Annotated in this window: 51 protein-coding genes and 2 tRNA genes (1 of these 53 running past the window's edge); 24 read left to right on the forward strand and 29 right to left on the reverse strand. The window is 34.7% G+C overall.

Annotation, left to right across the window (positions count from 1 at the left end):
- Positions 1-133: 133 nt before the first annotated feature.
- Entirely contained in the window at positions 134-592 is a 459-nt protein-coding gene (locus E0I61_RS06560) for a DUF4262 domain-containing protein (protein ID WP_132070244.1), read from the reverse strand.
- 476 nt (positions 593-1,068) lie between these two features.
- On the opposite strand from E0I61_RS06560, the gene E0I61_RS06565 reads away from it, so the two are divergent.
- The 8 genes from E0I61_RS06565 (at position 1,069) to serB (ending at position 8,355) form a co-directional block, all read left to right on the forward strand.
- Entirely contained in the window at positions 1,069-2,394 is a 1,326-nt protein-coding gene (locus tag E0I61_RS06565; RefSeq protein WP_131991660.1) for a trigger factor, read from the forward strand.
- Between the two features lie 398 nt (positions 2,395-2,792).
- Entirely contained in the window at positions 2,793-3,467 is a 675-nt protein-coding gene (gene clpP, locus E0I61_RS06570; RefSeq protein WP_073351820.1) for an ATP-dependent Clp endopeptidase proteolytic subunit ClpP, read from the forward strand.
- Between the two features lie 86 nt (positions 3,468-3,553).
- On the forward strand, positions 3,554-4,786 hold the full coding sequence (gene clpX / locus E0I61_RS06575) for an ATP-dependent Clp protease ATP-binding subunit ClpX (RefSeq protein WP_131991663.1): 1,233 nt from the start codon (positions 3,554-3,556) through the stop codon (positions 4,784-4,786).
- A gap of 364 nt (positions 4,787-5,150) precedes the next feature.
- Positions 5,151-5,561 (forward strand): SRPBCC family protein, encoded by a 411-nt coding sequence (locus E0I61_RS06580; protein ID WP_132070245.1) that lies wholly within the window; start codon positions 5,151-5,153, stop codon positions 5,559-5,561.
- An 11-nt stretch (positions 5,562-5,572) separates the two neighbouring features.
- Positions 5,573-5,986: a VOC family protein gene (locus E0I61_RS06585; RefSeq protein WP_131991669.1), complete on the forward strand. Its 414-nt coding sequence runs from the start codon at positions 5,573-5,575 to the stop codon at positions 5,984-5,986.
- 32 nt (positions 5,987-6,018) lie between these two features.
- Positions 6,019-6,456: an SRPBCC family protein gene (locus E0I61_RS06590; protein ID WP_132070246.1), complete on the forward strand. Its 438-nt coding sequence runs from the start codon at positions 6,019-6,021 to the stop codon at positions 6,454-6,456.
- 26 nt (positions 6,457-6,482) lie between these two features.
- Positions 6,483-6,923, forward strand: a complete 441-nt coding sequence (locus E0I61_RS06595) for a VOC family protein (protein ID WP_132070247.1) — start codon at positions 6,483-6,485, stop codon at positions 6,921-6,923.
- A gap of 193 nt (positions 6,924-7,116) precedes the next feature.
- Positions 7,117-8,355, forward strand: a complete 1,239-nt coding sequence (gene serB / locus E0I61_RS06600) for a phosphoserine phosphatase SerB (protein ID WP_131991678.1) — start codon at positions 7,117-7,119, stop codon at positions 8,353-8,355.
- An 80-nt stretch (positions 8,356-8,435) separates the two neighbouring features.
- Here serB and E0I61_RS16260 read toward each other — a convergent pair whose 3' ends face one another.
- Both E0I61_RS16260 and E0I61_RS06605 read right to left on the reverse strand, forming a co-directional pair.
- Positions 8,436-8,585: a hypothetical protein gene (locus tag E0I61_RS16260; protein ID WP_165930187.1), complete on the reverse strand. Its 150-nt coding sequence runs from the start codon at positions 8,583-8,585 to the stop codon at positions 8,436-8,438.
- Between the two features lie 7 nt (positions 8,586-8,592).
- Complete coding sequence (locus E0I61_RS06605; protein ID WP_132070248.1) at positions 8,593-10,119, reverse strand: GH3 auxin-responsive promoter family protein; 1,527 nt, start codon at positions 10,117-10,119, stop codon at positions 8,593-8,595.
- Positions 10,120-10,307: 188 nt separating this feature from the next.
- On the opposite strand from E0I61_RS06605, the gene E0I61_RS06610 reads away from it, so the two are divergent.
- Entirely contained in the window at positions 10,308-11,102 is a 795-nt protein-coding gene (locus E0I61_RS06610) for a DUF2797 domain-containing protein (protein ID WP_131991684.1), read from the forward strand.
- Positions 11,103-11,181: 79 nt separating this feature from the next.
- Here the strand turns inward: E0I61_RS06610 and E0I61_RS06615 are convergent, their stop codons facing one another.
- Both E0I61_RS06615 and sppA read right to left on the reverse strand, forming a co-directional pair.
- Positions 11,182-13,809, reverse strand: coding sequence for an AsmA-like C-terminal region-containing protein (locus E0I61_RS06615; RefSeq protein ID WP_132070249.1), 2,628 nt, complete (start codon positions 13,807-13,809; stop codon positions 11,182-11,184).
- A 186-nt stretch (positions 13,810-13,995) separates the two neighbouring features.
- Positions 13,996-15,756, reverse strand: a complete 1,761-nt coding sequence (sppA, locus tag E0I61_RS06620; RefSeq protein WP_132070251.1) for a signal peptide peptidase SppA — start codon at positions 15,754-15,756, stop codon at positions 13,996-13,998.
- A gap of 138 nt (positions 15,757-15,894) precedes the next feature.
- On the opposite strand from sppA, the gene folK reads away from it, so the two are divergent.
- The gene (gene folK / locus E0I61_RS06625) at positions 15,895-17,028 is read left to right on the forward strand and encodes a 2-amino-4-hydroxy-6-hydroxymethyldihydropteridine diphosphokinase (RefSeq protein WP_132070253.1); all 1,134 of its coding nucleotides are present in this window, start codon (positions 15,895-15,897) and stop codon (positions 17,026-17,028) included.
- A gap of 40 nt (positions 17,029-17,068) precedes the next feature.
- Here folK and E0I61_RS06630 read toward each other — a convergent pair whose 3' ends face one another.
- From E0I61_RS06630 to E0I61_RS06640, 3 genes are all read right to left on the reverse strand, one after another.
- The gene (locus E0I61_RS06630; RefSeq protein WP_235832078.1) at positions 17,069-19,219 is read right to left on the reverse strand and encodes an Ig-like domain-containing protein; all 2,151 of its coding nucleotides are present in this window, start codon (positions 19,217-19,219) and stop codon (positions 17,069-17,071) included.
- 53 nt (positions 19,220-19,272) lie between these two features.
- The gene (locus E0I61_RS06635) at positions 19,273-19,809 is read right to left on the reverse strand and encodes an RNA methyltransferase (protein ID WP_132070257.1); all 537 of its coding nucleotides are present in this window, start codon (positions 19,807-19,809) and stop codon (positions 19,273-19,275) included.
- A gap of 69 nt (positions 19,810-19,878) precedes the next feature.
- On the reverse strand, positions 19,879-20,328 hold the full coding sequence (locus E0I61_RS06640; RefSeq protein WP_132070259.1) for a DUF1573 domain-containing protein: 450 nt from the start codon (positions 20,326-20,328) through the stop codon (positions 19,879-19,881).
- A gap of 158 nt (positions 20,329-20,486) precedes the next feature.
- Here E0I61_RS06640 and mutS point away from each other — a divergent pair, with 158 nt between their 5' ends.
- From mutS to E0I61_RS06660, 4 genes are all read left to right on the forward strand, one after another.
- Complete coding sequence (mutS, locus tag E0I61_RS06645; protein ID WP_165930188.1) at positions 20,487-23,093, forward strand: DNA mismatch repair protein MutS; 2,607 nt, start codon at positions 20,487-20,489, stop codon at positions 23,091-23,093.
- Between the two features lie 148 nt (positions 23,094-23,241).
- Positions 23,242-23,314, forward strand: a tRNA-Gly gene (locus E0I61_RS06650).
- 14 nt (positions 23,315-23,328) lie between these two features.
- Positions 23,329-23,414: transfer RNA gene (locus tag E0I61_RS06655), tRNA-Leu, on the forward strand.
- Positions 23,415-23,507: 93 nt separating this feature from the next.
- Entirely contained in the window at positions 23,508-23,855 is a 348-nt protein-coding gene (locus E0I61_RS06660) for a DUF1508 domain-containing protein (RefSeq protein ID WP_131991705.1), read from the forward strand.
- Between the two features lie 167 nt (positions 23,856-24,022).
- Here E0I61_RS06660 and E0I61_RS06665 read toward each other — a convergent pair whose 3' ends face one another.
- From E0I61_RS06665 to E0I61_RS06680, 4 genes are all read right to left on the reverse strand, one after another.
- Positions 24,023-24,247, reverse strand: a complete 225-nt coding sequence (locus E0I61_RS06665) for a PG1828 family lipoprotein (protein ID WP_131991708.1) — start codon at positions 24,245-24,247, stop codon at positions 24,023-24,025.
- Positions 24,248-24,435: 188 nt separating this feature from the next.
- Positions 24,436-26,604, reverse strand: coding sequence for a S46 family peptidase (locus tag E0I61_RS06670; protein WP_132070261.1), 2,169 nt, complete (start codon positions 26,602-26,604; stop codon positions 24,436-24,438).
- A gap of 23 nt (positions 26,605-26,627) precedes the next feature.
- Entirely contained in the window at positions 26,628-27,074 is a 447-nt protein-coding gene (locus E0I61_RS06675) for a GNAT family N-acetyltransferase (protein WP_131991714.1), read from the reverse strand.
- Positions 27,061-28,302: a 3-deoxy-D-manno-octulosonic acid transferase gene (locus tag E0I61_RS06680; RefSeq protein WP_132070598.1), complete on the reverse strand. Its 1,242-nt coding sequence runs from the start codon at positions 28,300-28,302 to the stop codon at positions 27,061-27,063. Before E0I61_RS06680 ends, E0I61_RS06675 begins: the two co-directional genes overlap by 14 nt.
- Before the next feature lie 255 nt (positions 28,303-28,557).
- Between E0I61_RS06680 and E0I61_RS06685 the strand changes: the two genes are divergently transcribed.
- The 4 genes from E0I61_RS06685 to E0I61_RS06700 all read left to right on the forward strand — a co-directional run bounded on the left by E0I61_RS06685 (position 28,558) and on the right by E0I61_RS06700 (position 31,336).
- On the forward strand, positions 28,558-29,688 hold the full coding sequence (locus E0I61_RS06685) for a DegT/DnrJ/EryC1/StrS family aminotransferase (protein WP_131991720.1): 1,131 nt from the start codon (positions 28,558-28,560) through the stop codon (positions 29,686-29,688).
- A gap of 86 nt (positions 29,689-29,774) precedes the next feature.
- On the forward strand, positions 29,775-30,788 hold the full coding sequence (gene galE, locus E0I61_RS06690) for a UDP-glucose 4-epimerase GalE (RefSeq protein WP_132070263.1): 1,014 nt from the start codon (positions 29,775-29,777) through the stop codon (positions 30,786-30,788).
- A gap of 138 nt (positions 30,789-30,926) precedes the next feature.
- Complete coding sequence (locus E0I61_RS06695) at positions 30,927-31,121, forward strand: hypothetical protein (RefSeq protein ID WP_132070265.1); 195 nt, start codon at positions 30,927-30,929, stop codon at positions 31,119-31,121.
- Positions 31,106-31,336 (forward strand): hypothetical protein, encoded by a 231-nt coding sequence (locus E0I61_RS06700; RefSeq protein ID WP_132070267.1) that lies wholly within the window; start codon positions 31,106-31,108, stop codon positions 31,334-31,336. The genes E0I61_RS06695 and E0I61_RS06700 overlap by 16 nt, the downstream gene beginning before the upstream one ends.
- A 182-nt stretch (positions 31,337-31,518) precedes the next feature.
- Here the strand turns inward: E0I61_RS06700 and fabD are convergent, their stop codons facing one another.
- The 5 genes from fabD to E0I61_RS06725 form a co-directional block, all read right to left on the reverse strand.
- Positions 31,519-32,394, reverse strand: a complete 876-nt coding sequence (gene fabD / locus E0I61_RS06705) for an ACP S-malonyltransferase (RefSeq protein ID WP_132070269.1) — start codon at positions 32,392-32,394, stop codon at positions 31,519-31,521.
- 204 nt (positions 32,395-32,598) lie between these two features.
- On the reverse strand, positions 32,599-33,549 hold the full coding sequence (locus tag E0I61_RS06710; RefSeq protein ID WP_132070271.1) for a bestrophin family protein: 951 nt from the start codon (positions 33,547-33,549) through the stop codon (positions 32,599-32,601).
- A gap of 39 nt (positions 33,550-33,588) precedes the next feature.
- Positions 33,589-34,296: a hypothetical protein gene (locus E0I61_RS06715; protein ID WP_132070273.1), complete on the reverse strand. Its 708-nt coding sequence runs from the start codon at positions 34,294-34,296 to the stop codon at positions 33,589-33,591.
- A 75-nt stretch (positions 34,297-34,371) separates the two neighbouring features.
- On the reverse strand, positions 34,372-35,760 hold the full coding sequence (locus tag E0I61_RS06720) for a HAMP domain-containing sensor histidine kinase (RefSeq protein WP_132070275.1): 1,389 nt from the start codon (positions 35,758-35,760) through the stop codon (positions 34,372-34,374).
- Between the two features lie 3 nt (positions 35,761-35,763).
- Positions 35,764-36,438 carry a response regulator transcription factor gene (locus E0I61_RS06725; protein WP_131991738.1) on the reverse strand — a complete coding sequence of 225 codons (675 nt, stop codon included), beginning with the start codon at positions 36,436-36,438 and terminating at the stop codon, positions 35,764-35,766.
- Positions 36,439-36,665: 227 nt separating this feature from the next.
- On the opposite strand from E0I61_RS06725, the gene E0I61_RS06730 reads away from it, so the two are divergent.
- Positions 36,666-38,309, forward strand: a complete 1,644-nt coding sequence (locus E0I61_RS06730) for a hypothetical protein (RefSeq protein ID WP_132070277.1) — start codon at positions 36,666-36,668, stop codon at positions 38,307-38,309.
- A 38-nt stretch (positions 38,310-38,347) separates the two neighbouring features.
- Here the strand turns inward: E0I61_RS06730 and E0I61_RS06735 are convergent, their stop codons facing one another.
- Together E0I61_RS06735 and E0I61_RS06740 are read right to left on the reverse strand one after the other, a co-directional pair.
- Entirely contained in the window at positions 38,348-38,665 is a 318-nt protein-coding gene (locus E0I61_RS06735; protein ID WP_132070279.1) for a DUF6370 family protein, read from the reverse strand.
- A 40-nt stretch (positions 38,666-38,705) separates the two neighbouring features.
- Complete coding sequence (locus E0I61_RS06740) at positions 38,706-39,068, reverse strand: DUF983 domain-containing protein (protein WP_131991744.1); 363 nt, start codon at positions 39,066-39,068, stop codon at positions 38,706-38,708.
- Between the two features lie 92 nt (positions 39,069-39,160).
- Here E0I61_RS06740 and E0I61_RS06745 point away from each other — a divergent pair, with 92 nt between their 5' ends.
- Positions 39,161-40,024 carry an AraC family transcriptional regulator gene (locus tag E0I61_RS06745; RefSeq protein ID WP_132070281.1) on the forward strand — a complete coding sequence of 288 codons (864 nt, stop codon included), beginning with the start codon at positions 39,161-39,163 and terminating at the stop codon, positions 40,022-40,024.
- A gap of 96 nt (positions 40,025-40,120) precedes the next feature.
- On the opposite strand, the gene purT is transcribed toward E0I61_RS06745, so the two are convergent.
- Positions 40,121-41,296 carry a formate-dependent phosphoribosylglycinamide formyltransferase gene (gene purT / locus E0I61_RS06750; RefSeq protein WP_132070283.1) on the reverse strand — a complete coding sequence of 392 codons (1,176 nt, stop codon included), beginning with the start codon at positions 41,294-41,296 and terminating at the stop codon, positions 40,121-40,123.
- Between the two features lie 363 nt (positions 41,297-41,659).
- On the opposite strand from purT, the gene E0I61_RS06755 reads away from it, so the two are divergent.
- Complete coding sequence (locus tag E0I61_RS06755) at positions 41,660-42,763, forward strand: pyridoxal phosphate-dependent aminotransferase (protein WP_132070285.1); 1,104 nt, start codon at positions 41,660-41,662, stop codon at positions 42,761-42,763.
- 204 nt (positions 42,764-42,967) lie between these two features.
- Here the strand turns inward: E0I61_RS06755 and E0I61_RS06760 are convergent, their stop codons facing one another.
- On the reverse strand, positions 42,968-44,170 hold the full coding sequence (locus tag E0I61_RS06760; protein WP_132070287.1) for a pyridoxal phosphate-dependent aminotransferase: 1,203 nt from the start codon (positions 44,168-44,170) through the stop codon (positions 42,968-42,970).
- A gap of 95 nt (positions 44,171-44,265) precedes the next feature.
- Positions 44,266-45,360 carry a fatty acid desaturase family protein gene (locus E0I61_RS06765; RefSeq protein WP_132070289.1) on the reverse strand — a complete coding sequence of 365 codons (1,095 nt, stop codon included), beginning with the start codon at positions 45,358-45,360 and terminating at the stop codon, positions 44,266-44,268.
- 105 nt (positions 45,361-45,465) lie between these two features.
- On the opposite strand from E0I61_RS06765, the gene rsmG reads away from it, so the two are divergent.
- Positions 45,466-46,095: a 16S rRNA (guanine(527)-N(7))-methyltransferase RsmG gene (gene rsmG / locus E0I61_RS06770; protein ID WP_132070291.1), complete on the forward strand. Its 630-nt coding sequence runs from the start codon at positions 45,466-45,468 to the stop codon at positions 46,093-46,095.
- 43 nt (positions 46,096-46,138) lie between these two features.
- A complete protein-coding gene (locus tag E0I61_RS06775; RefSeq protein ID WP_132070293.1) occupies positions 46,139-46,813 on the forward strand; it encodes a DUF2490 domain-containing protein in 675 nt (224 codons plus the stop codon).
- A gap of 175 nt (positions 46,814-46,988) precedes the next feature.
- Here the strand turns inward: E0I61_RS06775 and pruA are convergent, their stop codons facing one another.
- The 3 genes from pruA to E0I61_RS06790 form a co-directional block, all read right to left on the reverse strand.
- The gene (gene pruA, locus E0I61_RS06780; RefSeq protein WP_132070295.1) at positions 46,989-48,614 is read right to left on the reverse strand and encodes an L-glutamate gamma-semialdehyde dehydrogenase; all 1,626 of its coding nucleotides are present in this window, start codon (positions 48,612-48,614) and stop codon (positions 46,989-46,991) included.
- Positions 48,615-48,721: 107 nt separating this feature from the next.
- A complete protein-coding gene (apaG, locus tag E0I61_RS06785; protein ID WP_132070297.1) occupies positions 48,722-49,108 on the reverse strand; it encodes a Co2+/Mg2+ efflux protein ApaG in 387 nt (128 codons plus the stop codon).
- Between the two features lie 82 nt (positions 49,109-49,190).
- The gene (locus E0I61_RS06790) at positions 49,191-50,456 is read right to left on the reverse strand and encodes a type IX secretion system plug protein (protein WP_132070299.1); all 1,266 of its coding nucleotides are present in this window, start codon (positions 50,454-50,456) and stop codon (positions 49,191-49,193) included.
- 169 nt (positions 50,457-50,625) lie between these two features.
- On the opposite strand from E0I61_RS06790, the gene E0I61_RS06795 reads away from it, so the two are divergent.
- A complete protein-coding gene (locus E0I61_RS06795) occupies positions 50,626-53,436 on the forward strand; it encodes a M16 family metallopeptidase (RefSeq protein WP_132070301.1) in 2,811 nt (936 codons plus the stop codon).
- A gap of 66 nt (positions 53,437-53,502) precedes the next feature.
- Here E0I61_RS06795 and E0I61_RS06800 read toward each other — a convergent pair whose 3' ends face one another.
- The 4 genes in view from E0I61_RS06800 to E0I61_RS06815 are tightly spaced (at most 44 nt apart) and all read right to left on the reverse strand, a layout consistent with a single transcriptional unit that may run on beyond the window.
- A complete protein-coding gene (locus tag E0I61_RS06800; protein WP_132070303.1) occupies positions 53,503-54,273 on the reverse strand; it encodes a class I SAM-dependent methyltransferase in 771 nt (256 codons plus the stop codon).
- Positions 54,273-55,091, reverse strand: coding sequence for a type I methionyl aminopeptidase (gene map / locus E0I61_RS06805; protein ID WP_132070305.1), 819 nt, complete (start codon positions 55,089-55,091; stop codon positions 54,273-54,275). The genes E0I61_RS06800 and map overlap by 1 nt, the downstream gene beginning before the upstream one ends.
- A 44-nt stretch (positions 55,092-55,135) precedes the next feature.
- Positions 55,136-56,524, reverse strand: a complete 1,389-nt coding sequence (locus tag E0I61_RS06810; RefSeq protein ID WP_132070307.1) for a TolC family protein — start codon at positions 56,522-56,524, stop codon at positions 55,136-55,138.
- Positions 56,524-57,671, reverse strand: partial view of an HlyD family secretion protein gene (locus tag E0I61_RS06815; RefSeq protein ID WP_132070309.1) — the 3' portion only. Its footprint extends 199 nt past the window's final position; 1,148 of the gene's 1,347 nt are visible here — the last part of the coding sequence; its start codon lies beyond the right edge, outside the window — the gene reads right to left on this strand; the stop codon is at positions 56,524-56,526. Before E0I61_RS06815 ends, E0I61_RS06810 begins: the two co-directional genes overlap by 1 nt.

A 57,671-nucleotide genomic window follows, 5' to 3' on the forward strand; every position in this document is an offset into this window, starting at 1 on the left:
GGCACTACAGCGGGTTTGGGACTAAATTAAGCCCATTCTTCGGATTTGCTAAATCATCCCAAATACAAAACCAACTTTCCATTAAGCCAATTGCCCAAATCCGTTGTAGTGGCTGTTAGCGGTTGTTTCTTTATTAAGTTTCGAATTCTCCAATTATTTTTTGGTCGTAATCATAGTTAGTTTCATTTGGAAAATTTCCATTTAAGTCTGGAAAAACGAGTTGCAAATATTCGTAATCACGGTTTTCATAAAATTTAATTGAAGTTAGAGTATATTCGGTCAAGTCTTGATTGCTAACTTTTATTAAGTACACAGGAAATTTTTCGCTTAAATCATCAAGTCTTTCATTTAGAGGTACTTTTCCGAATTTAAATTTTTCTGCATAGTTTTTAATTAGTTCCCCTGATAGATTTGGTCCAAGTCCTGAAATGAATAATTCAGGTATTTTAAAGTTTTCAAATATTCCCGTTGAGTACGCAAAAGGAGTGAAGTTTTCTTCTTCCATTATTGCGGTTGTATGATAACCAATATTTTTGATATTGTCATAAACACGGTTAAAATATATTTCCTTTTTATCTTCGTTTTCCTCCATTGTCTTGATTCCACTGTGAAATAACCGCTAACTCGTTTATATGTGTGACAAAATCACACAAAGCGACCCAAATTTGGGTAGATAGGTGTGATAATTATCACACAATATTTAATTTCAAATATATAAATAAATTATTACAAATGATCAAAGAGGTTTTTATTGTTGAATACTTTAAGCCGCGTGAAGGATGGAAGTGAAAATCCTTTTATGAAGCGAAGCGCAATAAAAGATTACTTCACAATATTTTTAATTTTTAGCGGAGTTCAGTGAACTTCGTTTGTAACGTACAGCCTGACCCGTAGTTGCGAGGAGGAACGACGAAGCAATCTGGTGGGACACGCTCAAATAATTTTCCTTTTCTGGCCTATGATTTTGTCAAATGACTGCCTAAAATTCAAAATGGTAAAATACTTGTTTGGGTTGCAAAAATTTTATAATTTTGCAACCCAATTTTATTATGTAAATTAAAGAAGAAGATGGATATCAAAAGAGTAGCAATAGACGCTGTGAATGAAACAATTGTAATGACTGTTGTTCACATGGATTACAAAGGACAAGTTGCAAAAAGAATAAACGAAAAAATGCCTTTGGCAACTGTTAAGGGATTTAGAAAAGGAGCGGTGCCTAAAGATCTTGTTGAAAAACAATACGGTAAAGGGATTAAGCAAGAAGAAGTTCAGAAAGTTGTTGATTTGGCTTTGGAGCGTTTCGTACAATCAGAAAGATTAAACCTTCTTGGAACACCACTTGCTAAAGTAAACGAAGATTTTTCTTGGGATGCTGAAGAATTGGTTTTTGAATATGAAATTGGATTGGTTCCAAACTTCACTTTAGACTTAGATGCTAAAAACGACATTGTAAAATATGTGGTTACTGCTGATGCTAAATTAATCGAAGGTCAAGTGGAAAGAATCCAAAAACAATTTGGAAAAGCAATTCCTCAAGAGGTTGTTGCTGCAGATTCAGATGTAACAGGAACATTCACTAACGAAGAAAAAGGAATTAATAACGCTACCACTATTGCTGCTGATCTTTTCAAAGACAAAGCGACTTTTGATTTATTCATTGGTAAAAAAGCAGGTGATGTAGTGACTGTAAATACGAAAGGTTTATTTGAAGACGATCATCAATTGATGGACGTGATGAAAGTAAGTCATGATGACGTTCACGGTTTAGATGTTGATGTAAACTTCACAATCGAAGCGATCAATACTGCTGAATTGGCTGAATTGAATCAAGAATTGTTTGATAAATTGTTTGGAGCTGGAACTGTTTCTTCACTAGAAGAATTGAAAGCAAAAATCAAAGAAGATGCTGAAACTCAATTTGCACAACAAGCAGACCAAAAATTATTAGGTGATGTTACGGAGTTTTTGATCGAAAGTACAAAATTCGATTTACCTTCTGAATTCTTGAAAAAATGGTTGCAGACTGTTGGTGAGAAGAAATTGTCTCCTGAAGAAGCTGAAGTTGAGTATGCACGTTCTGAAAAAGGATTGCGTTTTCAATTGATCGAAGGTAGAGCAATGGCTCAATCTGATATCAAAATCACTTTCGAAGATTTGAAAACATTCACTACAAAAAATATCCGTCAACAAATGGCGCAGTTCGGGCAAACAAATCCTACTGACGAAGAAGTTCAAGGAATTGTTGCAAGAGTTTTGTCTAACCAAGACGAAGTAAAAAGACTTTCTGACCAAGTTGTTGCGGAAAAATTATTGGAATTGTTCAAAGAGAAAGCAAATCCTACAACTAAAGAAGTAACGTACGACGAATTTATTGCCGCTTCATACGGAGAATAAATAGGAGTCTGTACTCTCGTAAAGTCAAAAGTCAAAAGCCCTAAGAGCGCAAGTGATTATTAAAATTTTATGATTTTATTACAGATACTAAACAATAAAAAATAGTTATATTTGAGCGTCAGAAAAAATATTTTTTGACGCTCTTTTGTTTCAATTAGTTGCGGGAGCCAATCCAGCTGTACGTTACAAGTTTTTTCATCCGTTTCAGTTTTTTAAATTCCTGCAAGAGCTTCTTCCAGTCGCTTTGCAAGAATAAAAAAACTAAAAAACGAAATTCAAAAAGCTTTTTACTCCCATCTGGGCTAAAAATAAGACATATTGACATTATTTGGAAATAGGTATGACCTTTGCATTAAATCGAATCACAAGATATTACGTAAAACTTAGAACAAAAAAATATGAACTACGGTAAAGAATTTAAAAAATTTGCTACAAAGGACCACGGCGTAAACTCGATGTATTACGATAAAATCGTAGGCGCAATGACTCCTAAAAACATGACTCCATATATCATCGAAGAACGTCAGTTGAATATTTCACAATTAGACGTTTTCTCCAGGCTGATGATGGACAGAATTATATTCCTTGGAACAGGAATTGATGACCAAATCGCAAACATCGTTCAAGCACAGTTGTTGTTCCTTGAAAGCGCCGATGCTTCAAAGGATATTCAGATTTATTTGAATTCTCCAGGAGGAAGCGTTTACGCAGGATTGGGGATTTATGACACGATGCAATACATCAAACCGGATGTAGCAACTATCTGTACCGGAATGGCAGCTTCTATGGGAGCGGTGCTGTTGTGTGCAGGTGCTGCAGGAAAACGTTCGGCTTTGCCACATTCAAGAGTAATGATTCACCAACCATCAGGTGGAGCGCAAGGAGTTGCTACGGATATGGAAATCAACTTACGCGAAATGTTGAAACTGAAAGATGAGTTGTACAAAATTATCTCGCATCACTCCGGACAAACTTTCGATAAGGTTCATACGGACAGTGAGCGTGATTATTGGATGATTGCCGAAGAAGCAAAAGCATACGGAATGATTGATGAGGTTTTAATAAGAGGATAAATTATTAGTCGAAAGTCAAAAGTCATAAAGTCAAAAGCATTGCTTAGACTTTACGACTTTTGACTTTATGACATTAGACTAAAAGAATGGCAAAAGTAGTATTAGAGTGTTCGTTTTGTGGAAGAAAGAAGCCAGAAACCAATTTATTGATTGCTGGTATCAATGCACATATTTGTGATAAATGTATCGAACAGGCACACGGAATTGTTTTAGAAGAATTAAAATCCGGCGGAAGTTCAAAACTGGTTGGAGATTTGATTTTGAAAAAACCAAAAGAAATCAGAGCGTTCTTGGATCAATATGTTATTGGACAGGACCAAACTAAAAAAGTAATGTCGGTTGCGGTTTACAATCACTACAAACGTTTGATGCAACAGCAATTAGACGATGAGGTTGAGATCGAAAAAAGTAACATCATCATGGTGGGACAAACAGGAACAGGAAAAACGTTGGTGGCTAAAACCATTGCAAAAATGTTGGATGTGCCTTTGGCTATTGTTGATGCGACAGTTCTTACGGAAGCAGGTTATGTGGGGGAAGATGTCGAAAGTATTTTGACACGTCTTTTACAAGCTGCAGATTATGATGTTGCGAAAGCAGAACGCGGCATTGTATTCATTGACGAAATAGATAAAATTGCACGTAAAAGTGACAATCCGTCTATTACGCGTGACGTTTCTGGTGAAGGTGTGCAACAAGCATTATTGAAATTATTGGAAGGAACCGTTGTGAATGTGCCACCAAAAGGAGGACGCAAACACCCGGACCAAAAATTTGTTGAGGTCAATACACAAAATATTTTGTTTATCGCCGGTGGTGCTTTTGATGGAATCGAAAGAATTATTTCAAAACGATTGAACCGTCAAGCCGTGGGTTATTCTACTTCTAAAAATGTGGATAACATCGACAAAGACAATTTGTTGCAATACATTATTCCAAAAGACATCAAAGATTTTGGATTGATTCCAGAGATTATTGGTCGTTTGCCAGTATTAACACATATGGATCCTTTAGACAGAGAAACCTTGCGTGCGATATTGACGCAACCTAAAAATGCGTTAATCAAGCAATATGAGAAATTGTTTCTAATGGATGACGTAGAATTCACCATTACAAATGAAGCTTTGGATTTTATTGTTGATAAAGCATTAGAATATAAATTAGGAGCTCGTGGATTGCGTTCGTTATGCGAGGCCATCTTAACTGATGCGATGTATGAATTGCCAAGTTCTGATACTAAAACATTAGAAATTGACGTGGATTATGCAAAAGAAACCTTGAATAAAAATTTATTGAAACGTTTGGAAATAGCATCGTAATTTGAGTTCTGATAAAGATTAATTTTTAATCTTTTCTAAAATAGTAAACCTGTTCATTCAATTGAGCAGGTTTTTTTATGGATTATTTTCAGCTTTTTTTTAAACCCAGATTCTGCATTAGACTTCGTGACGAAGCTAAATCATTCAATAAAAACAAGTGCTCACGGACAATTTTTAAAGAAGGAATACTTTTGTCTTTCGATTTTAAAAATTGGAGTAAGTGCTTGGTTATGAAGAAGAATTTAGATGCAGTAGATTTCTAATGCGGAATTTGGGTTTAAACTATTTTTTTTTAGTATTTATATGTAGCTGATTTTAAATAATTTGTAAATTTATAGTCGAAAATTTTAAAAGGGAACTTGAAATGATAACGGTACAAAATACGATAAACGCTTCTGTTGAAAAAGTCTGGGAATTGTGGACAGCTCCCAAACACATTACAAAATGGAATAATGCTTCCGAAGATTGGCATACCCCTTTTGCGGAAAATGATTTAAAAGTAGGTGGAAAATTTAAATCTACCATGGCGGCAAAAGATGGGAGCATGAGTTTTGATTTTGAAGGAGAATATACTGAGGTGGAAAAAAACTCCAGTATAAAATACAAAATGGCTGATGGAAGACATGTAGAGATTATATTTGAAAACCGGGGAGACAATGTAAAAGTAACAGAATCTTTTGACCCAGAAACAGAAAATTCCGAAGCCTTGCAACAACAAGGTTGGCAGGCAATTTTAGATAACTTTAAAAAATACGTAGAAAATTCAACCCTTTAAAAACAAACAAAATGACAAAGCAAATATGGCTTAATTTACCGGTAAAAGAGGTGGCGAAATCAAAAGCGTTTTTCGCTAAAATAGGTTTTTCTTTTAATGAACAATACGCTACTCCGCATTCAACATGCCTGTCAGTTGGAGCTACTAATTTTGCGGTCATGCTTTTTGAGGAATCGATGTTTGAAAGTTTTGTGCAAAATAAAATTACAGATACGCAATCAAGTTCTGAAGTATTAATTTCAATTGATGCTGAAAGTAGAGAAGAAGTGGATGAATTCGCAAAGAAAGTAGAAGAAGCAGGAGGTATAGTTTTCGCCAAACCAGCCGAAATTCAAGGTTGGATGTACGGTTGTGGTTTTGCAGACTTAGACGGACATCGCTGGAATATGTTATATATGGATTTTAGTAAAGTGCCAAAGCAGTAGGGTTTAAGTTAATCTAAAAAAAAACAAACAAAATGACAACACTGGAATTTAAAATTGAGATCAATGCTCCAAAAGAAAAAGTTTGGGACATTTTATGGAATGAAGAGACATACAAACAATGGACATCCGTTTTTTGTGAAGGGACTTATGCGGTAAGTGATTGGAAAGAAGGCAGTAAAATTCATTTTTTATCTCCAAATGGGGACGGAATGAATAGCATTATTTACAAGAAAATACCAAATGAATACATCGCTTTCAAACACATAAGCGAATTGAAGAATTTTGTAGAAATGCCTATTGATCCTAAAACGCAAGAATGGACAGGTGCTATGGAAACCTATCGATTAACCGAAAATAATGGTCTGACTGTTTTAGAGGTTAAAATGGATTCAGTCGAAAAGTATGTCGATTATTTCAAAACCACATTTCCAAAAGGGTTAGATATGCTAAAGAAACTCTCAGAAAAATAATCAAATTATTAATTTAAATTACAATTATGGCATCAATTAATCCGTACTTAGTTTTTAATGGAAATTGCGAAGAAGCATTTCTGTTTTACCAATCTGTATTTGGTGGAGAATTCTCTTATATTGGCAGATTCAAAGACATTCCGCCAAATACGGAGGGGTGCGAACCTGGTTCTGAAGAAGATAGTGAAAAAATCATGCATGTTAGTTTACCAATCGGCAAAGGAACAATCTTGATGGGAAGCGACAACAATTCGTCAAGTAAAGAAGTGATATTTGGGCAAAATATTTCTGTTTCAATCAACACCGAGAGCAAAGAAGAAGCCGATAAATTGTTTAACGGACTTTCGGCAGGAGGAACGGTAACGATGCCAATGAGCCAGACTTTTTGGGGAGCTTATTTTGGAATGTTTACCGATAAATTTGGGATCAATTGGATGGTAAATTTTGATGAAAACGAGAAAAAATAATAATCATTAAAACAAATCCTGATTTGTTCGTGTATTGCGTTTTTCTCAAAAATATAAACCTGTTCATTGATTTGAGCAGGTTTTTTTATGGTTAATTTAAACTATTTGTTATTGTTTAAAAAAAGAAACATTATTTTTTTTTATCAACGTCAGATTGTCGATTTTTGTCCATTCTAAATCAAATAATTATAGCATGCAAGTAGAAGATAAAGAGGTCATTTTATTAAAAGTTTCCGGTCAGGACAAACCGGGTGTAACGGCTGGTTTAACATCCATCTTGGCGACTTATGATGCCATTATTTTAGATATTGGACAAGCAGACATTCATGACACGCTCTCTTTAGGTATTTTATTTGAAATAAAAGCGGGTTCTTCTTCTGGGCCTGTTTTAAAAGATTTATTGTTTAAAGCGTATGAATTGGGGGTTAAAGTTAAGTTTATTCCGATTTCTATAGACGATTACGAAATTTGGGTAAAAGCACAACGCAAACAACGTTATATCATAAATGTTTTGGGAGAAACATTAACGGCTGTACAATTGGCGGCTGTAACTAGAATATTATCGAACCAAAATTTAAATATTGACGCTATCAAAAGATTAACGGGAAGGGTTTCTATTATTGAAAAAGAAGAATTTCCTCGTTCTTGCGTACAATTATCTGTAACTGGCAATATTGTCGATAAAACGTTGATGACGGCTAGTTTTATGGAAATTTCCAGAACCTTAGATGTGGATATTTCTTTTCAAGAAGACAATATGTATAGACGAAACAGACGTTTGGTGTGCTTTGATATGGATTCTACCTTAATTCAAACGGAAGTAATTGATGAATTGGCTGAATTAGCGGGTGTGGGTGAGCAGGTAAGAGCCATAACTGAATCGGCTATGAATGGCGAAATTGATTTTAGCGAAAGCTTCAAACAACGCATGGCTTTGTTAGAAGGCTTGAGTGAAGATGTGCTGCAAACAGTTGCTGAAAATCTGCCCATAACAAAAGGAGCACATCGCTTGATGAAGGCCTTAAAATATTACGGATATAAAACCGCTATTTTATCAGGAGGATTCACTTATTTTGGTCATTATTTACAAAAGGAATTAGGGATTGATTACGTTCACGCTAATGAATTAGAGATTATAGACGGCAAATTGACAGGTAACTATATAGGCGAAATTGTTGATGGTCAAAAGAAAGCAGAATATCTAAAAGCTATTGCAGAAAAAGAAGGGATTCACATCAATCAAACCATTGCGGTGGGTGATGGTGCCAATGATTTGCCTATGTTGAATTTGGCAGGTTTAGGAATTGCTTTTCATGCCAAACCTACGGTAAAAGAAAAAGCAGAAAGTTCTATTTCCAGCTTAGGCCTCGACGGTGTTTTATACCTGTTAGGCTACCACGACAGGCATATTGATATGATGGAGGAGGAGTAAATAGTGCAATAATGATAATAATAATAATAATAATAATAATAAAATAGGCTGTCCCTAAATTACTTTTCGGATAGCTTTTTTTATACTTTAACGGTAAACACTTTTTCAGGTTTTTTCAGTGTTTGTTTTTCGGGAGATTTACAAATTCCTCTTGCGCCGCAACTCATTCTATGCGGTCCGCAGGAACTCAGTACAACTAGTGTAATCAAGATGTAGAAGGTGTTTTTCATCTTTAGTCTATTGTATTATTTCAAACTGCATGCTTTTCAGTTGTTCCAAATAATCTCTTTGGTTAGAAAGTCTAGGAATTTTGTGTTGTCCACCTAATTTGTCCTTGCCTTTTAGCCAATCATAAAACAAATTTTTCCGGGCTACATTTATTACTAACGGATTTAACGTCATGTTGTTGTAGCGCTTTGCTTCGTAATCTGAATTTAAAGATTGTATGGATTCATCCAATGCTTTCTGGAATTGCGATAGATCAGCCGGATTGTCTTTGAATTCAATCATCCATTCATGGGCGCCTTTTTCTTTACCATCCATAAATATAGGCGCAACGGTGTAATCAACTACTTCCATTTGGGTCATTTTACAGGCTTTGGCAATAGCCTGATCGGTATTTTCGACCATCAATTCTTCACCAAAAACATTAATGTGATGCTTGGTTCTTCCCGTAACTCGAATTCGGTACGGATTTAATGACGTAAAACGAACGGTATCACCAATCAAATAGCGCCACAAACCGGAATTGGTGGTAATCACCAAAGCATAATTTTTGAAAAGTTCCACATCTGCCAGTCGAATTACTTTTTGATCCAGTGTTCCAAAAGTATCCATTGGAATAAATTCATAGAAAATTCCGTAATCCAGCATCAATAATAAATCACTGGAATTATTTAAATCCTGAATGGCAAAAAAGCCTTCGGACGCATTGTATATTTCGTAATATTTAAACTCTTTTTTAGGCAATATTTTTTTATACTGTTCTCGGTAGGGTTCGAAATTTACACCTCCGTGAAAGTAGACTTCCAAATTAGGCCAAAGTTCAAATAAATTTCCTTTTCCGGTTTCTTCCAGCATTTTATTCATTAAAACTAACATCCACGAAGGAACTCCGGCAAAACTGGTTACGTTTTCGTTTTTTGTTTCGTTTATAATCGCAGCAATTTTAGTTTCCCATTCACTCATAAGGGAAATTTTGTTGCTTGGCGTACTGCTGAACTCCGCCCAAATAGGCATATTTTCGATTAATATGGCAGACAAATCTCCAAAGAACGTATTGTTGTCTTCATAGATTTGGGAACTTCCGCCAAGACGCAAACTTTTTCCAAGAAACAGTTCTGAATCTTCGTTGTTGTTTAAATACAAACACAATAAATCCTTACTCCCTTTATAATGACAATCTTCCAGGGCTTCGTTACTTACCGGAATAAATTTACTTTTGGCGTTTGTAGTTCCGCTAGATTTTGCAAACCATTTTATAGGGGTTTCCCAAAAAACATTTTGTTCACCTATACGGGTTCTTTCAATCAACGGTTGTAATTCTTCGTAGGTCGAAATAGGAATTCTTTCGGCAAAAGTAGCATAGGAATGTATCGAAGCATAATCATATTGCTTGCCTAAAACTGTGTTTTTTGATGACTGAATTAAATGCATAAGCAATTCTTCCTGAACCTCATTGGGATATTTTAGGAAAAGTTCGATCTGATGGATTCTTTGTTTTAGAACCCAGGAGGCAAACGAATTGATTATGGTTAAAGGCATGGAGATTTGGGATTTTAGATTTATGATTGCAGATTTTAGATTTGAAAATAGGTTTACAAATACTAACTTTGCAATAATACCAAAAATAGTGTTTTTTTATAAAAAACAATTCTATTTGTATCAAATATTCTAACTCAAAAGAGTAGTCTTGCTAGCTGCAATCTACAATCTTAAATCTGCAATCTAAAATGACATACGAAGGTGTACTTACAAAAATGCAAACCGAATTTGGAAACCCAATTCAATATTATTTAGTTTTTGAGAATAGCTTTTTAAACGTGAATCAGTTACTGAATAAAAGTATTGAGATTAATTTTGTGGGGTATCAATGTTTGAATTGCGGGAAGAAGAAAAAAATATTCCGTCAGGGATGCTGTTATGATTGTTTCTATTCTAGTGCCTCGGTTGGGGATTGGATTATGAAACCGGAGTTAAGTACTGCCCATCTTGGGATTCAGGATAGAGATCTAGCTTATGAAGAAAAAGTACAATTGCAACCGCATATTGTGTATTTGGCTTTGTCCAGCGAAGTCAAAGTAGGAGTGACCAGAAAAACACAAGTACCTACACGATGGATAGATCAAGGCGCAACCCAAGCCATTTCGATTGTTGAAGTTCCGAATCGATACTTGGCCGGAATTACGGAGGTGGCGCTGAAAAATCATTATGCTGATAAAACCAATTGGAGAAAAATGTTGACCAATAATGTGGAACAAATTGACTTAGTTGCAGAACGGATGAAAGTGGAAAATTTTATTCCAACGGAGGTTCAGGAATATTTCTATTCGCAAAAAAATGATTTGTATGAGATGCATTATCCTGTTTTACAATACCCAAATAAAGTAAACAGTTTGAGTTTAGATAAAACACCTCAAATTCAAGGAAAACTAACCGGAATAAAAGGACAGTATTTATTGTTTGAGGATGGAACAGTTTTTAATATCCGTGGTTCCGAAGGATATGTGGTAAAAATCAAAGTATAAAATTCCACAAAAAAGCAGGAATTTCTATTTTAGAAATTCCTGCTTTTTTTATGATAAAAAACTATTGCTTTATATCAAATTATTCTTGTTGTACTTTAGGCTCTTCTGTTTTTTTCTTTTTATTAAACAATCCATTTAATAAATCTTTAGCCTTAGTTTTTACCTCTTCCTTAGTTGCGGGAGTTGTAGGAGTCGCCGTTTTTGTAGTATCTCCTGGCTTCTTGTTTTTATTAATGAAATCAGTCAAAGCCGAAGTTCCTTGTTTTACCAGTCTGTCTTTTTGTTGGTTTACTAGTTGAGTAGTCAATTTAGTTACCGCACTGTTGATGTCAGTTGTGATTTTTGGATTCGTGAAATTCCCAACTAATATCGCATTTATCGGAATGCTTTGCACTTTTGCAGCATCAGCAGGAGATAATTTTGCAATTAGCGCATTCGCTTCTGAACCCAAATATTTTGCGGGAACATCAAATTTTAGATTGTAATTCATGCTTTGGTCAAAACCATGCGTTCCTCCAATCGTTGCTTTGATGTCTTTATACTTGATGTCAAATGGTTTTACATTTACTTTTCCATCTTTGAAAGTAACCGCAGCTTTCAAATCATTCAAATTGATTTTACTCACATCAATGAATTTCAAGTTAGAACCTAATGCGGTCAGCAAAGTCGAATTACTCGAATTTACAGTGGTCGAAAGCAGTTGTCCTAACAAATCACCGGTAAGCGTTTTCAAGTCAGGAGTTAGTTCTGTTGCATCAAGATTTCCGTTCAATTTGATAGTTGAATTCAACTTTCCATTGATAATCCCAGCTATTGGTGCAATTTTTTTCAACATATCCAGTTGGGTGAAAGACTGTGCGATATCAACTTGATTTAATTTTAAATCCATATTGAAAACGGGCGTTTTTCCTTTTGTGGAAACAGCTCCGTCTACGCCAATTGTTCCTCCAAAAATGGATGTTTTTACATTTTGCAAAGTCACTTTTTCGTCTTTCACGATTAGTTTTCCCGAAACATCTTTCAGAGTCAAATTATCATATAAAACCGTAGTCGCTTTTGCGGTAAGCGTACAATTTAAGAAAGCAGGAATCTTCATGGCTTCCGCTTTTTTAGTTTCCGTTTTAGTCGCAGTTTTATTGGTTTCGCCGGTTGTCATAAAATCATCAACGGCTAATTGTTTAGAATTCATGTTGAAGTTTCCTTTCAATTCTTGGTTTCTAAATATAAACCCGTAAAAATTCTCTAAAACTCCCGTTACACTAATGTCACTTTTTCCTGTAGTCGCATTCAGCTGTTTCAAATTGACTTGGCTGGGATTAAACTGAACTAAAGCAGTGCTAATGTTCATTGTCTTACCGTTCTCATCCACATAATTGAAGCCTGAAAGACTCATTGTTCCTGCATTATTGATGTTTTGATACTGACTTTTTTCTACAGATTGCATATCAAATTTTGTAGTCACATCGGCCTTTAAAATTCCTGACAGTGGCTTGTCCAGTTTTATAGGATACGCTTTGGAAAGATTGGCTAAATTGATAGTTCCTTTTAAAGCGGCATCAACAACCGCATTTTGAGTTATGTTTCTTATGTTGGCTTTGGCATTAAAAACATCTTGATCTATTTTGAAAGAGAGCTTGTCCAAGTTGACATACGTGTCATTTAGAATCCCTGTTTCGTTTATAATTTTAGTGTCAATAACGATGTCTTGAACTGATTTTGGTAAATTAGGATATTGAAATGAAGCGTTATTTGAGGCTATTGCAATGTTGAATTTTGGAACTGTTGAATCTGAATACAAGCCTTTGGCAAAACCTGCAACAGTAAAATCGCCGGTTGTTTTCACATTGTCCAAACTCGATGCATAGGCTGCAGGGATAATTCCCAAGAAATTTTTGAAAGATGAAGTAGGAGTTTTAAATATCAAATCATATTGTTGACCCGTTTCGACCATTTGAATGAATCCATCAAATTCCAGTGGCAATTGATTAATTAACGCTTTGTTTTCTTTGAAGGTGTATTTACTTTTTTCTAAATCGATTCCCAAAACTGCGTCCAGAGTCAAGGCTACATTTTTCATGTAATTGACTTTGTCCATATCGAGTGATACTTTCGCCGTTGACTTGGTGACCAAATCTAATTTTTGGGCTGCAAAATCCCCGGTTCCTTCGTGGTTTAAACTGTCGATTATCATTTTTATTTTTGAGCTTTCGTCAAAATAACGGAACTTGAAATTCTCAATTTTATAATCTTGTATTTTTAATGATAACGGACTGCTTTTTCCATCGTCTTTGGTTTTTTCATCTTTCAAAGCAATATCGTAATTCCCGATTCCATCTTTGTTGAAAATGATATTGATTAATCCATTTTTCGAGGAGATTCCGTCAATAGACATCGCTTCGTTTTTACCTTTAAAAAGTTCTTTGATAGACATTTTTAAATTCAATTCGCCTAATGAAATCAAAGTGTCGCCTTCAAAAGGAGCTTTGTTTATAATGACTAATTTTTCCAGCGTTACATTCGCATTTGGGAAATTTTTGAATAAGCTTAAATCCGCTTCTGCAAAAGAGACCCTGGCATCTACTTTGGCATTGATAGCTTCAGAAATTTTAGCTTTTATTTGATTTTTAAATAGATAAGGCGCAGCAAATAAAGTCACGACGAGCAGGATAATCAGAATTCCAATGATTTTTAAAACTTTCTTTATCATAATTTAATTTCTTTAGATTCTATAAGTGGAGCAAAAATAGTGCCTTCGATTCTTTTACAAAAATAGTATTTTTAGGACAGAGTAGTTTTTTTGGTGTTTTTTATAAACAATAATTTAACTTTATAGTATAAAAAAATCCGTTTAAACAATTGATTAAACGGATTTCATAGTGAGTTACAAAAGCTCTTAATGAATGTTAATTTCAAAAGGCATTAGGGCTTGAACTCCTTTTTGTGCTTGCAATTTTTTTATTTCTTGCATAATTCTATAGTTTTCCTCTCCTATTTCTTCTTTTATAAAGTCTTCTTTAGATTTTGCAAAAGGAAGATTAGCTAAAAGATCCTCGAAATTTTTCTCGTATTCCGGATAATTTTGGGTGCTGTAGCTTTTTATTTTTGCCATAGAAGCTGCTTTTGCAATAGCGTCATCTAAACCTCCAATTTTATCCACAAGTCCAATTTTCACTGCTTCTGAACCTGTCCAAACTCTTCCTTGTGCAATAGCGTCAACTTGTGCAAATGTCATTTTTCGACCTTGTGCTACATGCGTAACAAAAGTTTTGTAAATGTGTTCAACACTTTCTTGGGTAACCGCTTTGAATTTTTTATCCAATGGTACAAAAGGACTATAATTTGCCGAATTTTCATGGGTCTTGACTTGCTCCGTATAGATTCCTATTTTAGTAGCCAATGGTGTGAAGTTGGGTAATATTCCAAAAACACCAATAGAACCTGTAATTGTATTTTCTTCGGCAAAAATGGTGTTGGCGTTACACGCAATATAATACCCTCCTGAAGCCGCATAATTCCCCATAGAAACTACTACTGGTTTTACTTTTTTAGTCAATTCAATCTCTCTCCAAATCAAATCTGAGGTCAAAGCGCTTCCGCCAGGACTGTCAATACGAAGTACAATAGCCTTTACATTTTTATTTTTTCGAGCCTCTTGTAACGAGCGACGCATAGAACCTTCTCCGATGACATTCACATCACCTTCGCCACCCCTGATTTCTCCTTGGGCATAAATAATGGCTATTTCATCTTTACTGTCGAACGTTTGTGAAGTAGTGGCTACTTTTTGAGCATAATCACAAATAGACACTTTATTGTATTCTTCGTCGTTGGCTACTTTAAGTGCTTTTCGGATGGCGTTGTGATACACATCTTCATAGGCAATAACGTCAATCAATTTCTGTGATTTTGCCATTTCCGGAGTTCGAGCAAGAAGTCCATTGGCAATTTCATTCAATTTAGCCACAGATATATTTCGGCTTTTAGAGATGTCAGTAGTGATCGAATTCCAAACGGAATTCAGTAATGCGGTAGTTTGTTCTCTGTTGGCATCACTCATTTTGTTTTCTAAAAACGGTTCAACGGCACTTTTATATTTTCCATGGCGGATCACTTCCATTTTTAATCCTGATTTTTCCTGAAAATCTTTAAAGAACATAAGTTCAGCAGAAAGGCCTTTGAAATCCATATCTCCGACAGGATTTAAGTAAATTGGGCTGGCAACAGAATTTAGATAATATTCTTTTTGTGAATACGAATTGGCATAAGCCATGACGAATTTACCTGATTTTTTAAAGCTTTCCAGAGCATCTCTTAATGCCTTACTTTGCGCCATACCTAATGACGAAGCATTATTTAGGATCGAAATACCTTTAATGTCGGCATCTTTTTTTGCTTCTTCAATGGCATTAATAATGTCTGATAAGCCTACTTTTTTGTTTTCTGAAAAAATAGTTACCCAAGGGTCTTTGTATTTTCCGGCATAGTCGTTTCTGATGTCTTCCAAATTCAATTCTATAACAGAATTATTTTTTACCGTAACACCTTCAGATTCACCACCAAAAATGGCTCCAATGAGAATAATTCCAAAAAAGAACAACATGAAAAAAACAAAAATACCTATAATGGTAGCTAATACATTTCCTAAAAATCTCATAATTATATTTTTTTAATATGTCGTAAAAAAGATTGAAATGTTACAAATAATTGTTTGTAATTTCTAAGTTTAATTATCAACACAGGATACAAATATATTGCTAATTCTAAAATTCTTTTAGTTAATTTGCACCTAATTATGAAATCACAACATCAGGTCATTTTATCTATAGGCAGCAATCAAGGCAATCGTTTGGAAAATATCGAACGTTGTTTGGAATTGATACATCAAGAAATTGGGACTGTAATCAAAGTCTCCAGATTATATGAGACTCCAGCTTGGGGTTTTGAAAGTGATGCTTTTTATAATTGTGCTTTGGTTTTACACACTTTTACATCCGCACATAAAATTCTGTCTCAGGTTTTAAAAATTGAAAAGCGTTTGGGTCGTTTGCGAAATAAATCTCAAGAGTATCAATCGCGCACGATTGATATTGATTTGATTGCTTTCGATTCAGAAATTATTGCTTCCGAAAAACTCCAAATTCCGCATCCTTTGATGCAAAACAGGAATTTTGTTTTGTTGCCCATTCAGGATTTAAATTTAGATTGGAAACATCCTATTCTTCAAAAAAATATTTCGGAATTATTGGCATTGTCACCAGATGAAAGTGTTTGTATAGTGGTTCAGAATTTAGTAAATCCTTTGCAGAATATTTCATTAGAGCAATTTAATTACGTCGCTTTCGAAGGGAATATCGGAGCGGGAAAAACCACCTTGGCTACGAAGATTTCCGAGGATTTTAATGCGAAAACGGTACTGGAACGTTTTGCGGATAATCCTTTCTTGCCCAAATTTTATAAAGATCAGAACCGATATGCGTTTCCGCTTGAAATGTCATTTCTTGCGGATAGATACCAGCAATTGTCTGATGATTTAGCGCAATTTGATTTGTTTAAAGACTTTCTAGTTGCCGATTATCATATTTTTAAGTCTTTGATTTTTGCCAAAATAACACTGGCCGAAGATGAGTACCGTTTGTATCGCAATCTCTTTGATATTATTTACAGAGAAATGCCAAAGCCTGATTTGTACATTTATTTGTATCAAAATTCAGAGCGATTATTGCAAAATATTAAGAAACGCGGCAGAAGCTACGAACAAAAAATCCCGGCTGAATATTTGGATAAAATCAATAGCGGTTATCTGGATTATATTAAATCACAAACCGATTTGAATGTTCTGATTATTGATGTTTCTGATAGGGATTTTGTGAAAAATCAAGAAGATTATCTCTATATTTTAGATGTAATCAAGAAGAAGATTAATTAATAATATTGACAGCTGTTTGAACCATTAAGTTGGTGTTCAATTATCTTTTTAGAGAAAAATGCCCTTTTATTAAAGGTCTTGTGTTGTCAATTTTCAAGATATACCAATAATCTGAAGCGGGCAATAGATTTTTATTAAAAGTTCCATCCCAAGATTGGTTGATTGCGTTTAGTTTTGTAATCAATTTTCCATAACGATCAAAAATGGTCACTTCGGCTCCTGGGTAATTAATTAATCCTTTTACTTCCCATAAATCATTCTGTGAATCGTTGTTTGGAGTAAAGAATTTTGGAGCAATTAAAACTACAAATGTTTTACTGTCAGTTCCGCAAAAATTGGCTTCTCTTACATGCGCCGTTTGCAAGCCACTCGATACATTGAAAAACACGTTCGAACTTTGATAATTGATTCCGTCAACAGAATATTCAAAATAGTCCTCTGATTTTTTTAAATAAACCACGACTGTAGTTCCGTTTACATCAATGCGATCTATTTCAGGAATAAGATGTTCAACAACAGTAAATTTTTTTCTGCTGGTACAGTTTTCAGGAGTAGGACTGGTTACATCTACGGTGTAAATACCAGAAGCAGAAACAGTAATTGTTGCTGTAGTTTCACCGGTTGACCATAAATAAGTCATATTAGGAATTTGTGCATCAAGGATTAAGCTGCCGGATTTGCAAAGTATTATTTCTTGATCCGTAACTACGGGAGGAACGTAAATTATAATTTCAACAGCAATCCGATTGCCATTCGTACATCCATTATTTATGGCTTCGGCGTAATATGTTGTGTTTTGTGTAACATTTGGGACAGTCAGACTTGTCCCAGTTCCTATGTTAGTGCTACCGGTTAGACTTGAATACCAGTTTATATTTCCAGTAGAAGCTGTTGCTTCAAGCGTTACAGCTCCTGCTCCACATCTGGAAACGGGAGAATTGGTAGCAGTGATGGTAGGGATTGTGTTTATTGTGGCTGCAACTGCTATTCTTGACGTTGTGCATCCAGCATCAACATAATAAGTTGTTGTGGCTGTTAAAAAAGGTGTTGTGTAAGTGTTTCCAGTTGCTAATAAAGTTCCGCCACTTGTAGTATCATACCAGTTTACTGTTCCGCCGGAGGCTGTTGCTTGAAGTGTAACAATTCCGGAGTCACATCTTGAAACTGAAGTTGTTCCTGTAATTTGTAATATCGTTATGGATGTGCTAGTTGCAATTTCAAGTATTGGATCTCCGGGCATTCCACCATATTCTATAATATATCCCTTTGATTGATAATCTCCAGTTGAATCTCCGTTTAATTGCAGATCGTTCCATGATCCTGGAATTCCAGAGACTCCAGGCGCTTTAACGTGTGCATAATGTTCAATACCATTACTGTTGTTTGGTTCACCAGTATTCCAATTGGTATAAGACATTACCGTTCCTGCCTCCGGCCCAGTAATCCATTTCCAGACCCCTTCTGTTTCGATGTCACTACCTCCAATCCAGCCGTTTCCAGCCGCCTGAGCTCCTGCCAATTGAGCTTCATCAGCCGCTGTCAGAGTGGCTAAATAACCTTTTAGCCCATAATAAATCTTTGTTTCTGCAGCTAATTTTGCTGCTGTCCAACTGATTCCTGGACTGTAAACATATTCGTAAAAATGACCGTTTCTGGGTAAATAATTTGCTTGTCCTATTGTGATTGAGAAATTTCGAATTCCTGAAGGAGAAGTTGATGAATTGCTAAATTCAACGTCTTTTATCGCGTTTACAAAGTCGCTATATAAAACATCAGCTCCAGTTGGGCTGGATAATTTTAATTTTCCTGAAGGAGCATCCCAGCTAGAAATAATTGTTGGGTGTAATGTGGGATTGGGTAATTGGATTAAATCCTGCCCGTTTACATAACCCGAAGAAATCTGAATGTAAATAGCCTCTGTACCTGTGTCTGTAATATCAGAATTTGTTATGCTGACATCGGTTACTATTCTTAATGAAGTTCCAGGACAGTAACTTTGATTTCCTGTAGCTATAATTTGTGGTGCATTATCTATAATTGATAATGAATGTGGGTTTGTAATAAAATTAAGGCGTGATGACTTTATCGAGCCTTTTGAGATTATAGCAGTGTTTTTTTTTATTGCATAAAAGGATATAGCGGAACATTCTGCCATCGGAACGAGCAATAAAAAAGCTAAAGATAATTTCAAAAAGTTAAAAATTCTCATGCGATAAAAGTATTACTTATTCTATTTTAAAAAAATCATTTCGGCCAGTTCAGTTTTTGAAATAAATCCCAAACTACAATCCCTGCGCTTACTGAAATATTTAAAGAATGTTTGGTGCCTAATTGTGGAATTTCGATGCAACCATCACACAAGGCGACCGCTTCTTGAGAAACTCCATGTACTTCGTTCCCAAATACCAAAGCATATTTCCTGTCCTTTTCAATTTTAAAATCTTGAAGAAAAACAGCACTTTCTACTTGTTCTATGGCAAGCGTGGTGGTGTTTTCTTTTTTTAATTTTCCAATAACTTCAAGAACATTTTCATGATGTTCCCAAGTGACCGTTTCGGTAGCGCCCAAAGCTGTTTTGTGAATTTCTTTGTTTGGAGGAGTGGCAGTAATACCACATAAATATATTTTTTCAATTAGAAAGGCGTCTGCTGTTCTAAATACGGAGCCAATATTATGCAAACTGCGGATGTCATCTAATACTAAAATCAGCGGTGTTTTTTCAGATTGTTTGAATGCTTCAATAGATTTTCGATCCAGTTCGCTGTTTTCTAGCTTTCTCATATTTTGTAAATTATTCAAAAAAAAAGCTTCCGAAATTAATGGAAGCTTTTTTGTGTATTTAGTTAAAATTTAGCTTTTTGAAGGTTCAGCGGCTAAAACATTTCCTTTTATTGTAAGTGTTTTGCTAGGGACAACAGCATTAGTTGTCAATGTTACTGTTTTAGTAAAAGCTTGACCACCTCTTGAAGTGTCATATTTTACTCCAATAACTCCTTTTGCTCCCGGAGCGATTGGCTCTTTAGGATAAGTAGGAACGGTGCAACCACATGATCCTTGAGCATTAGTAATGATTAAAGGTTTGTTTCCGTTATTTGTGAAAACAAACTCGCGTTTACCATCAGAGTTATAGGCAACAGTGCCGTAGTCAATGGTTTCAGTTACGAAAACCATTCCTGCGCCATTCACTTTTGCGGTAGCAACTTTAGTATTTGTTGCTTTTAATTTTTTTGAAGTTTCTTGTGCAGTAGAAGATACAACTCCTAAAACAACTAGCATAGCTAGGGTAATTATTTTTTTCATATCTATTTCAATTTAAAAGTATTTACAAATCTAAAGAAAAAATAGAAATTATGGATTAAATCTTTCTTAAAAATAGTTTAATTTTTGAACTCCTTAATTATTTGTTTTAAAATCTATAAATTCGCTGATATTTTTTTCATTTTTAAACACAAATACAATTGGCATCTAAAGATAAAATAGTTAAGGAAACTCCGTTAATGAAACAGTACAATGAGATAAAAAGGAAGTATCCGGATGCTTGTCTTTTGTTTCGCGTAGGGGATTTTTATGAAACATTTGGTGAAGACGCAGTTCGTGCTTCAAAAATTCTCGGAATAACATTGACCAAAAGAGGGGCAGGTTCAGAAACGGAGACTGCACTAGCAGGTTTTCCGCATCATTCTATAAATACGTATTTGCCAAAGCTTGTCAAAGCGGGACTTCGTGTGGCTATTTGTGACCAGCTTGAAGATCCAAAAATGACCAAAACCATTGTGAAACGAGGTGTTACAGAGCTTGTGACTCCAGGTGTCTCTATGAATGATGAGGTTTTACAGTCGAAGACCAATAATTTTTTAGCATCTATTTTCTTTGCCAATAAATCAATTGGAATTTCATTTTTGGATGTTTCTACAGGTGAGTTTTTAACGGCGCAAGGCAATGCAGAATATATTGACAAACTGTTACAGAATTTTAATCCAAGTGAAGTTCTGATTCCCAAAAATAATAAAAATGATTTCCGGGAAATTTTCGGAGAGGATTATCATAGCTTTTATCTGGAAGATTGGATTTACAAGGAAGACTACGCATTCGAAACCTTAACCAAGCATTTTCAAACGGTTTCTTTGAAAGGATTTGGAATCGAAGAATTGAAAGAAGGAATTATTGCTTCGGGAGCGATTTTATATTATTTATCCGAAACCCAGCACAACAGAGTGCAACATATCACGACCATTCAGCGTATTGCAGAAGATGCTTATGTCTGGATGGACCGATTTACAATTCGCAATCTGGAGTTGTATCATAGTTATAATCCAAACGCGGTGACGCTTCTCGATGTAATTGATAAAACGCTTTCGCCAATGGGAGGTCGTTTGTTGAAACGTTGGTTGGCATTGCCGTTGAAAGACAGTACTAAAATAAAAAGCCGTCATCAGGTGGTTTCATATTTAAAAGAAAATCAGGACGTTTTAAAAAATATCCAAAATCAAATCAAGCAAATTTCTGATTTGGAACGTTTGATTTCGAAAATTGCAGCCGGAAAAGTATCGCCTCGAGAAGTAGTTTATCTGAAAGAATCTTTGGATGCTATTATTCCAATAAAAACCTTGGCTTTAGAAAGTCCGCAAGAAGCAGTAAAAGTAATCGGTGACAGTTTGCACAGTTGCGAATTGTTGCGTGAAAAAATAAAAACGGTTTTAAATCAAGATGCTCCTGTGGCTATTGCCAAAGGAAATGCGATTGCCAAAGGAATCAATGCAGAATTAGATGATTTACGGGCAATATCAACTTCCGGAAAGGAATTCTTGGACGGAATCGAAAAACGAGAATCACAATTGACGGGGATCTCCTCGTTGAAAATTTCCTTTAATAATGTTTTTGGATATTATATCGAAGTTAGAAACTTGCACAAGGATAAAGTTCCTGTGGAATGGATTCGAAAGCAAACTTTGGTCAATGCGGAACGTTATATTACGGAGGAATTAAAAGAATACGAAACCAAAATCCTAGGTGCCGAAGAAAAAATTCATAAAATAGAAGTAGAGTTATTCGAACAATTGGTGAGTTGGATTGCAACATATATCAAGCCGGTTCAAATGAATGCTAATTTGGTGGCACAACTCGATTGTTTGTGTTCTTTTACACAGTTGGCTATCGAAAATAAATACATCTGCCCTGAGCTAGACGAAACTTTCGAACTGGAAATCAAAAACGGAAGGCATCCAGTTATCGAAAAACAATTGCCGGTTGGCATGCCTTATATTGCCAATGATGTTTTCTTGGATAGAGAAACACAACAGCTGATCATGATCACTGGTCCGAATATGTCTGGAAAGTCTGCTATTTTGCGTCAAACTGCTTTGATTGTGCTATTGTGTCAAATGGGAAGTTTTGTGCCTGCAGACAGTGTGAGAATGGGAATTGTAGATAAAATATTTACCAGAGTAGGAGCGAGTGATAACATTTCGATGGGAGAATCTACTTTTATGGTCGAAATGAATGAAACGGCTTCCATTTTGAATAATATTTCCGATAGGAGTTTAGTGCTTTTAGATGAAATTGGGAGAGGAACGAGTACCTATGACGGAATTTCCATCGCATGGGCAATTGCAGAATTTTTACACGAGCATCCTTCAAAACCTAAAACATTATTTGCAACCCATTACCATGAGTTGAATGAAATGAGCGAATCACTGCCTAGAATTCAGAATTACAATGTGGCTGTCAAAGAATTGAAAGATACGGTGCTTTTTATTCGAAAATTGGTAAAGGGAGGAAGCGCACATAGTTTTGGAATACATGTGGCGAAAATGGCAGGAATGCCTCAAATTGTGATTTTGAAAGCGCAAAAGCTTTTAAAGAAATTAGAAAAAAATCATTCCAGCGATGCGCTGAACGGAATTAAAGCTGCAAAAGATGAAATGCAAATGAGCTTCTTCAATTTAGATGATCCTTTATTGGAAGAAATCAAAGAAGAGATCATAAGTCTGGATATAAATACCATTACGCCTATGGAAGCGCTGATGAAACTCAATGAAATTAAAAGAATGTTGACCAGAAAATAATTTATTTAACTTTAAAGTTTACGTTATCAGAATGTTAACTTTTATATGTGATTTTTTTATAAAAAAGGCTTGTGTAATTCAATAAATGTCCTAAATTTGCATCCGCAATACAGAACAAGTATCGCGGTTCTTTTTAAGGATTGAAAATGCGAAAATAGCTCAGTTGGTAGAGCGCGACCTTGCCAAGGTCGAGGTCGCGGGTTCGAGCCCCGTTTTTCGCTCGACACCACATAATGCTCGGATGGTGAAATTGGTAGACACGCTGGACTTAAAATCCAGTGAACAGCAATGTTCGTGCGGGTTCAAGTCCCGCTCTGAGTACTAAAGCCTCTTCAATTGAAGAGGCTTTTTTTTGTTTGCAAGAATTTGAAACGGTATTGAATCTGAAATCTGCAATCTAAAATCTAAAATTTCATGGGCGCTTTTGTAATTAGTAAAAGATATAACGACGAATATAAATTTGTTTTCACTTCTAGGAAAGGAAAAATTATTTTTACAAGTTTAAGTTATGAACTCAAGTTTGAGTGTGAAGAAGACATTGAGAAATTTAAAACCGCTATTGATGCCGCTGACTTTTTAAAATTTAAGTCTACCAGTGGGAAGTTCTATTTTAAATTGATGCTAGAAGGGAATCATTTTGCAACAAGTAGAAAATATACCACTTCGTTGCGTCTGCAAAAAGGAATCGATGAAATTGTGCGGTATGGATCAAATTCAGAGGTGTTGGATTTCTCTGGAAATAATTTTATTTTTTCGGATTAAAGATTTTCGGATTAATTTGTAAATAAAAAAGAGAGTCGTGAAATTTAAATTTCCACGACTCTCTTTTTATTCGTACACCTCTTCTTAAATTATTGGAAATGTCACAAATTAAAAAAGCCATCTCGCATAAGCGGATGGCTTTAAAATTTTTAGAATTTGAGTTCTAATTATTTTTTTGCAGCTTCAGTAGCAGTTGCAGCAGCTTCAGTAGCAGCAGCAGCAGCAGAGTCAACAACAACAGCAGCAGAATCAACTACAGCAGCAGCAGAATCAACTACAGCAGCAGCAGAATCAATTACAGTAGCAGCGTCCTCAGCAGGAGCGTCAGCTTTTTTACATGATACAACAGTCAAAACAGCAACAGCAGCTAAACTTAAAAATACTTTTTTCATCTTAATTTAATATAAAAGGTTAATTATTAATTCGTGGCAAAGATATAAATTTTTTAATATGTAAAATATTTTTTTATTTTTTTTTTAAAAAATAATATTTTTTGTCAACGCCGAAACAAATTACAATTATTATGCCAATTAAGTCAAATAATTAATAAATGCTTTATATCGTTGTTGAGCCCTTGGTTTTACTTTAAGTTTTTCTTTTTCAGAGGTTTGCTTTTCTTTGGGTGAACTAGTTTTAGCTCACTGATCAAGTTTTTTGCACCTGCATATTTATCCATAATAAAAAGGACGTAGCGTATGTCAACCATGATGTTTCTACAAATACTTGGGTCATAATAGATATCACTCATGGTTCCTTCCCAAACCCTGTCAAAATTAAGTCCTATTAAGTTTCCGTTAGCGTCTATCGCTGGGCTTCCTGAATTACCTCCAGTAGTGTGATTTGTGCCAATAAAGTTAACAGGCATTTTTCCGTTTTCTCCATAGGGTCCGTAATCTTTGGTTTTATATAGATCTATCAATTTAGATGGAACATCAAATTCATAATCTCCAGGGATGTATTTCTCCATTATCCCATCTAAATAGGTTATTGGTGTGTAAAGTGTAGCATCTTTAGGCTCGTATCCTTTTACTTTTCCATAAGTAATTCTTAATGTGCTATTGGCATCCGGAAAAATTCTACTGTCTTTATTCAATTCTAATTGCGCCTTCATATACGTGCGTTGTAGCGCTGTAATCTTTAAATTGATTTCGTCGTATTTTGGAGTTACTTCTTTCGAATATTTATCAGCCAATTCTTTTACCAGCAGAAAACCTGGGTCATTGTTTAAATTCGTTAAAACGGTTTGCGTATCACCGGTTAGCAATTCTTTCAGACCTGTATGATTTTTAAGTTTAGATTTGCTGTAAATTTCCGAAGCCAAATTTTTAGCGTTTACATTCATCAAACTTTGAGGTAAAAATTGTTTTGGAGATTTGGCAGCATACAATTCAATCAATTGCTCAAAAACTTTTTCATCAACAGTTGCATTAAAATCTTTGTAGAAAGCTTCTTGGCCAGTTAGTAAATTGTTTTTTCGGTCAGTGAAAGATTGCTCTCCTTTGGTTTTGTAAACTTGTTCCAGCTGATACAATTTGTAACCAACACTTAGTAATTCCGTATTAAGTAGCACTGTTTCCGTAAAATAATCTCTGGCAGAGGCATACGGCGCTATTTCTGCGTAGTTTTTTTCAAAATCAGCTAAAAGTGTTCCGTACTCTTTTTCTTTCCCCGCTTTTGTTATTTTCTGCTGAAAAGCTTTTTCAGATTCTCTTTTAATAGCAACGGCATTTGATTTTTTTAATCCTTGGGTTTCGCCAATCCATTTTTTCCAATAATTAGCAATCTTGGCATATTTAGAGGCATACTGAATTTTAATAGCATTGTCTTTTCTCATGAAACCATCAGCCACTTTCAAGGCTTTGTCTCTAATTTCGATTTTTGCCGGATTTAGCTCGTTTACAATTTGCTCAATCGCAACAGAAGGTAAATATTCATTTGTTTTTCCAGGATAACCAAAAACTAATGTGAAATCATCTTCGGCTACGCCATCAAGTGAAATGGGTAGGAAGTGTTTAGGAGTGTAAGGAACATTGTCTTTCGAATACGCAGCTGGACGATTGTTTTTGTCAGCATAAATTCTAAATAATGAAAAATCTCCCGTATGACGCGGCCAAACCCAGTTATCAGTATCAGAACCAAACTTTCCTATTGAGGAAGGCGGAGCTCCCACCAAACGTACATCTGTAAAAGTTTCTGTTACAAAAAGCATGTATTGATTGCCTTCATAAAACGTGCGGATTTTATTTTCCTGCCAATTTTCCTTTGGTAAAGAATTAGTAAGTGCCGTAATGTTTTCTTGAATTTTCTTTTGTTTTTCGGATTCACTGGTAAGAGAAGCAGTTCCTTCTAAAACCGATGTGGTTACATCTTCGATTTTTACAATAAAAGCGACGGTTAAGTTTTTATTAGGCAATTCGTCTTCCATTTTGTAAGCCCAAAATCCATCAGTAAGATAATCATGGTCTACTGTAGAGTGCGATTGAATTTGTGAAAATCCGCAATGATGATTCGTTAAAATCAATCCTTTCGGAGAAATTACTTCAGAGGTACAACCACCATTAAAGTGTGGAACCGCATCTTTTAAACTCGATTGATTCACATCGTAAATCTCTTTTACAGACATTTTCATGCCTAAATTTTTCATTTCTGTTTCATTCATTCCTTTCAAAAGCGAAGGAATCCACATGCCGCCCTGCTGTGCTTGCGTCTGAATGACAAATAGTAATAAGAATAATTTTAAAAATTTCATGGTATTAAATTTAGGGTGTAATTTTATTTGATTTTGTATTTCATCAATTTTCTGTTGTGCGATTCAAAACCGTGCGCAAGGTACAATTTTTGAGCTTTTTCGTTGTGCTGTTCCACTTCCAGATAAATCAGTTTTAACGATAGTTTATGGCTTTCACTTTGAATAAATGCAATGGCTTTACTGCCAATTCCTTTGCCTCTTGCTTTTTCAGTCAAATACAATTCGTCTAAAAAAGCAATTTTCCCTTGGTATTCAAAACTAAAAACAAAGGTTAGAAGAATGTAGCCTACAATTTCATTATCGGATAAAATAAGCCATGATTTTCCAAAATTTTCATTGGAAATAAATGCTTGAAATAAAGCTTTAGAAACATCAATATTAATGGGGTAATTATCAATCGCATAAAATTGTTGCATCAGTATCACAATCGTTTCAATATCAGAAAGCGCTAACGGTTTAAATTGGGTCATTCAAAATATGTTTTAAAATAATTGCAGTAGCTCCTTTATTCATTTGTACAAAGGTGCTGCACATGTGTCCTTTTTCGTGTCGGATGTCATCATTCAGGATGAGGTTTCTAAATGCTTCGTTTAGCTCTTTAGTATTGTTGATAGAAATACAGGCTTCCATATTTACCAGTGCTGTTGCTTCTGCAAAATGAGAATAGTTCGGGCCAATCAGTATTGGAACACCAAAAGTTGCCGGTTCCAGTAAATTATGAACTCCGGGATTTCCGAAACCACCGCCTATATACGCAATATCCGCATAACTGTAGATTTTGGTCAGAATACCAATCGTATCAATGATAAAAACATCAAAATCAGCCAGATTCTGTCCTTCTTTTTCAGAGAATAAAACGATTTTTTTAGTGATGCTGTTTTTTAATTGCTGAATTTGGTCGTCCTTAATATTATGAGGCGCAATTATAAACTTGACATTGAATGTATTCGAATTAATAAAATCTACCAATAAATTTTCGTCTTTTGGCCAAGAACTTCCCACGACAATAGTCAATGTATTGTCTTTAAATTGAGAAATAAAATCCAAGGAATTGTCTTTTTCTAAAATTGTGGCAACTCGATCAAATCGGGTGTCTCCAGAAACGGAAACATTCGCTTTACCTACTTGTTGCAGTAATTTTTTTGAAGTTTCATTTTGTACAAAAAAGTAAGTGAATGTATTTAATGCTTCTCTGTAAAAGCCGCCATACCATTTGAAAAACAGTTGATTTTTTCTAAGAATTCCAGAAATTAAATAGGTTTTGGCATTTCGTTTTTTGAGCTCGGCTAAATAATTTGGCCAGTATTCGTATTTAATAAAAAACACTAAATCCGGATGGACGAGTTTCAAAAACTGTTTGGCATTTTTCTTGGTGTCCAAAGGCAAATAAACCGTAACATCAGCAACGGTATTGTTTTTTCGGACTTCATAGCCTGAAGGTGAAAAAAAAGTAAGTACAATTTTGTGTGATGAGAATTGTTCTTTTATTTTTTCAATGACAGGTAAGCCTTGTTCGTATTCGCCTAAGGAGGCAGCATGAAACCAGATTGTTCTATCAGTAGGTTTTATTTTTTGTTCCAAAGCTGGAAAAACCACTTTTCGTCCAGCTACAAAAAGTTTCATTTTTGGACTGAAAAGAGCTATGATTTTTAATAAAAAACCAGCAATTTGAGCAATTAGATTATAGAGAAAAAACATCATTAAAATTTTGGGGCTAAAATACGTTTTCTTTATGTTTATTTCTTCCGCAGCAATATTTAAATTTTGGTTGTCAGGAACCCATTTTTTTATTTCATCGGAATAATATCTTTTTTTAATGTGAGTTTCATTGGTTTAAACTCATAAATAACTATTTTTGTTCTTCGTTTTAAGAAAGTGTTTGCTGTTTCTGTAAACCTTAAAATAACGTCACCCTGAACGCAGACGAAGGGCGAACTTTAAACAAAAATTTCAATGAAAAAAATCCAAATGGTTGACTTAAAAAGTCAATATGATAAAATAAAAGACGTCGTAAATACATCTATTCAGGAAGTTTTAGACACAAATTCTTATATTAATGGACCTCAAGTTCATCAATTTCAAAAATCTTTGGAAGAGTACCTGGACGTAAAACACGTAATTCCTTGCGCTAATGGAACCGATGCCTTGCAAATTGCTATGATGGGATTGGATTTAAAGCCTGGAGATGAAGTAATCACTGCCGATTTTACTTTTGCAGCGACAGTGGAAGTAATTGCTTTACTGCAATTGACACCGGTTTTAGTCGATGTGGATATGCATAATATGAATATTTCTATCGAAGGAATTAAAGGCGCCATTACGCCAAAAACCAAAGCAATTGTTCCGGTACATTTATTTGGTCGTGCTGCCAATATGGAAGCGATTATGGCTTTGGCCAAGGAGCATAATCTATATGTTATAGAAGACAATGCACAAGCGATTGGAGCTAATTGCAAGTTTTCTGATGGAACAAAAAAGAAAGCAGGGATAATTGGTCATGTGGGATCTACTTCATTTTTTCCTTCTAAAAATTTAGGATGTTATGGAGATGGCGGAGCGATTTTTACCAATGATGATGCTTTGGCACATAAACTTCGCGGGATTGTAAATCACGGAATGTACGAGCGGTATCACCATGATGTAGTAGGGGTAAATTCACGATTGGATAGTATTCAAGCAGCAGTTTTGAATGCTAAATTACCTTTATTAAATACTTATAATGACGCACGTCGTTCAGCAGCTGCGAAATATAATACCACTTTTTCGGGCCATTCTAATATTACAATTCCAGAGTTTGATTTAAATGGAGACGATCACGTTTTTCATCAATATACTTTGCGAATCATTAATGCCAATAGAGACGGATTGATGCAGCATTTACTTGATAAAGGTATTCCGTGTGCCATTTATTACCCAATTCCATTACATTCGCAGAAAGCATACGTGGATTCTAGATATAAAGAAGAAGATTTTCCAGTGACAAATCAATTGGTTAAAGAAGTAATTTCGTTGCCAATGCATACAGAACTGGACGATGAACAAATTAAATTCATAACGGACAGTGTTTTAGAGTTTTTTAAATAATATAGAGACGCGATTTATCGCGTCTTTTTTATGTGGTATAAATAGTAAGGGATGCGATAAATTGCGTCTGCACAAAAAAAGTAATCATGAAAATATTAGTTACAGGAGGTTTAGGTTTTATTGGTTCGCATACTGTTGTTGAATTGCAAAATGAGGGTTTTGAAGTACTGGTTGTGGATAATTTATCGAATACATCATTGAATGTGTTAGATGGAATTCAGAGTATTACCGGAAAAATTCCTGCTTTCGAAAAGTTAGATTTGCGCGAGAAAGAAAAAGTACAGGATTTTTTCAAAAGGCATCATGATATTTCAGGAGTCATACATTTTGCAGCTTCAAAAGCGGTGGGTGAAAGTGTTGAAAATCCGTTGTTGTATTATGAAAATAATATCAATGCATTGGTATATGTTTTACAGGAGTTACAGAAAAAACCGGAAGCTAATTTTATTTTCAGCTCGTCTTGTACCGTTTACGGTCAAGCCGAAAAAATGCCAATTACCGAAAACGCACCAGTGCAACAGCCAATTTCTCCTTACGGTAATACCAAAAAAATTGGAGAAGAAATCATCATCGATGTGACTAAGGTAACCAATATCAATGCGATTTTATTGCGTTATTTTAACCCAATTGGAGCACACCCTTCTACTGAAATTGGAGAATTGCCTATCGGGGTTCCTCAAAATTTAGTGCCATTTATTACACAAACCGGTTTTGGATTGCGTAAAGAACTCGCCGTTTATGGAGACGACTACCCAACTCCAGACGGAACAGCGGTACGAGATTATATTCACGTAGTTGATTTGGCGAAAGCCCATGTGATCGCTTTGCAACGTTTATTAAACAAAAAAAATACCGCTAAAGTAGAAACCTTCAATTTAGGTACAGGAACAGGAAGCTCGGTTTTAGAAGTCATCAATACTTTCGAAAAAGTAAGCGGTAAAAAATTACCATACAAAATTGTTGGTCGCAGAGAAGGCGATATTACTTCGGCTTACGCCAATACGGATAAAGCCAATACTGTTCTGGGATGGAAAGCAAAATCAACGCTTGAAGAAGCGATGGCTAGCGCCTGGAAATGGGAACAGAAAATTCGTTCGTAGAGTAATGCAGGTAGAGATGCACTGCAGTGCATCTCTACAGAAGATTCATTCAAAGAAATCCCAAATTATCGTGATGATAGTTTGGGGTTTTTTGTTTTAAGTAATTAGTTGTAAATTTGTTAGGTAAATAAGTTTATCATGAATGCTAAAAAAGAAAATCCGAAAGTAAATAAAGTAGAAGAACCTTCTGCAGATTATGAAGTTTTGAAAACTAAATTTAAAGGAATTGACAGAGCCACTTTTGATTTTGATGAAGAGATGAAAAATGGATATACTACAGAAGAAGCAAAAGCTAAATCCATTAGAAGAATTAGAGAATGGTGGGGAAAATAAAAGTTGTTTTTACCCAACATGTAATTGAATATCTTGATGACTTAGTTCGTGTTTTGTACAAAAAAGAATACTTTGGTTTTATAGAAACTGCCGAAGAATATGTCTCGAAAATTTTCGATGCTATTCCTGAAAATATCAAATTTAGTAGACAACAACAAATCCCAAAAGCACTTTACTATTTAGGCTCAAACTATATTTTTTTACAAAGTGAATAACCGAACCACTTGGTATGTTTTCTTTGAAAAAAAGAATCAGAATTATTTGATTACTGGAATTATCAATAATCATTGTGAAGAGGCTAAGAATCTATAGTTTTAAATTATATCAAAAAATCCTCACAAACATAGTTCATGAGGATTCTATAATATGATCGATTTTCTATTCTGCAATCTAAAATTTAAGCATTCGCAGTAACCGCTTCTTTATCAATTTTACCAATCAATCCGGCCAATACTTTTCCTGGACCCACTTCCGTAAAAGATGTCGCGCCATCGGCAATCATTTGTTGTACAGATTGTGTCCAACGAACCGGTGCAGTCAATTGTATAATTAAGTTTTTCTTGATTTCCGAAGGATCAGAAACTGCGCTTGCCGTTACGTTTTGATATACTGGACAAATAGGAGTAGAAAAAGTCGTCGCTTCAATAGCTGCAGCTAGTTCTTCTCTTGCTGGTTCCATCATTGGTGAGTGAAAAGCACCACCAACTGGCAACAATAAAGCGCGTTTTGCACCCGCTGCTTTCATTGCTTCGCAGGCTTTTTCTACTGCTGATGTTTCTCCCGAAATCACTAATTGTCCCGGGCAGTTATAATTTGCAGCCACTACAATTCCGTCAATAGAAGCGCAAACTTCTTCTACAATATTGTCAGCCAATCCTAAAACGGCTGCCATAGTAGAAGGTTTTATTTCGCAGGCTTTTTGCATTGCCAAAGCGCGTTGTGAAACTAATTTTAATCCGTCTTCAAAAGATAAAGCACCATTTGCTACTAAAGCAGAGAATTCACCTAAGGAATGTCCAGCTACCATTTCTGGTTTGAAATCCTCACCTAATGTTTTTGCTAAAATCACCGAATGCAAGAAAACGGCAGGTTGTGTGACTTTGGTTTCTTTCAATTCCTCAGCTGTTCCTTCAAACATGATGTCTGTGATGCGGAAACCTAAAATTTCATTGGCTTTCTCGAATAATTCTTTTGCAAGAGCAGAATTTTCATATAAGTCTTTACCCATTCCTGTGAATTGTGCGCCTTGACCTGGAAATATATATGCTTTCATGTGTCTAATTTAAAGATTGAAATATTTAAAGATTGAAAAATTGGTTCCAATCGGAATGCAAAAATACTATTTTTTGCGGTATTTGAAACTATCTGTTAGGTTCCTTTTACTATTGAAAGTATAATTCATTTTTTACAGAATAGACATTCAACCTAAAAAAAATCCACTCAAATTAATGAGCGGATTTTCACCAAAATCTAAAAACTAAAGAACGAAATAAGCGTTGTTTAAAAGTTGTATATGATGTGCTTTTGCTTCATAAACAGGTACTTCTTCATCAAATTCATCTCGGTATTCGTTGACCATTTGCATAAGGTTTTTTTCAATTGTGTTAGAAATCGCACTTACAGGAGTATCTGTAGGTCTGTTTTCAAATGGATCTTGTAAATGAATAGCCATTTTTTCGATTAAGAAAAAAGCAGCTGCAATGGTTGTCACCAATGGAATTTGAAGCCAGCCAATAATATTAATTAATCCAAAAGGCAATAGGATTATGAACAAACACAGCGCAAATCTGATGTACATGCTATATGTTGTTGGGAAAATGGTATTTTTTATACGTTCACACTTACCCATAGAATCACACAATCGCGTTAATGTATTATCGATTTCTACTTGTTGGTAAACATTAATTTTATCAGAATTAAGTGCTTTTTTTAAATCTTTTGCATGTAACATTAAAATGGCATTTGGTACGTGTTTGTGTTTTTTTACAAATCGTAAGTCATCTTCATTTAGTAAATCTCTTATTGGTTTAATAGGGTCTTTCTCTCGAAGTGTTTGTCCAAGACTGTAACACCATGCGGCTTGTCTTTTTGCAAATTTTTCTTTGAAATCGTTCGCTTCTACTGAAAAATCAGGATCATTATAAAAAATAATAATTTGGCGCAATAGTGTTCTGGAATCGTTTACAATAGAACCCCAAATTATTCTGGCTTCCCACCAACGGTCATATGCTTGATTGGATTTGAATGCCAGCAGCAATGAAATGATAGTGCCAATTATTGTGGGAATTGCAATAGGAATATTAACTGATGTAGTTTTGAAAAAATAATGAAAAATTTCAAATGAAATACAAAACAAAATGACTAAGGTCAATTCTGTTTTTATTTTACCCAGCACATATTTCATGGGAATTTTCTTTTTTAGTAACATATACTTTGGATTAAAATTTTAAAAAATTATTTGATTTTTCTAGGAAATATCTTCATATAGAGAAAGTACAGGTAAGCCTAACATTTCGTTCAGTGCTGCTTTTTCTTTCCTTAGTAGTTTTAATTTCTTAGGTTTTCGAGTTTCAATCAAAATGTTTATGTTGTTTTTTGATATCGTATCGGTTAAAAAAGGTTCGGTTTCGCTTGTTTTGGTTTCGCTTACAATTTTCAAAGAGAATATCGTATTTACATAAGCTTGTAAATCTTCTGCATGAAGGCTTGAATCTGAATTTTTGATATACAAAGCCTGGCTGAATATTTCTTCTTCAAAGTTTGCGTTTGTGTGTAGAATTGGGCATTTGCTGTTAGAAATAATTTGGATACAAAAGGAATTGATTTTCTTTTTTGAAGATTTAAAAGAAGGAGTGATAATTGTTAATCCAATTGCAAAATGCTCCATTATATTTTTAAAAACAGGAGAAGAAATGCCGTATTGATGGTGAATTTTTAAGCTGCAATTTTTAGATTCCAAAATAATTTGTCGGCACATTAGCAAAACATTTTCTTGCGTAGTGCTTAAACCTTCATTGATATTTCTTAATAAACTGGCAGAAGAAAAGGTGTCAGGAATATCTGCAAGTAACATCAATATGAGCTGACATTGGTCACCATTAGATGATTTTATAGCAGTTTTCACCGCATTGATTGTGTCGTTTTGTAGTGTTGATGGGATAAGAATATTTTTCATATGTATTAAATTTATTTATACATACAAAATAACAGTACCCAGTTTATAGCAACCTTAAAATAAAATTAGAATATTCTAAGAATTCACATTAGAATTTCTAATGTTAGCGGTATTAAAAGTAATATTTACAATAGTCCCTTTGTCGGGTTCAGATTGTATTTGAAGTTCTCCATTGTGCATTCTGATTATTTTCATGGCAAGTGGCAGTCCTAACCCATAGCCATTGTATTTTGATGCTTTTTTGCCTCGAAAGAAAGGCTCGTAAAGATGCGGAATATCTTCTGCGGGAATACCAATTCCAATATCAGTAATTGAAATTTTGATGATTGAATTGTTTACGGATAAAGTAACAAAGACAGTCTCGTTGTCAGAATATTTGACACCATTGGCGATAATATTATTCAATGAAAGTTCTAATAAGGATTTGTTACATGGAATTTCTAGTAAACTTGGGTCGCTAGGAATTTTATTGATCTTTATCGTTACTCTGTTATTGGGATAAATTTTATCAATGTCTGATTTTACATCCATAAGGAGTTCATCAATTCTAACGATATCTAATAATTGTTTTTTTCCATCATAACCAGTTTGTGTCAGTTTCAAAAGACTTTCTGTAAGATCTCCCAGTCGGGATGCTTGACTGTGTATGTTTTCTAATGACGTTATATAATCCGTAACATTTCTTTCTTTTAAAAGCATAATTTCTGCTTCGGCAATTATGGTTGTTACGGGTGTTTTTAGTTCATGAGAAGCATTATTGATAAAGTTTGCTTGGATTTCAAATGAGGTTTCCAGCCGGTCCAACATGTTGTTAAATGTCTTTGTCAAATCGGCAATTTCATCTGTGCTGTTGGTCTCCGGAAGTCTGTTGTGCAGGTTTGATGCGCTTATTATTTTTACTTCCGCCGTAATTCGGGCTACTGGATTTATAACTTTTCTTGCTAGAAATCTACCAAGAAAATAAGCCAATAGTATAAAAGCCAATCCTCCAAAAAAGAGAATTTGAATAATATAAATACTGCTGACGTTTCCTCTGCGGTCTATAGCAGTAATGATTACAATATATTTTTGATTGGATTCGGTAAAAGTTTGGGCATAAAAATAGCGGTTGCTATTTTCAATCCAATTAGAACCATTAGCCATTACTTTTGTATAAAAATCAGCGGGTAAATTAAGATTGGTATTGTACTCAAATGTATTTTTTCCACTGATTTTAAGGACAAAGTCTTGTTCATCAATCAATTCTTCAAGTCCATTTGCTTTAAACTCTTTGAAATAACGGGTTTTTACAGGATCATTTTGATAATGAATCGATGCAACTATTTTAGCCCGATCTTGTAATCTTTTCAAAAAATGATACTGGTTGTTTTGTTTGAACAGGAAGAAAACCACCAAACTCAATAAAAGTGTGCTGAGGGTTGAAAGCGCAATATAGGTAAAAGTAATTTTTTTCTTAATTTGCATTTTTTATTGTTTCAGTACATAACCCAAACCTTTCATGGTGTGAATTAATTTAGTATTGTATGGTTTGTCAATTTTTTTTCTCAAATAATTAATGTAGACATCAATTACATTTGTATTCATGTCAAAATTAATGTCCCAAACATTGTCTAAAAGTTGTTCACGGGATAAAATAGTCTCAGAGTTGATGGCCAGATAATATAAAAGTTTAAATTCTTTAGCTGTTAATACAATGGAGTCCCCGTTTCGGGTTACCGATTTTGTTTTCGAATTAATTTGAAGGTCAGCAATAGTGATGATTTCATTCGGTTTTTGTATTTGACCGGCTCTTCTGGAAAGTGCATTGACTCTTGCGTCGAGTTCTAGGAATTTGAACGGTTTTAATAAATAATCATCGGCTCCGGAATTCAATCCGTTTATTACATTTTCAGTACTTCCTAAAGCGGTTAATAACAAAATGGGAACAAAGTTTTTTGCGGCTCTCAAACGTCTGCAAATTTCAATGCCATTAATGTCAGGTAACATCACATCCAATATTACCACATCAAAATTATGATTAGAGAGTAAATCTAATGCTGTTGTGCCATCAAGGGCAACACTTACTTCGTGATTTTTTTCTGAAAAGCCTTTCCGGATAATTGACGAAAGATTTGGTTCATCTTCAACTATTAATAACTTCATTAACATTACTATTTCTACAAATTTAATGATTAAACTTTTGTTTTTTCCCAAAATACCTTTGCTAAACTAATATTAACAAAACCTTATAACTAGTTGAAAGTTTTGTTTTGTGTTTTTATATCCAAATCAGGGGACTGCTTTTAGATTCATTATTAAATTATTACTATTTTATTTTGTAACATTTTTTGTTTTTGGATTACTAATAAAGTATGAAAAATAGCAATTATATGAAAAAGATTTTCTTCATTGTTTTCTTACTCCTTTTTGGTTTTTTACTTTTTTACTTCAACCTGCCGGTAATTGATTATGGATTTACGGGTTTTGCTATTATTTTGTTGTTATTAGTGATTTTTGGGATAATATTTTCTCTTGGGCTGACAGTTTCGCAGCAAACCAAGCAGGTCAAGATTGTTTCCAGACCCAACAAGGTTTTGTATGTTTTGGCAGGAGTACTTTTAGTGTATTGTATTGCGCTTCCTTTTGTGACCAGCCTAAAAATGTTTAGAAGTGATTCGTACCAAAAACTAATAGGAGAGGTTAAAAACGGCCAAAAAATAACAAATCATATTGCTCCAATATCTATTGATAAAATCCGTGTGGTGGATGAGGAGTTAGCGCATCTTCTAGGTGAGAAAATTTTAGGTTCGCAACCAGCTTTGGGAAGTCAAGTAGAATTAGGTGATTTTTGTATCCAAAAAGTGAGTAACAACTTGTACTGGGTTGCACCATTATTACATTCGGGTTTTTTAAAATGGTTTAACAACCAAGAAGGAACTTCGGGATATGTTATGGTTTCTGCAACCAACGAACGTGATGTAAAACTAGTTCAGAATGTGGAAGGGAAGGACATTAAGATTAAGTACCAACAAGGCGCTTATTTTCAAAGCGACATTCATAGACATGTTTATTTTAATGGAAACGCTGCTGTTGGTCTGGCTGATTTTAGTTTTGAGATTGATGATGCTGGAAATCCGTTTTGGATAGTAACTAAATATGTGAAAAAAATTGGTTTCTCAGGAAAAGAAGCAACGGGCGTTATTGTGGTTGATGCACAATCTGGTGCTATAAAAGAATATTCAATTGCTAAAACACCAAAATGGGTAGATCGAATTCAGCCTTTGGATTTTATAGAAGATCAATTGAACGATTGGGGTGAATATGTTCACGGGTATTGGAATTTTTCTAATGCGGATAAACTCCAAATTACGGAAGGATTAACATTGGTTTACGGAAAAGACAGTAAATCCTATTGGTATACCGGATTGACTTCGGTTGGAAAAGAAGAATCTGCTGTAGGTTTTGTATTGGTGGATACAAGAACCAAGGAAACTACCTTTTATAAACAAGGTGGAGCGACAGAATTTGCTGCTCAAAGTTCTGCGCAAGGAAAAGTTCAGGAAAAAGGATATAAGGCGTCTTTACCTATTCCGTATAATATTAATAACATTCCCACGTATGTGATGACGCTTAAAGATGATGGCGGATTGGTTAAAATGTTTGCGATGGTTGCCATTGCAGATTATACGATTGTTGGCGTGGGCAATACGATGCGAGAAACCTTAACCTCGTTTAAAAACGTCTATAATATGGCGGATAATAAAATAAATCCGAATAGTGTCTCCAATAAAAAATCGCTGAAATCAATTGTAACCCGAATCCAGAATGATGTGAAAAACGGGAATAGCTTTTATTATTTTAAGGTGAAAGATTATCCTAATATTTTTGTGGGTTCCTCTCAAATATCCAATCAATTGCCGGTGACGATTGTAGGAGATAGTGTAAAAATTTCTTTTGATGTAGACTTGGAAGAAGTAATTGATATTTCGAGTTTTGAGAATAGTAATCTTAAAGCGAGCATGAAATCGAAGTAATTAAAAAAGGCCTAAAGAAAATTCTTTAGGCCTTTTTTTTATTTTTTTGGCAGTAATTTAAATGAGGTGACTTTGAATTTATTGTTAACCACTTTACCAACCACTTCCGCTTTTCTTATAGCAGCACAAAAACCATCACTGGCATGCGCATCTCCATGTGAGTCAATAGAACTGCCGTCAACGAAATAGGATTTTCCGTCAATGCGAACGGCTAATTCACAACCGTGACCTTCCATTCCAAACTGACATTGTCCGCATGAAGCTTCAACAATTTGAGGTTTTGGTTCTTCTTTTTTATCCTGAGCACTTGCAAGTGTTGCAGAGAACAAAATAGCTAAGTATAGTATCTTTTTCATAAATGATTAAATTTTTACTTCAGCTAAGATACTGGTTTTTTTATATCGAATAATTTTTAAACATATAAATCCACAATAATCTGGAAAGGCGAATATTAAGAGAAGCCATGGCGATAATCACAACAGCAATAATTGGAATGATTCTTAAATCAAAATTTTCTTTAAAGAAGAATTGTGCAATAACATAGGTAGCAATTCCTTGGGCTACTGTTAAACCATAATTTACATACATAGCACCAAAGAAATAGCCTGGTTCTTTTTCGAATTTAAATTGGCAGTGCGAGCAATACTCGTTCATTTTAGGGAAACCAATATTTAAGAAAATATTTTTTTCTTTAAAAACTTTGCCTTTAAGGCAATGAGGACAATCATTATTCAGGATGTGTACAATAGAATTTGACATCGTTATTATTTTTATCAAAGGTATTTCTTATTCATGTCATGGATGTTTTCTATATTCGCTAATTATAGCACAATAAGGACATTATGTAAGCCATGAAAAAATATCCTATTTATAATATTCAGCGTTTTAACTGTCATTCAGTGAATAGTGATTTGTATATTAATACCTTTAAAAATCACTTAATCGACCATAGTTTTGTTGAGGAGCCACACCGACATAATTCATATGTTTTGGTCTTTTTTACGAAAGGCTCGGGAACACATGAAATCGATTTTGATGTGTTTACGATTCAGCCGGGAAGTATGTTTTTCTTGCAACCCGGACAAATCCATCACTGGAATTTATCCGATGATGTGGAAGGCTTTGTGATTTTCTATTCGCAGGAAATGTATAATCTTTATTTTGGACAAAAAACTATTGGCGACTATCCATTCTATTCTTCGGTGGATAATAAGCCAGAAATGGTTTTTGATGTACCTGAATCGAAAGCGATTCTCCCTTATTTTGAGAGTTTAATTTTAGAAACTCAGACAAATCAGCTGTTGAAGCAAGATAAAATCATGAATCTATTGGATGTCATACACATTGAAATTGCCAGAAAATATAGTGAAACACATTTCCACGAAGTGCATTCGTATAATGTGAAAATTAAAAATTTGGAAGTGCTTTTAGAGCAAAATTTTAAGGCAGAAAAAGCACCTTCTTTTTATGCTTCAAAGCTTACTATTACTTTAAAACATCTGAACAGGATTTGCAATGAAATCCTGCAAAAAACCACGACTGAACTAATTACAGACAGAATTATCCTCGAAGCCAAACGCATGCTGATGGATAAAAAGTTTACCGTCAATGAAATTGCAACGGAATTAGGCTATGATGATTATTCTTATTTCACACGATTGTTTAAAAAGCATAGTGGAATGACCCCGACGAACTTTCGAATGGTTAGACGATAACTAACAAGATGAAAAAATGGAATGCTGATGACACGGATTTAGCGGTTTTTTTTCATCTTGTTGCAGTTAGTAATAAAGGAGGTTTATTAAATGTAATTACGAATGCACGGTAATCAACCTTGCTGCATTCTTCGCTTTTTCTACCACTTCTTCAATAGGAGTTTCTAGAATGTCATTGACCAATGCTACACCCATTCTTCGGTACGGTCTTGAACTTGGTTTGCCAAAGATTCTGAAATCAGTTTTAGGTAAAGCCGCAATTTTTTCGATGCCGGAATAGGTTGGATTTGTTGTCCCGATAGCTATCGGGACTGCTGAAGCTAGAATTACGGCACTCGCTCCCGCTTTTTCTAATGTGATTTCGAAAATGGGTAAGCTTAAAATAGCGCGTAAATGCAATTCGAATTCGTTGAAATTTTGTGTTCCGGCTAGAGTTACCATTCCGGTATCATGCGGACGAGGCGATAATTCCGAGAAATAAACGCCATCATCAGCCAAGAAAAATTCTACTCCAAAAAGTCCTGCGCCACCCAAAGCTTCGGTTACTTTTTCGGCCATATCTTGTGCCTCGTATAAATCCTTGTCGGAAATTCTGGCGGGTTGCCAGCTTTCCTGATAATCGCCACGTTCTTGTCTATGACCAATTGGGGCACAAAATAGTGTGGGATTGTTATTTTGAACTACTGTCAATAAAGTAATCTCCGAATTGAATTTTACAAAAGCCTCTACAATTACTTCCACTACATCACCACGGGAACCTTCCACAGCATAATTCCATGCTTTCTCGATATCAGCTGCTGTTTTTATGGTTGATTGCCCTTTTCCGGAGGATGACATTAATGGTTTTACTACGCAGGGCATTCCAACGGCTTCAACGCCTTTTTGCAATTCCTCGGCAGTTGTTGCGTAGCGATACTTTGCGGTTTTTAAACCTAATTCTTTGGAAGCCAAATCGCGAATCGCTTTTCGGTTCATGGTGAAGTTCGCCGCTTTGGCAGAAGGAACTACGGTAATACCTTGCTTTTCGTAATCGTAAAATCGTTCGGTGCGAATGGCTTCTATTTCTGGAACGATGAAATCAGGTTTGTGTTTGGCAACGATTCGATCCAAGGCTTCGCCGTCCAACATATTAATGACTTCAAAACCATGGGCCACTTGCATGGCTGGTGCATTTTCGTAACTGTCAACGGCAATTACGATTTGTCCGATGCGTTGGGCGGAGATTGTAAATTCTTTTCCTAATTCGCCTGAGCCAAGAAGTAGTATTTTCATTTTTTTGAAGTTGAAGGATTTAAAGTTTAAGGTTTAAAGTTGCTCACTTTTGTGGACAAGGTTAAAACCAAAAACAAAAATAGTATTTTTTTTGAAGTAACCCCTTTAGAGTTTTAAACTCTAAAGGGATTTGTTGTGGATGGAACTACAGTGCGGTTTTATCGCCTGTTTAAAAATGTAACCAATCTAGATTTAGATTAACGGAATACTCTAATCTCATTAGAATGTAATCGCAGATTTATATGTTGTATGCTGTTTTTGAGCAACGGAAACTGAAAAAGAAAACACTGTAACATATTTGAAATTCTTCGACATATTGAGAGAAAATAAAGTGCTATATTTTAACATTTTAAATAGAATATTATGAATAGTCGAAGAAGTTGGTTAAAACAAACAAGTTTAGCATTTGTAAGTTTAGGAATTGTTCCATTGGAAAGATTTGCTATTCCAAAAACAGAAAATTCTATTAACGAAGAAACTAATTTAAACCCAATTTATTTACGGTCAAATGAAAATCCATATGGTCCTTCGGCATTGGCAAGGGATGCAATGACGAAAAACATAATTAGCAGCAATCGTTATAATTGGGATTTAACATCGGAATTAATTTCAAAAATTGCTGAAAAGAATAATCTCGTTGCCGAAAATATAGTATTGGGTGCTGGCTCAACAGAAATTTTAGATTTAGTTGTCCGATATTGTGCCATAAATAAAGGAAGTTTTATTTTAGCTGACCCAACTTTTAATTATTGGACAGAAACAGCAGAAAAATTAGGGCTTAAAAAAATCACAGTTCCATTAACAGAGGATAAACATCATGATTTATCAGCAATGTTGAAAGCAATTGAACCCGACACAAGAATGATTTATATTTGTAATCCAAACAATCCAACAGGGACAATTTGTGAAAGAGAAGCACTTGTGAATTTTATAAATGAAGCAACTAGAAAAGTAATCGTTTTAGTTGATGAAGCGTATATTGATTTTACGAACCAAAAATCACTTGTAAATTTAGTAAAAGAAAATAAAAACTTAATTATTGCTAAAACTTTTTCAAAAATGTATGGATTGGCAGGAGCAAGAATTGGATACGGAATTGCAAATTCAGGGACTATTGAAAAAATTAGTCAGCTACAATCCTGGAGTAACGGAAGTGTAAGTGTAGCATCCGTTTCGGGTGCATTAGCATCAATTAAAGACGAGAAATTCGTGTCGGAAACCTATTTACTAAACGATAACACAAGAAAATATACAATCGAACAACTTGAACGGTTAAAAATACGATGCATTCCTTCTCATTCAAATTTCGTCTATTTTTCATTGGCTAATTATAATAAAGATTTTTTTGAGCGATTAGAAAAGAACAATATAATAGGTACAAAAATCTACGAAGAAAATGGAAAATGGTCAAGAATTACAATTGGAACTATGAAAGAAATGCAACAATTCATTAAAGCATTAGAGTAAATAAAAAAAACGGGTTTTGCGTGAGTGATAGTAGTGGAAAGCCCACAGCAAGACGTAATGAAATGGAGTTTTGCGAGGACTTGTAGCGAATAGCACAACCCGGAGTTTTTACGTAGGGACACGTCCATAAAAAAAAATAGTTTAAAATTTAAAGCGGTAAAACTTTAAATCTTAAACTATTTTGAAGTTGAAATAAATTTTATATTATGCAGGAACCTCGGTTAATGTTACCGCTTCTTTTATTCTGCGTAATGCTTCTCTCAATAATTCTTCGCTTGTGGCGTAAGAAAAACGGATACAATCCGGGTTTCCAAAGGCGTCACCGGTTACGGTTGCTACATTGGCTTCGCCCAAAAGATACATAGAGAAATCATTGGCATCTTTGATGAACGTTCCTTTTAATGTTTTTCCGAAGAAAGAAGAGACGTCTGGGAATACGTAAAATGCGCCTTCTGGAACGTTAATTTTTACTCCTGGAATGTCTTTCAATAATCCAACCACTAAATCTCTGCGGCTATGGAAAGCGTCAACCATGTGTTTTAAAACGCTTGGATCAGCATCAACAGCAGTAATGGTAGCACGTTGTGCGATACTGTTAGCGCCGCTTGTTACTTGACCTTGAATTTTAGTACACGCTTTTGCAATGAATTCTGGTGCGCCAATATATCCAATTCTCCATCCTGTCATGGCAAAAGCTTTTGCTACTCCATTTACAGTGATGGTTCTTTCCAGCATTCCCGGGATGGAAGCAATACTGCAAAAAGTTCCTGAGAAATTGATGTGCTCATAGATTTCATCAGCAACAACGTATATGTTTGGATATTTTTCCAATACTTTTGCCAATGCCGTTAATTCTTCTCTGTTGTACACCGATCCACTTGGGTTACAAGGAGAACTGAACCACATCATTTTTGTTTTTGGTGTGATCGCTGCTTCTAATTGTTCTGGGGTGATTTTAAAATCAGTATCTACAGAAGTTGGAACTTCTACAGGAACTCCACCGGATAATTTTACGATTTCAAAATAAGAAACCCAGTAAGGAGCGGGTAAAATTACTTCGTCACCGTCGTTTAACATTACTTGTGCAATGTTGTATAACGATTGTTTTGCTCCGGTTGAAACCACAATTTGAGACGGTTTGTATTCTAAATTATTATCTCTTTTGAATTTTCTACAGATTGCTTCTTTTAATTCTAAATATCCTTCTACTGGAGAATAGGTGCTATAATTTTCATCAATCGCTTTTTTTGCCGCTTCTTTGATGAAGTCCGGCGTATTGAAATCAGGTTCACCTAAGCTTAAACTGATGATGTCTTTTCCTTGTGATTTTAATTCTCTGGCCAAAGCTGCCATTGCTAATGTTTGAGACGTAGATAAATTGTTTATTCTATCTGATAATGGATTCATTTCTTAATAGGTTGTAGTTAGTTTATTAATTAGGTAGAGATGCACTGCAGTGCGTCTTTACAGCGTGTATCTCTACACGTTGTGTCTTTGTATGATTATATAAGTTCTGGTTTCATTCCCAAATCTTTCAAATGCTTGAAATGTGCAATAACGGCACTTCGCATCGTCTTGTATTCATAATACGGCAAGTTGCATTCTTGTGCAGTTTCTTTTACAATTTTTGCAATTTTACCATAATGAACGTGGCTGATATTTGGAAAAATATGGTGCTCAATTTGGTGATTCAATCCGCCTGTGTACCAGTTAACTATTTTGTTTTTTGGAGCAAAATTAGTTGTGGTAAACAATTGGTGAATAGCCCAAGTATTGTCCATTTCCCCTAATTCATTTGGAGATGGATTAGTTGTTTCTTCAACAACGTGTGCCAATTGGAACACAACACTTAGAATTAAACCAGCAGTGTAATGCATAACGAAGAAACCAATTAATACTTTCCACCACGTGATTCCAATAACGATTGGTAAAACGATCCAGATAGAAACGTAAATTATTTTGGTAATAATTAAAGTGGTCCAAAGTGTTTTTGGGCTTTTTGCTTCTCCGTAAGATAATTTTCTTTTCAAGTAGCTTCTCATCTGTTTGAAATCAGTTGTAATAGCCCAGTTGAACGTTAATAAACCGTATAAGAATACAGAATAATATTGCTGAAAACGGTGAAAATTATACCATTTTGCTTCTTTTGTAAAACGAATTACACGTCCGGCATCTAAATCTTCATCATGACCCGGAATGTTCGTATACGTATGGTGTAGCACATTGTGTTGCACTTGCCAGTTGTATACATTTCCTGCCAGAACATAAATAGTTCCACCCATGAATTTATTGACCCAATTTTTATTGGAATAAGAACCGTGATTTCCATCGTGCATCACATTCATTCCTACTCCTGCCATTCCAATTCCCATAACAATTGTTAAAAGAAGATGTGCCCAAAATGGCATGCCAAGTGTAAGAATTAAAAAATAAGGCGCAAGAAAAACAGAAAACAAAATTATGGTTTTCAAATATAGTTTCCAATTACCTGTTTTTTGGATGTTGTTTTCTTTGAAGTAATTGTTAACCCGTGAGTTAAGTGTTCTGAAAAACTTTAGGCTATCTTGCTTAGCAAATGTCGGAGCATTATTATTCATATATTTTTAATAAAGTTCAAAGGTAATTATTATAAATTTTTGGATATACAAAATTGTGATAAATATTTTAACTCTAAAGTATTACTTTTGTTAAAAAATTAATAGATGGACGAGATTCTTAAGTATTTTCCTAATTTAACTGATATTCAGAAAGAACAGTTCGAAAAATTGAATTTTTTATACCATGATTGGAATGAAAAAATCAATGTTATTTCGAGAAAAGATATTGATGCTTTGTATACCAAACATATTTTGCATTCGTTGGGAATAGCCAAAATTATAAAATTTGAACCGGGAACTTATGTTCTTGATGTTGGAACTGGCGGAGGATTTCCTGGAATCCCATTGGCGATTCTTTTTCCGGAAACCCGTTTTTATTTGATAGATGTTATTGCCAAGAAAATAAAAGTGGTTCAGGCTGTTGCCGAAGGATTGGAATTGAAAAATGTAAAAGCAGAGCAAATGCGTGCTGAAAATGTGAAAGGAGATTTCGATTTTATCGTGAGTCGTGCCGTGACGAATATGCCGGATTTTGTTTCTTGGGTGAAAACCAAAATCAAAAAGAACAACAAGCACGAATTGAAAAACGGAATTCTCTATTTAAAAGGAGGCGATTTAACCGAAGAACTAAAGGATTTTCCAAAAGCCACGGAATACAATCTTGCTGATTTTTTTGAAGATGAATTCTTTGAAACTAAGAAAGTGGTGCATTTGCCATTGAAGTTTACGGTTTAATGGATAATCTGGAAAATAGTTACTTTTAAATAATAAAGCTTTAATGAAAAAAAAAATAACACTGTTTTGCTGGTTACTATTACTATTTGTTGCAGCAAACGGACACGCACAAAAATCGGATTTAGGGAATTGGTTTAATTATTCTGGGAATCAAAAAATAAACACTAGGTGGAATTGGCATAATGAAGTGCAATATCGGAACTTTAATTTTGCTGGAGATCTGGAACAATTACTGCTGAGAACGGGTATAGGTTATAATTTAACCGAAAAGAATAATAATGTATTGTTGGGATACGCTTACATTCACTCAGAACCCTATATCGCTGGAACGGATGATAAACGGGAAACGGATGAACACAGAATTTTTCAGCAGTTTATTACCAAACAACAATTTGGAAGGGTAAATATTCAACATCGCTATCGTTTTGAGCAACGATTTATGAATGATGATTTAAAAATGCGTTTTCGCTATTCGTTGTCATTAGCTATTCCAATCAATAAAAAAGTGATGGAGAAAAATGCGATTTACGCTTCAGCATACAATGAGATATTTGTTAATACACAAGCAAATCATTACGACCGCAATCGTATTTATGGTGGTCTTGGTTATTTTATAAATGATCATATCAAAGTAGAAGCAGGTGTGATGTCGCAGCTTTTACCGAGTGGTAATAGAACGCAATTTCAAATTATGATTTTTAATAATCTGCCTTTTTGATTTTTTAAATAATAAACGGAAATGGGATTTTTGAATGGCAAATTAAAATCTAATTCTATTTTTAATTTATAGTGTTTTATAAAAAAAAACAAAACCCACAAGATTCAAAATAATTTGAATTCTTAAGGGTTTTTAAATATTTAAAAAAAAATTGCTTCGTTCCTAGCAACAACTTTTACCCTAAAAATGGATATCTGTAATTCTCTGGAGTAACAAATGTTTCTTTGATAGTTCTTGGAGAAACCCAACGCAATAAGTTCAATACTGAACCTGCTTTGTCATTAGTTCCCGATCCTCTTGCTCCACCAAATGGTTGTTGTCCTACAACTGCTCCAGTTGGTTTATCGTTGATGTAGAAATTACCGGCAGCATTTTCTAAAACTTTCATAGCATATTCAATTGCATAACGGTCTTGGCTCAAGACAGCTCCTGTCAATGCATATTCAGAAGTAGAATCAACTAATACAAGTGTTTCTTCCCATTTAGCATCTTCGTATACGTAAATTGTCAATACTGGTCCGAATAATTCGGTTTCCATTGTACTGTATTTTGGATTTGTTGTTACGATAACGGTAGGCTCTATAAAATAACCAACAGACTTATCATAATTTCCTCCTGCAATAATTTCGGCATCAGCATCTTTTTTAGCTTGATCAATAAAACTTGCTAATTTGTCAAATGAACCTTCTGAAATTACAGAAGAAACGAAATTATTTGTATCTTCTGGAGACCCCATTTTCATGGAAGCTAAATCAGCTACTAATAATTTTTTTACTTCGGGCCAAATTGATTGTGGTACATATGCTCTTGAAGCAGCTGAACATTTTTGTCCTTGGTATTCGAAAGCTCCTCTGGAAAGTGCCGTAGCAACTTGAGCCGGAATAGCTGATGAATGCGCCACAACAAAATCTTTACCTCCAGTTTCCCCTACGATTCTTGGATATGTTTTGTAGTTGCTGATGTTTTGTCCAATTTTCCCCCAAATGTCATTGAAAACACGAGTTGAACCTGTAAAGTGAATTCCTGCGAAATCACGACTTCCTAATAACGTTTCAGAAATCATGGCAGAGTCTCCGTATACCACATTGATTACACCATCCGGTAAGCCTGCTAGTTTGAATACTTCTACGATTACATTAGCAGAATAAATTTGTGTAGCACTTGGTTTCCAAACAACAACATTCCCCATTAATGCTGGAGCAGCTGGTAAATTACCGGCAATGGCTGTAAAGTTAAACGGAGTAATTGCATAAACAAATCCTTCAAGAGGTCTGTGTTCTAGTCTGTTCCAAACACCTTCTGATGAAGCTGGTTGTTCTGCATAAATTTGAGACATAAATTGCACGTTGAAACGCAAAAAGTCTATAAATTCACAGGCGGCATCAATTTCAGCTTGATGTACTGTTTTTGCCTGAGCAATCATAGTAGCAGCATTTATTTTAGCACGGTAAGGTCCGGCAAGCAATTCAGCAGCTTTTAAAAATATTGATGCTCTGTGTTCCCAAGCTAGATTAGCCCATTTTTTTTTAGCTTCTAGAGCTGTTGAAATGGCTTTTTCTATATGTTCTTTATTTGCTTCGTGATACTGTCCCACAGTATGTTTGTGGTCGAAAGGAGGATTTATTGATTTCGTGTTTCCTGTACGGATTTCTTCTCCTCCAATGTACAAAGGAACATCTACTGTTTCACTATACATTTTCTTGAAAGTGGTTAGAACTTCTTCTCTTTCCGGACTTCCTGGAGCGTATGACTTAACGGTTTCGTTAAACGCTTTTGGGACGTTGTAAATTCCTTTTGGCATATTAAATAGATTTTAATTATAATCAAAAATTGAGCTGTAAAGGTAATAATAATTCATCAATCAGAGAATCTGATTGGAAGTTAAAATTCTAATAAAAGAGTTGAGATTTAATTCAAAGCAAACGGGGCACATAACCTAAAAGTAGGTACAATGACTTTGAAGTTTTTTGTAGAGGTAAAGTTAATCATGTTGAAATATCCTTTCATGGCACCATAAGGCGAAGAAAGCAAACAGCCAGAACTGTACGTATGAAATTCTCCAGGTTTTAAAACTGGTTTTTTTCCAATAACACCTTCTCCATCAACTATTTCGACCGCATTTAAAGAGTCGAAAATCTCCCAATGGCGAGAAATCAACTGAACAGAATCTTTACTGTGATTTTCAATTGTGATTACATAACTAAAAGCAAAGTGAATTTTGTAGTTTTTGAAGTAAGTTCCTTCAAAACTAGTCAAAACTGAAATTTTTATACCTCTTGTTATTTGAGAAACCATGATTAAATGGATTGAATATGTGTTTATTATTGACAAATTTACAAAAAATTGAATTCGTTTTGCCAAATTTTGAAAAGTTTTTTTAGTTGGTGATATTTAGTGAATTTGCTATTCCTTTCCCAACAACTCTATCGTATCTATCCGTATTCTCCCTGTAATAAACCAGTACTGTGTAATCATTTTCCGTTTGATAAAAATTCCCGTCAATTGCATTTTCATAGTCAATAACTCCTTTGTCATCAGCAACAATGTATTGATAGTTTGTAAATCCCTGTTTGACTAAAATAGCTTTCTCATAAACTCCTTTTACAGAATTATAATCCATTTTGTATTCTGGAGTCAGATTGTAATTATTGAACATTCCGCCAACATAAATATTCTTTTTCAGTCTAAAAGTGGGAGCAGAAAGGCTGAAATAAACCCAAGCATAATCCGCTTCGATTTCAGGATTAGTGGCGTTTATGTTATTGACAACAAAATCACCATTAACATCTTGGGTAAACGAATAAGGGAAATTTGTTCTTGCGGCGTTAGTGTACAAATAAGAGCCGTAAATGTCAGTATTGGAATCTATACGTGATACATTATTACTTGCGGATCGTATGTCTTTGTTTTCAAAAAACAAAAACTCATTTCCTGCCCAAAACTGTGTTTCTGGGTCGTATTTGTAAATCAGGTCATTCCCAATGGTGTATTGTGGAACCACATTTTTTATGCCAGTGTTAAATTGTCCGTTTTGAAGCAGAACGACTTTAACGTTTTTCATGGGATTTTGAAATGTAATTACGCTTGATTTTATAGAGAATTCTAAATTGTGTTTCAGTTCTATGTTACTTACTGTTCGTGCTCTTTTCACCTGCGTTGGAACCGTAACAAGATCTTCGCATAAAATGAATTTTCTGGAAAACAACACTTCTTTATTTTCGTCTAAAACTTTAATGATATAATTTCCGCTGATTCGCAGCTGCTGTGTAAACTGATTGGGAATGGATAATTTGTAATGCGAATAGATTTGTAATGTATTGAATGAATTCGTGTAATCTTGAATTCTTTGATTGTCAAAACCTTGTAAATATTCATTTTTTGGAATTCCAGTAGGAACCCAGTTGTAATCGCAATGGATTATTTCGTAATAATAATTGGCTTCATTGCCAAAAAGATCATCAAACTGCAATTGGAACCCTTCTCCTAATTTAAAAATTGGAATCACATTTCGATCACTTTGTAAAAAAGAAATCGTTTTGATGTTGTAGGGCGCAGCTATTTCTTTTTCTACTTGAGCAGAGGAAGAATTGACTGTGAATACAAAAAGAAAAAAGGTGACTATTTTGAAAAAAGACTTTGTCATTTTGTAGTGCTTAAGATTTTGTAAATATAAGGAATACTCCTCGTTTTTATCCGAAAATGTAATTTCAGACAGCAAATATATTTTGTATGTAATTTCTGTTAATTAAAATACAATTTTTTTAAATGTTAAGAGTTATCTTATTATTTTTACTTCAAATATATCTAACCATATGAAAAAAATCAACAATTTAGTATTCGGAATCATGCTGTTTCCATTAGCTGCTTTTGCGCAGCAAATGGATTATTCAAAAGCAATTCCATTCGATCCAAGTGTAAAAACCGGGAAGCTTGAAAATGGCTTAACCTATTACATCAAGAAAAATGCCAAACCAGAAAAAAAAGTAGATCTTAGGCTGGTGGTAAATGCAGGTTCCATCCTTGAGGAGGATGATCAACAAGGATTGGCTCACTTTATGGAGCACATGTGTTTTAATGGTACCAAGCGTTTTCCTAAAAATCAATTAGTCGATTATTTGCAGAGTATTGGTGTAAAGTTTGGGCAACATTTGAATGCGTATACCAGTTTTGATGAAACAGTTTACTTTTTACCAATTCCATCTGACAGCCCTGAAAAATTAGAAAAAGGATTTCAAATTATAGAGGATTGGGCTTTTAATACGGTTTTGACACCGGAAGAAATTGATAAAGAAAGAGGTGTAGTTTTAGAAGAATACAGATTAGGTTTGGGTGCTCAAAAAAGAATGTTGGGGCGCTACATATCTAAAATGATGCATGATTCCCATTATGCGAAGCGTTTGCCAATTGGTCAAAAAGAAATTTTAGAAAAATTCAAACACCAATCGTTAATTAATTTCTACAAGGATTGGTATCGTCCAAATTTGATGAGCGTAATTGTTGTTGGTGATATTGACGTAGCAGAAATGGAGAAGAAAATCATTTCTCATTTTTCAAGTTATAAAAATCCTGCCAAAGAAAAGCCTAGAAAATTTTACGATGTTCCCAATCACAAGGAAACTTTTGTAGCTGTTGAAAGTGATAAAGAAGCTCCAAGTGCTCAAGTTCAATTGGTTTATAAAGATTATGGAGCTCCAAAACCAATAGTGAATGTTGGAGATTTTAAAAATTACATCGTTGAGGGATTATTCTCTACGCTTTTAAATGCGCGATTGGATGAACTGACCAATTCAGCCACACCTCCATTTACATATGGATATTCGTATTATGGCGGAACTTGGGCCAGAAATAAAAAAGCATATCAGTCTGTGGCTATGTCCCAGGAAGATAAACAATTAGGCGCCTTAAAAGTATTGGTGACTGAAAATGAAAGAGCTAAGAAATTTGGATTTACTCAAGGTGAGTTAGATCGTTCAAAATCAGAATTTCTGGCTTCTATCGAAAAGGCATACAACGACAGAGATAAAACGAATTCAGTGAACTTTGTTGGAGAATACCAAGCTAATTTTTTGGAAAAAGACCCAGTTCCCGGAATCGAATGGACGTATCAAACGATGAAACAATTGATGCCTTTGATTGATTTGAAAGATGTTAACGGTTTAATTAAAGATTATGTAAAAGAAGACAACCGTGTCATTATTCTTACGGGCCCTGAAAAAGAAGGTTTGAAAAAAGTTACAGAACAAGAAGTTCTGGATGCTTTGAAAATTAATACGGATGATATTAAGCCTTATGAAGATGCTGCTGTTGCTACAAGTTTAATAAGAAACGAAGTTAAGCCTGGTACTATTGTTAAACTTGAAAGCAATGCTAAAATTGGAACAAAAACTTTAGTGTTATCAAATGGTGTGAAAGTGACCTATAAGAATACTGATTTCAAAAACGATGAGGTTCTTTTTGAGGCAGTCAGTCTTGGAGGATCTAATTTATATTCTAATGAGGATATGAAAAAAGTTCAATTTGCAAACGGAGCTTTGGCGGAAGCGGGTTTCTCAGGACTAAAATTGAATGATATCAATAAATTCATGACGGGTAAAATAGCTAGAGTAAATCCATATATAGGTGGTACTACTGAAGGTCTAAGAGGAAGTGCTACTCCTAAGGATTTAGAATATCTTTTCCAAATGACGTATGCTTATTTCACTGACTTGAACTATGATCCTGAAGCTTTTGAAGGCTTTAAACAAAAACAGTCCAGTTTCTTTAAGAATATGGCTTCGCAACCACAAAACTATTTTCAACAAGAGTTTTATACTTATTTGAACAAAGAAAATCCAAGATTCAACGGAATTATGCCATCAGATAAATCTTGGGCTGAAACAGATTACAAGTTAGCGTACAATAAGTACAAAGAACGTTTTGCTAATGCGGCTGATTTTGAGTTTTATTTCGTTGGAAACATTGATGATAAAATTATGGAAGCGTATGCCATTAAATATTTAGCGTCTTTACCTTCTACTGATAAAAAAGAGAAAACAGTAGATTTAGGATATAGATTGCTAAAAGGGGATTTGAAAAAAGTGGTTAATAAAGGAACAGATCCTAAAAGTAATGTAACCATTATGTATTATGGAGATGCAAAATATTCTGCTAAAGATGCGATGAGTATGCAAGCATTAGGGGAAGTTTTGACTATAAAACTAATCGAACAATTACGTGAAAACGAAAGTGGAGTTTATGGTGTTTCTGCAAGAGGAAGCATGAATAAAGTTCCAAATGGATCGTACAGCTTTACAATAGGTTTCCCATGCGGACCTGATAATGCCGAAAAATTGACAGCTTCTGCTTTAAAAGAACTTCAAAACATTATCGATAAAGGACCAGATGAAAAAGATGTAGCTAAATTTAAAGAAGGAGAATTAGCTGATTTCAGAAAAGATAGTAAAGAAAACAGATATTGGTTGTCTAATTTCACTAGATCTTACACGAATGGAAGCAGCGCTGAAGAAGTCTTGAAATTTGAAGAAACTGTAAATGCAGTAACTGCTAAGGATATTCAAGACATTGCAAAAAAATATCTCACAAAAGATAAAGTAATTGGAATGTTGATGCCGGAAAAAAAATAAACCAACTCATTTATAAACTAAAAACCTGCTAAAATTAACGTTAGCAGGTTTTTTTTATGGTGTTAATTATTTAAAACAAACCGGAATAATTTCCCCTTTGGCCAAACAATATTTTTCTACTAATTCGGGTGTAATTTTATTAGTGTAATCTTCTTCAATTACTTTAAAACCGATACTTCGTAATTTGTCAAAATAATCGCGACCATAAATACGAACATGATCGTATTGACCAAAGATTTTAGCGCGTTCTTTTTGATCTGTAATGGTATCATCAGCAAAAGTGGTAGCTCTGGATAAATCCTGTGGAATTTGTAAAATAGCCATTCCACCTGGTTTCAAAACTCTGAATAATTCCTGCATCGCTTTCGTATCATCAGGAATATGTTCCAATACGTGATTGCAAAGAATGATATCATATTGATTGTCTTCGAAGGGTAAATCACAAATGTCCGCTTTTACATCCGCCAAAGGTGAAAACAAATCGGTCGTGGTGTACTCCAGATTTTTCTGGTTTCGAAACAATTTATAAAAAGCTTGTTCCGGTGCAAAATGCAATACTTTCTTTTTTGCTACGGAAGTAAAAAAATCAGTTTCTTCATTTAAATACAACCATAATAAACGGTGTCTTTCCAGAGAAAGTGTACTTGGCGAAAGCACATTATTTCGTTGTGTTCCGTATCCGTAAGGTAAAAACATTTTGAAACTTTTTCCGTCAATAGGATCAGTGAATGTAGCTCCTTTTAATGCAAATGCAAGAACTGGTCGTGCCACATAACTTAAACGGATAAGTATAGGGCGCGGAATAGTATTGAGTATAAGTTTAAATAGTTTTTTCATTACAGCACTAAAGGTGTTTGTCTAAACTCATCTTCTTCATTACTCACAATTCCTAACGCTTTATATATATAGGCAAAAGTCGATAAAATCTCTGGTTTCCCATCGATAATAGCAACATCATGCTCAAAATGGGCACTTGGTTTTCCATCGGCAGTAAGGATTGTCCAACCGTCTTTGAGTTGTTTTATGTTTCGGGTACCCATATTAATCATAGGTTCGATGGCTACAACCATTCCTTCTACAAAAAGTTTCCCTTTTCCTTTTTTACCATAATTAGGCATTTCAGGGTCTTCATGCATTTTTTGTCCTACGCCATGTCCTACTAATTCACGAACAACACCATAACCATGCGCTTCAGTATATCTTTGAATTGCATTTCCTACGTCTTCTACGCGATTTCCTAATTTGAATTCGCGGATTCCAACATACAAGGATTCTTTGGTTACCTGCAATAATTTTTTAGTTTCAGGGGAGACTTCACCAATTTCAAAAGAATAGGCATGATCGCCATGGTATCCGTTTTTATAAGCGCCACAATCTACAGAGATTACATCGCCACTTTTTAAAGGTGTATTGTTTGGGATTCCATGAACCACTTGCGCGTTTGGACTCATACAAAGTGAGTTTGGAAAACCGTATAATCCAAGAAAACTTGGTTCAGCTCCATGATCACGAATGAATGTTTCGGCTAATTTGTCCAAATATAAAGTGGTAACTCCTTCTTTTATTTCAGAAGCAATCATTCCTAATGTTTTTGATACGATCAGCGCACTTTCGCGCATCAATTCTATTTCTTCAAGTGATTTTACAATAATCATAATTTCGAATTTTCAGTTTGCAAAAGTACAATTTTATAAATTATTTAATCTGGATTAGCCATTATTTTAAAAAGCTCTGAATTTGAAATGTAAAAACGATTCTCTAAAGCTATCTTTGAAAGCTGCGCACTGACTAAATTATTCTCTCGGGTATTGATTAAAAATAAGGAGCTTTCACCAAAAGAAAATAATCTTTCCTCAGAATTTAACATCGTGAGATTGTCTTCTACTAAACCTTTTATTAACTCTTTTTGTCTTAGTAACGATTCAATTTCCATTCTTTGGGCATTGATTTTATTGGTCAATTGTACTTTTTCTAAATCCAAAGTAAATTCGGTTTCCTGAACTTTATATTTTGCTAATTTCAAACTTCCGCGTTCTTTTCTTAGAAACAAAGGAAAATAAAAATCCAATCCAATTTTGTAATCCTCAAACTGATAATTATCAATATAACTGGGTTCTGATATATATGAATAACCCACATCAATTTTTGGTAAAAGCATGTTGGCTTTTAATTTCTTTTCCACATTTAGCATATCAATTTTGCTTTGCAAGGCATTTATTTTTGGATGATTGGTGATGGAGAAATTGGTGTTCAACAAATCATTTGTTTTTAAACTTTCCTGAATCGTGAATTCCAATTGCGTTTCGGGAATCAATTCATCGGATAATTCCAGCGGAATATTGTTTTCCAACCAAAGAAAATTAGCGAGTTCTAATTTGGCTTTAGCCAATTTAAGCTTAGAATCTTCTAAATTTAAAATGCGGTTTTTTACAATAATGCCCGCTTCAACACTATCAATTGCAGGTTTGTCTCCTTGTTTGATTAAAGATTGAATTCCCTTGAACCTAATTTGTGCATTACTATTGTATTCTTCATACAATTGTACTTCATTGAAGTTTTTCTTCCAACTAAAATAAGCAAGAGAAGCATCATATAAAACTGCAATAGCCTGCAATTTTCTTTCGGATTGACTTAATTGTATTTGCATTTTTGCTTTTCGAACATCAGCCATTCTTTGATTGATAAACAACCCTTGTCCAAGCGGAACGGTTATTCCTAATGAAGTTAATCCTTGATTTGGAAGTGTGTTTTGGGGATTCAAATACACGCCTTCACTATTGTCAAAGCCCGCTTTAATCTCGATTCCATACCAAGTGGGGATTTTAAAACTGCTGTTCAAAATGGAATAATATTCCTTGTCTTTGAATTGTTTTTTGCTGAAATCGACCTCAATTTTTGGATCAAATCCACCACGGGCGATCATCAAATTAGCTTGTGCTTTATTGATTTCCAAGTTGGCATTCTTAACGAGTGGATGATATTTTTTTACATAGCCCAGAAACTCGATGTAGGTAAGTTCTTTTGATGTGATTTCTTGAGCAGTTACAGAAAAACCAAAGAATAAAAGTGCTAAAAATAGTTGTCTCATTATTTCTTTTCTTTTGTGGTTTTGGTCGTTGGTTTGTAATAATTTGGAGGAAATCCGTTTAAAGTTCTCCACAATTCAAACCAAACTGGGACGTTATCTAACAAAGCAATAGTTTGCGCTCCGGCTCCTATGCTTAATTGTTTAGGCCATTTGTCTTCTTTTTTATCGGGTGCGATTAATACTCTGTATTTGCCGTTTTCACTGATGAAGTTTTCAATTGCAACAATTTCACCCCCAAAAGTTCCATAAGACATATCAGGCCATCCTGAAAATACAATCGTAGGCCATCCATCAAACCAAACCCGAACTTTTTCTCCTTTGGTTAACAACGGCAGGTCAATTGGGTTTACAAAAGTTTCTACCGCAATATCATATTCTGAGGGCATTATGGTTGCAATTGGTGTTCCTTCTTTTATGGTTTCCCCAATACCGGATTGTAGCGCCCTGTTGATGTAGCCACTTTGCGATGCTTTAATGTAATACATGCCATTACGAATGCTATAATTCGCATATTGGTTTTCGAGTTTGTTAACCTGAGCATCGGTGTCGTATTGACTGCTGAGCGCTGTAAATTTATCACTATTGGCTTTTGAAACTTTCTCTGCATATTCCGCGCTTATTCTGTTTATTTCAACTTTGGCATTGATAAACTCGTTTTTGCTGGTTAAATATTTGTTTTCCTGCGTGATAATTTTTGCTTCTACTTCTTGTAGTTTTAGTCTTTTTTCTTCAATATCAGTAAGTGGTTTTAGCCCTTCTTTATTCAGCTGAACGGAACGATTGTATTGTGTATCGGCTATTTTTAGTTGGGTTTTTACGGCAACGAGATCCATACTGTCGCTCTTTATTTTCAAAAGAGATTGTTTGATTTTATTTTGTGCTTGTTCCAGTTTTAAGACTTTTTCCCTTTCAATGGCTTGAATCTGGCCGGAAAGCGAACTTACTTTTGAACCATAGGATTGTAAAGATTGTTTCTTAGCATTCATTTGGTTTTTAGTATTTTCCACTAAATTCGGGTCCATGTAATCCTCTTTTATTTCTGAGATAAACAGGATTGTATCGCCTTTATTGACAAAATCACCTTCTTGAACGTACCATTTTTCAAGTCTGCCAGAAATCACACTCTGAATAGATTGTGGTCTTTGGT

Origin of the sequence: Flavobacterium ranwuense, assembly GCF_004349315.1 — a bacterium.
In the GTDB taxonomy this organism is placed as follows: domain Bacteria; phylum Bacteroidota; class Bacteroidia; order Flavobacteriales; family Flavobacteriaceae; genus Flavobacterium; species Flavobacterium ranwuense.

What these genes read in the sequence shown, in the direction of transcription:
- E0I61_RS06615 (WP_132070249.1), bottom strand. Translation starts at nt 13,809, where the DNA reads ATGATAAAGAAAGTTTTAAAAATCATTGGAATTCTGATTATCCTGCTC.
- folK (WP_132070253.1), top strand. Translation starts at nt 15,895, where the DNA reads ATGAAATCACAACATCAGGTCATTTTATCTATAGGCAGCAATCAAGGC.
- map (WP_132070305.1), bottom strand. Translation starts at nt 55,091, where the DNA reads ATGATTATTGTAAAATCACTTGAAGAAATAGAATTGATGCGCGAAAGT.
- E0I61_RS06590 (WP_132070246.1), top strand. Translation starts at nt 6,019, where the DNA reads ATGACAACACTGGAATTTAAAATTGAGATCAATGCTCCAAAAGAAAAA.
- E0I61_RS06585 (WP_131991669.1), top strand. Translation starts at nt 5,573, where the DNA reads ATGACAAAGCAAATATGGCTTAATTTACCGGTAAAAGAGGTGGCGAAA.
- E0I61_RS06675 (WP_131991714.1), bottom strand. Translation starts at nt 27,074, where the DNA reads ATGACCCAATTTAAACCGTTAGCGCTTTCTGATATTGAAACGATTGTG.
- clpX (WP_131991663.1), top strand. Translation starts at nt 3,554, where the DNA reads ATGGCAAAAGTAGTATTAGAGTGTTCGTTTTGTGGAAGAAAGAAGCCA.
- E0I61_RS06765 (WP_132070289.1), bottom strand. Translation starts at nt 45,360, where the DNA reads ATGAATAATAATGCTCCGACATTTGCTAAGCAAGATAGCCTAAAGTTT.
- E0I61_RS06670 (WP_132070261.1), bottom strand. Translation starts at nt 26,604, where the DNA reads ATGAAATTTTTAAAATTATTCTTATTACTATTTGTCATTCAGACGCAA.
- E0I61_RS06700 (WP_132070267.1), top strand. Translation starts at nt 31,106, where the DNA reads ATGGTGGGGAAAATAAAAGTTGTTTTTACCCAACATGTAATTGAATAT.
- E0I61_RS06610 (WP_131991684.1), top strand. Translation starts at nt 10,308, where the DNA reads ATGACATACGAAGGTGTACTTACAAAAATGCAAACCGAATTTGGAAAC.
- E0I61_RS06560 (WP_132070244.1), bottom strand. Translation starts at nt 592, where the DNA reads ATGGAGGAAAACGAAGATAAAAAGGAAATATATTTTAACCGTGTTTAT.
- E0I61_RS06640 (WP_132070259.1), bottom strand. Translation starts at nt 20,328, where the DNA reads ATGAAAAAAATAATTACCCTAGCTATGCTAGTTGTTTTAGGAGTTGTA.
- E0I61_RS06635 (WP_132070257.1), bottom strand. Translation starts at nt 19,809, where the DNA reads ATGAGAAAGCTAGAAAACAGCGAACTGGATCGAAAATCTATTGAAGCA.
- clpP (WP_073351820.1), top strand. Translation starts at nt 2,793, where the DNA reads ATGAACTACGGTAAAGAATTTAAAAAATTTGCTACAAAGGACCACGGC.
- E0I61_RS06755 (WP_132070285.1), top strand. Translation starts at nt 41,660, where the DNA reads ATGAATAGTCGAAGAAGTTGGTTAAAACAAACAAGTTTAGCATTTGTA.
- galE (WP_132070263.1), top strand. Translation starts at nt 29,775, where the DNA reads ATGAAAATATTAGTTACAGGAGGTTTAGGTTTTATTGGTTCGCATACT.
- E0I61_RS06775 (WP_132070293.1), top strand. Translation starts at nt 46,139, where the DNA reads ATGAAAAAAAAAATAACACTGTTTTGCTGGTTACTATTACTATTTGTT.
- fabD (WP_132070269.1), bottom strand. Translation starts at nt 32,394, where the DNA reads ATGAAAGCATATATATTTCCAGGTCAAGGCGCACAATTCACAGGAATG.
- E0I61_RS06660 (WP_131991705.1), top strand. Translation starts at nt 23,508, where the DNA reads ATGGGCGCTTTTGTAATTAGTAAAAGATATAACGACGAATATAAATTT.
- sppA (WP_132070251.1), bottom strand. Translation starts at nt 15,756, where the DNA reads ATGAGATTTTTAGGAAATGTATTAGCTACCATTATAGGTATTTTTGTT.
- E0I61_RS06595 (WP_132070247.1), top strand. Translation starts at nt 6,483, where the DNA reads ATGGCATCAATTAATCCGTACTTAGTTTTTAATGGAAATTGCGAAGAA.
- rsmG (WP_132070291.1), top strand. Translation starts at nt 45,466, where the DNA reads ATGGACGAGATTCTTAAGTATTTTCCTAATTTAACTGATATTCAGAAA.
- E0I61_RS06730 (WP_132070277.1), top strand. Translation starts at nt 36,666, where the DNA reads ATGAAAAAGATTTTCTTCATTGTTTTCTTACTCCTTTTTGGTTTTTTA.
- E0I61_RS16260 (WP_165930187.1), bottom strand. Translation starts at nt 8,585, where the DNA reads ATGAAAAACACCTTCTACATCTTGATTACACTAGTTGTACTGAGTTCC.
- E0I61_RS06795 (WP_132070301.1), top strand. Translation starts at nt 50,626, where the DNA reads ATGAAAAAAATCAACAATTTAGTATTCGGAATCATGCTGTTTCCATTA.
- E0I61_RS06740 (WP_131991744.1), bottom strand. Translation starts at nt 39,068, where the DNA reads ATGTCAAATTCTATTGTACACATCCTGAATAATGATTGTCCTCATTGC.
- E0I61_RS06810 (WP_132070307.1), bottom strand. Translation starts at nt 56,524, where the DNA reads ATGAGACAACTATTTTTAGCACTTTTATTCTTTGGTTTTTCTGTAACT.
- pruA (WP_132070295.1), bottom strand. Translation starts at nt 48,614, where the DNA reads ATGCCAAAAGGAATTTACAACGTCCCAAAAGCGTTTAACGAAACCGTT.
- E0I61_RS06735 (WP_132070279.1), bottom strand. Translation starts at nt 38,665, where the DNA reads ATGAAAAAGATACTATACTTAGCTATTTTGTTCTCTGCAACACTTGCA.
- E0I61_RS06565 (WP_131991660.1), top strand. Translation starts at nt 1,069, where the DNA reads ATGGATATCAAAAGAGTAGCAATAGACGCTGTGAATGAAACAATTGTA.
- E0I61_RS06760 (WP_132070287.1), bottom strand. Translation starts at nt 44,170, where the DNA reads ATGAATCCATTATCAGATAGAATAAACAATTTATCTACGTCTCAAACA.
- E0I61_RS06685 (WP_131991720.1), top strand. Translation starts at nt 28,558, where the DNA reads ATGAAAAAAATCCAAATGGTTGACTTAAAAAGTCAATATGATAAAATA.
- E0I61_RS06710 (WP_132070271.1), bottom strand. Translation starts at nt 33,549, where the DNA reads ATGTTACTAAAAAAGAAAATTCCCATGAAATATGTGCTGGGTAAAATA.
- E0I61_RS06665 (WP_131991708.1), bottom strand. Translation starts at nt 24,247, where the DNA reads ATGAAAAAAGTATTTTTAAGTTTAGCTGCTGTTGCTGTTTTGACTGTT.
- serB (WP_131991678.1), top strand. Translation starts at nt 7,117, where the DNA reads ATGCAAGTAGAAGATAAAGAGGTCATTTTATTAAAAGTTTCCGGTCAG.
- apaG (WP_132070297.1), bottom strand. Translation starts at nt 49,108, where the DNA reads ATGGTTTCTCAAATAACAAGAGGTATAAAAATTTCAGTTTTGACTAGT.
- E0I61_RS06725 (WP_131991738.1), bottom strand. Translation starts at nt 36,438, where the DNA reads ATGAAGTTATTAATAGTTGAAGATGAACCAAATCTTTCGTCAATTATC.
- E0I61_RS06790 (WP_132070299.1), bottom strand. Translation starts at nt 50,456, where the DNA reads ATGACAAAGTCTTTTTTCAAAATAGTCACCTTTTTTCTTTTTGTATTC.
- E0I61_RS06720 (WP_132070275.1), bottom strand. Translation starts at nt 35,760, where the DNA reads ATGCAAATTAAGAAAAAAATTACTTTTACCTATATTGCGCTTTCAACC.
- E0I61_RS06695 (WP_132070265.1), top strand. Translation starts at nt 30,927, where the DNA reads ATGAATGCTAAAAAAGAAAATCCGAAAGTAAATAAAGTAGAAGAACCT.
- E0I61_RS06745 (WP_132070281.1), top strand. Translation starts at nt 39,161, where the DNA reads ATGAAAAAATATCCTATTTATAATATTCAGCGTTTTAACTGTCATTCA.
- E0I61_RS06800 (WP_132070303.1), bottom strand. Translation starts at nt 54,273, where the DNA reads ATGAAAAAACTATTTAAACTTATACTCAATACTATTCCGCGCCCTATA.
- E0I61_RS06605 (WP_132070248.1), bottom strand. Translation starts at nt 10,119, where the DNA reads ATGCCTTTAACCATAATCAATTCGTTTGCCTCCTGGGTTCTAAAACAA.
- purT (WP_132070283.1), bottom strand. Translation starts at nt 41,296, where the DNA reads ATGAAAATACTACTTCTTGGCTCAGGCGAATTAGGAAAAGAATTTACA.
- E0I61_RS06680 (WP_132070598.1), bottom strand. Translation starts at nt 28,302, where the DNA reads ATGTTTTTTCTCTATAATCTAATTGCTCAAATTGCTGGTTTTTTATTA.
- E0I61_RS06715 (WP_132070273.1), bottom strand. Translation starts at nt 34,296, where the DNA reads ATGAAAAATATTCTTATCCCATCAACACTACAAAACGACACAATCAAT.
- E0I61_RS06580 (WP_132070245.1), top strand. Translation starts at nt 5,151, where the DNA reads ATGATAACGGTACAAAATACGATAAACGCTTCTGTTGAAAAAGTCTGG.